48 protein-coding genes and 1 tRNA gene (1 of these 49 running past the window's edge) are annotated in these 57,671 nt (G+C 67.4%); 33 read left to right on the top strand and 16 right to left on the bottom strand.

The genetic code is table 11. The features are described from left to right. The 10 genes from GSE44_RS17095 to GSE44_RS17050 all read left to right on the top strand — a co-directional run. On the top strand, window positions 1-754 hold the 3' portion of the coding sequence (locus GSE44_RS17095) for an ABC transporter permease (protein WP_201306115.1). The gene continues 173 nt to the left of window position 1, outside the view; only the last 754 of its 927 coding nucleotides appear in the window; the start codon falls outside the window, past its left edge; it ends in the stop codon at window positions 752-754. Window positions 755-756: 2 nt separating this feature from the next. After that, window positions 757-1,755 (top strand): ABC transporter ATP-binding protein, encoded by a 999-nt coding sequence (locus GSE44_RS17090; protein ID WP_159350038.1) that lies wholly within the window; start codon window positions 757-759, stop codon window positions 1,753-1,755. After that, window positions 1,752-2,789 carry an ABC transporter ATP-binding protein gene (locus GSE44_RS17085; protein ID WP_159350037.1) on the top strand — a complete coding sequence of 346 codons (1,038 nt, stop codon included), beginning with the start codon at window positions 1,752-1,754 and terminating at the stop codon, window positions 2,787-2,789. The genes GSE44_RS17090 and GSE44_RS17085 overlap by 4 nt, the downstream gene beginning before the upstream one ends. Window positions 2,790-2,873: 84 nt before the next feature. Further along, window positions 2,874-3,377 carry a (2Fe-2S)-binding protein gene (locus GSE44_RS17080; RefSeq protein ID WP_159350036.1) on the top strand — a complete coding sequence of 168 codons (504 nt, stop codon included), beginning with the start codon at window positions 2,874-2,876 and terminating at the stop codon, window positions 3,375-3,377. Between the two features lie 6 nt (window positions 3,378-3,383). Beyond that, window positions 3,384-4,175 (top strand): FAD binding domain-containing protein, encoded by a 792-nt coding sequence (locus tag GSE44_RS17075; RefSeq protein ID WP_159350035.1) that lies wholly within the window; start codon window positions 3,384-3,386, stop codon window positions 4,173-4,175. Continuing rightward, entirely contained in the window at window positions 4,165-5,457 is a 1,293-nt protein-coding gene (locus GSE44_RS17070) for an NAD(P)/FAD-dependent oxidoreductase (RefSeq protein WP_159350034.1), read from the top strand. Before GSE44_RS17075 ends, GSE44_RS17070 begins: the two co-directional genes overlap by 11 nt. Before the next feature lie 82 nt (window positions 5,458-5,539). After that, window positions 5,540-6,334: a cold-shock protein gene (locus GSE44_RS17065; protein ID WP_235924904.1), complete on the top strand. Its 795-nt coding sequence runs from the start codon at window positions 5,540-5,542 to the stop codon at window positions 6,332-6,334. Window positions 6,335-6,525: 191 nt separating this feature from the next. Continuing rightward, window positions 6,526-7,362, top strand: a complete 837-nt coding sequence (locus GSE44_RS17060; protein ID WP_159350033.1) for a flagellin — start codon at window positions 6,526-6,528, stop codon at window positions 7,360-7,362. Between the two features lie 76 nt (window positions 7,363-7,438). After that, window positions 7,439-8,626 carry an acetyl-CoA acetyltransferase gene (locus GSE44_RS17055; RefSeq protein WP_159350032.1) on the top strand — a complete coding sequence of 396 codons (1,188 nt, stop codon included), beginning with the start codon at window positions 7,439-7,441 and terminating at the stop codon, window positions 8,624-8,626. Then, window positions 8,623-9,765 carry an acetoin utilization protein AcuC gene (locus GSE44_RS17050; protein ID WP_159350074.1) on the top strand — a complete coding sequence of 381 codons (1,143 nt, stop codon included), beginning with the start codon at window positions 8,623-8,625 and terminating at the stop codon, window positions 9,763-9,765. Before GSE44_RS17055 ends, GSE44_RS17050 begins: the two co-directional genes overlap by 4 nt. Here GSE44_RS17050 and ispD read toward each other — a convergent pair. Beyond that, window positions 9,743-10,888, bottom strand: coding sequence for a 2-C-methyl-D-erythritol 4-phosphate cytidylyltransferase (ispD, locus tag GSE44_RS17045; protein WP_159350031.1), 1,146 nt, complete (start codon window positions 10,886-10,888; stop codon window positions 9,743-9,745). The two genes, GSE44_RS17050 and ispD, sit on opposite strands and share 23 nt — an antisense overlap. Before the next feature lie 125 nt (window positions 10,889-11,013). On the opposite strand from ispD, the gene dusB reads away from it, so the two are divergent. The 10 genes from dusB (at window position 11,014) to GSE44_RS16995 (ending at window position 22,633) form a co-directional block, all read left to right on the top strand. Then, window positions 11,014-12,135, top strand: a complete 1,122-nt coding sequence (gene dusB, locus GSE44_RS17040) for a tRNA dihydrouridine synthase DusB (RefSeq protein ID WP_159350073.1) — start codon at window positions 11,014-11,016, stop codon at window positions 12,133-12,135. Window positions 12,136-12,143: 8 nt separating this feature from the next. After that, on the top strand, window positions 12,144-13,283 hold the full coding sequence (locus GSE44_RS17035) for a two-component system sensor histidine kinase NtrB (RefSeq protein WP_159350030.1): 1,140 nt from the start codon (window positions 12,144-12,146) through the stop codon (window positions 13,281-13,283). A gap of 56 nt (window positions 13,284-13,339) precedes the next feature. Beyond that, complete coding sequence (ntrC, locus tag GSE44_RS17030; RefSeq protein ID WP_159350029.1) at window positions 13,340-14,785, top strand: nitrogen regulation protein NR(I); 1,446 nt, start codon at window positions 13,340-13,342, stop codon at window positions 14,783-14,785. A gap of 64 nt (window positions 14,786-14,849) precedes the next feature. Next, window positions 14,850-17,060 carry a sensor histidine kinase NtrY-like gene (locus tag GSE44_RS17025; protein WP_201306117.1) on the top strand — a complete coding sequence of 737 codons (2,211 nt, stop codon included), beginning with the start codon at window positions 14,850-14,852 and terminating at the stop codon, window positions 17,058-17,060. Next, window positions 17,050-18,447: a nitrogen assimilation response regulator NtrX gene (ntrX, locus tag GSE44_RS17020; protein WP_159350028.1), complete on the top strand. Its 1,398-nt coding sequence runs from the start codon at window positions 17,050-17,052 to the stop codon at window positions 18,445-18,447. Before GSE44_RS17025 ends, ntrX begins: the two co-directional genes overlap by 11 nt. After that, on the top strand, window positions 18,447-19,319 hold the full coding sequence (locus tag GSE44_RS17015) for a D-amino-acid transaminase (RefSeq protein WP_159350027.1): 873 nt from the start codon (window positions 18,447-18,449) through the stop codon (window positions 19,317-19,319). Before ntrX ends, GSE44_RS17015 begins: the two co-directional genes overlap by 1 nt. Continuing rightward, complete coding sequence (locus GSE44_RS17010) at window positions 19,319-19,981, top strand: HAD family hydrolase (RefSeq protein WP_159350026.1); 663 nt, start codon at window positions 19,319-19,321, stop codon at window positions 19,979-19,981. The genes GSE44_RS17015 and GSE44_RS17010 overlap by 1 nt, the downstream gene beginning before the upstream one ends. Window positions 19,982-20,113: 132 nt before the next feature. Then, window positions 20,114-20,449: an RNA chaperone Hfq gene (gene hfq, locus GSE44_RS17005; RefSeq protein WP_159350025.1), complete on the top strand. Its 336-nt coding sequence runs from the start codon at window positions 20,114-20,116 to the stop codon at window positions 20,447-20,449. Continuing rightward, the gene (hflX, locus tag GSE44_RS17000) at window positions 20,430-21,743 is read left to right on the top strand and encodes a GTPase HflX (RefSeq protein WP_159350071.1); all 1,314 of its coding nucleotides are present in this window, start codon (window positions 20,430-20,432) and stop codon (window positions 21,741-21,743) included. The genes hfq and hflX overlap by 20 nt, the downstream gene beginning before the upstream one ends. Further along, the gene (locus tag GSE44_RS16995; protein WP_268893662.1) at window positions 21,740-22,633 is read left to right on the top strand and encodes an inositol monophosphatase family protein; all 894 of its coding nucleotides are present in this window, start codon (window positions 21,740-21,742) and stop codon (window positions 22,631-22,633) included. The genes hflX and GSE44_RS16995 overlap by 4 nt, the downstream gene beginning before the upstream one ends. Here the strand turns inward: GSE44_RS16995 and mazG are convergent. The 9 genes from mazG to GSE44_RS16950 are packed head-to-tail and all read right to left on the bottom strand — an operon-like array spanning window position 22,630 to window position 31,435. Next, entirely contained in the window at window positions 22,630-23,427 is a 798-nt protein-coding gene (gene mazG, locus GSE44_RS16990; protein ID WP_159350024.1) for a nucleoside triphosphate pyrophosphohydrolase, read from the bottom strand. The genes GSE44_RS16995 and mazG overlap by 4 nt on opposite strands. 54 nt (window positions 23,428-23,481) lie before the next feature. Then, the gene (locus GSE44_RS16985; protein WP_159350023.1) at window positions 23,482-24,267 is read right to left on the bottom strand and encodes an MBL fold metallo-hydrolase; all 786 of its coding nucleotides are present in this window, start codon (window positions 24,265-24,267) and stop codon (window positions 23,482-23,484) included. 13 nt (window positions 24,268-24,280) lie between these two features. After that, complete coding sequence (locus tag GSE44_RS16980; protein WP_159350022.1) at window positions 24,281-25,054, bottom strand: TatD family hydrolase; 774 nt, start codon at window positions 25,052-25,054, stop codon at window positions 24,281-24,283. Next, window positions 25,054-26,610: a methionine--tRNA ligase gene (gene metG / locus GSE44_RS16975; RefSeq protein WP_159350021.1), complete on the bottom strand. Its 1,557-nt coding sequence runs from the start codon at window positions 26,608-26,610 to the stop codon at window positions 25,054-25,056. Before metG ends, GSE44_RS16980 begins: the two co-directional genes overlap by 1 nt. Window positions 26,611-26,655: 45 nt before the next feature. Beyond that, the gene (locus tag GSE44_RS16970) at window positions 26,656-27,672 is read right to left on the bottom strand and encodes a DNA polymerase III subunit delta' (protein ID WP_159350020.1); all 1,017 of its coding nucleotides are present in this window, start codon (window positions 27,670-27,672) and stop codon (window positions 26,656-26,658) included. Then, on the bottom strand, window positions 27,669-28,307 hold the full coding sequence (tmk, locus tag GSE44_RS16965) for a dTMP kinase (RefSeq protein WP_159350019.1): 639 nt from the start codon (window positions 28,305-28,307) through the stop codon (window positions 27,669-27,671). Before tmk ends, GSE44_RS16970 begins: the two co-directional genes overlap by 4 nt. Next, window positions 28,297-29,520 (bottom strand): D-alanyl-D-alanine carboxypeptidase family protein, encoded by a 1,224-nt coding sequence (locus GSE44_RS16960; RefSeq protein ID WP_235924903.1) that lies wholly within the window; start codon window positions 29,518-29,520, stop codon window positions 28,297-28,299. The genes tmk and GSE44_RS16960 overlap by 11 nt, the downstream gene beginning before the upstream one ends. Before the next feature lie 50 nt (window positions 29,521-29,570). Further along, the gene (locus GSE44_RS16955; protein ID WP_159350018.1) at window positions 29,571-30,464 is read right to left on the bottom strand and encodes a septal ring lytic transglycosylase RlpA family protein; all 894 of its coding nucleotides are present in this window, start codon (window positions 30,462-30,464) and stop codon (window positions 29,571-29,573) included. Next, window positions 30,461-31,435, bottom strand: coding sequence for a lytic murein transglycosylase (locus GSE44_RS16950; protein ID WP_159350017.1), 975 nt, complete (start codon window positions 31,433-31,435; stop codon window positions 30,461-30,463). Before GSE44_RS16950 ends, GSE44_RS16955 begins: the two co-directional genes overlap by 4 nt. A gap of 266 nt (window positions 31,436-31,701) precedes the next feature. Here GSE44_RS16950 and GSE44_RS16945 point away from each other — a divergent pair. Beyond that, a tRNA-Ser gene (locus GSE44_RS16945) sits at window positions 31,702-31,791 on the top strand. Window positions 31,792-32,245: 454 nt separating this feature from the next. On the opposite strand, the gene GSE44_RS16940 is transcribed toward GSE44_RS16945, so the two are convergent. Further along, window positions 32,246-32,992, bottom strand: a complete 747-nt coding sequence (locus GSE44_RS16940) for a hypothetical protein (RefSeq protein ID WP_159350016.1) — start codon at window positions 32,990-32,992, stop codon at window positions 32,246-32,248. Between the two features lie 380 nt (window positions 32,993-33,372). Here GSE44_RS16940 and GSE44_RS16935 point away from each other — a divergent pair, with 380 nt between their 5' ends. From GSE44_RS16935 to GSE44_RS16910, 6 genes are all read left to right on the top strand, one after another. Then, entirely contained in the window at window positions 33,373-34,521 is a 1,149-nt protein-coding gene (locus GSE44_RS16935) for a hypothetical protein (protein WP_159350015.1), read from the top strand. Between the two features lie 31 nt (window positions 34,522-34,552). Further along, the gene (locus GSE44_RS16930) at window positions 34,553-35,047 is read left to right on the top strand and encodes a hypothetical protein (protein ID WP_159350014.1); all 495 of its coding nucleotides are present in this window, start codon (window positions 34,553-34,555) and stop codon (window positions 35,045-35,047) included. Beyond that, window positions 35,044-36,564 carry an FtsZ/tubulin family protein gene (locus GSE44_RS16925; protein WP_159350013.1) on the top strand — a complete coding sequence of 507 codons (1,521 nt, stop codon included), beginning with the start codon at window positions 35,044-35,046 and terminating at the stop codon, window positions 36,562-36,564. Before GSE44_RS16930 ends, GSE44_RS16925 begins: the two co-directional genes overlap by 4 nt. A gap of 2 nt (window positions 36,565-36,566) precedes the next feature. Beyond that, complete coding sequence (locus GSE44_RS16920; protein ID WP_159350012.1) at window positions 36,567-39,884, top strand: acetate and sugar kinases/Hsc70/actin family protein; 3,318 nt, start codon at window positions 36,567-36,569, stop codon at window positions 39,882-39,884. A gap of 729 nt (window positions 39,885-40,613) precedes the next feature. After that, a complete protein-coding gene (locus GSE44_RS16915) occupies window positions 40,614-43,019 on the top strand; it encodes a hypothetical protein (RefSeq protein WP_159350011.1) in 2,406 nt (801 codons plus the stop codon). 3 nt (window positions 43,020-43,022) lie between these two features. Beyond that, on the top strand, window positions 43,023-44,012 hold the full coding sequence (locus GSE44_RS16910) for an OmpA/MotB family protein (RefSeq protein ID WP_159350010.1): 990 nt from the start codon (window positions 43,023-43,025) through the stop codon (window positions 44,010-44,012). A gap of 105 nt (window positions 44,013-44,117) precedes the next feature. Here the strand turns inward: GSE44_RS16910 and GSE44_RS16905 are convergent, their stop codons facing one another. Beyond that, window positions 44,118-44,573: a thermonuclease family protein gene (locus tag GSE44_RS16905; protein WP_235924901.1), complete on the bottom strand. Its 456-nt coding sequence runs from the start codon at window positions 44,571-44,573 to the stop codon at window positions 44,118-44,120. Between the two features lie 629 nt (window positions 44,574-45,202). Here GSE44_RS16905 and GSE44_RS16900 point away from each other — a divergent pair. Together GSE44_RS16900 and GSE44_RS16895 are read left to right on the top strand one after the other, a co-directional pair. Continuing rightward, complete coding sequence (locus tag GSE44_RS16900) at window positions 45,203-47,311, top strand: NACHT domain-containing protein (RefSeq protein ID WP_159350008.1); 2,109 nt, start codon at window positions 45,203-45,205, stop codon at window positions 47,309-47,311. Window positions 47,312-47,344: 33 nt separating this feature from the next. Beyond that, window positions 47,345-49,681: a hypothetical protein gene (locus GSE44_RS16895; RefSeq protein WP_159350007.1), complete on the top strand. Its 2,337-nt coding sequence runs from the start codon at window positions 47,345-47,347 to the stop codon at window positions 49,679-49,681. Window positions 49,682-50,427: 746 nt separating this feature from the next. Here GSE44_RS16895 and GSE44_RS16890 read toward each other — a convergent pair. The 4 genes from GSE44_RS16890 to GSE44_RS16875 form a co-directional block, all read right to left on the bottom strand. Further along, window positions 50,428-51,570, bottom strand: a complete 1,143-nt coding sequence (locus GSE44_RS16890) for an AAA family ATPase (protein ID WP_159350006.1) — start codon at window positions 51,568-51,570, stop codon at window positions 50,428-50,430. Then, window positions 51,567-52,553 (bottom strand): DUF7146 domain-containing protein, encoded by a 987-nt coding sequence (locus GSE44_RS16885; protein ID WP_159350005.1) that lies wholly within the window; start codon window positions 52,551-52,553, stop codon window positions 51,567-51,569. Before GSE44_RS16885 ends, GSE44_RS16890 begins: the two co-directional genes overlap by 4 nt. Before the next feature lie 269 nt (window positions 52,554-52,822). Continuing rightward, on the bottom strand, window positions 52,823-53,047 hold the full coding sequence (locus tag GSE44_RS16880; RefSeq protein WP_201306114.1) for a helix-turn-helix transcriptional regulator: 225 nt from the start codon (window positions 53,045-53,047) through the stop codon (window positions 52,823-52,825). A 194-nt stretch (window positions 53,048-53,241) separates the two neighbouring features. Then, window positions 53,242-54,486 (bottom strand): tyrosine-type recombinase/integrase, encoded by a 1,245-nt coding sequence (locus GSE44_RS16875; RefSeq protein ID WP_159350004.1) that lies wholly within the window; start codon window positions 54,484-54,486, stop codon window positions 53,242-53,244. 660 nt (window positions 54,487-55,146) lie between these two features. Between GSE44_RS16875 and GSE44_RS16870 the strand changes: the two genes are divergently transcribed. The 4 genes from GSE44_RS16870 to GSE44_RS16855 are packed head-to-tail and all read left to right on the top strand — an operon-like array spanning window position 55,147 to window position 57,508. After that, window positions 55,147-56,055, top strand: coding sequence for a hypothetical protein (locus GSE44_RS16870; protein ID WP_159350003.1), 909 nt, complete (start codon window positions 55,147-55,149; stop codon window positions 56,053-56,055). 59 nt (window positions 56,056-56,114) lie between these two features. Next, complete coding sequence (gene tnpA, locus GSE44_RS16865; RefSeq protein WP_159350002.1) at window positions 56,115-56,561, top strand: IS66-like element accessory protein TnpA; 447 nt, start codon at window positions 56,115-56,117, stop codon at window positions 56,559-56,561. Further along, window positions 56,558-56,914: an IS66 family insertion sequence element accessory protein TnpB gene (tnpB, locus tag GSE44_RS16860; protein WP_159350001.1), complete on the top strand. Its 357-nt coding sequence runs from the start codon at window positions 56,558-56,560 to the stop codon at window positions 56,912-56,914. The genes tnpA and tnpB overlap by 4 nt, the downstream gene beginning before the upstream one ends. A gap of 18 nt (window positions 56,915-56,932) precedes the next feature. Next, entirely contained in the window at window positions 56,933-57,508 is a 576-nt protein-coding gene (locus tag GSE44_RS16855; protein WP_235924900.1) for an IS66 family transposase, read from the top strand. Window positions 57,509-57,671 lie beyond the last annotated feature (163 nt).

The following is a 57,671-nucleotide window of genomic DNA, read 5'->3' as shown; positions in this document are numbered from 1 at the left end:
GGCGATCTTCGCGCCCTATCTGTGGACGGTGGACCCGACGGCACTCGCCCCGGCCCGCCGCACCCGCGAGCCTTCGGCTATGTACTGGTTTGGTACCGACATGCTGGGTCGGGACGTCTATTCGCGCGTGCTCTACGGCGCGCGGGTCTCGTTGATCGTCGGCTTCTCCGTCGCCTTCTTCTCCTCCGTGATTGGCCTGACCATCGGGCTCATCTCCGGCTTCGTGCGCTGGGCCGATGCCATCATCATGCGGATCATGGACGGACTGATGTCCATCCCGTCCATCCTGCTGGCCATTGCGCTGATGGCGCTGACGCGGGGCAGCGTGGGGAACGTGATTCTGGCCATCACCATCGCCGAGGTCCCCCGCGTCTCGCGTCTCGTCCGCGGCGTGGTGCTGTCCCTGCGTGAGCAGCCCTATGTCGATGCGGCCGTGGCCTCCGGTACCTCCGCGCCCCGCATCATCTTCCGGCACATCCTGCCGAACACCCTGGCGCCGCTGACGGTGCAGGCCACCTATATCTGCGCCAGTGCGATGATCGCGGAGAGCATCCTCTCCTTCATCGGCGCCGGCACCCCGCCGATCATCCCCTCCTGGGGGAACATCATGGCGGAGGGCCGGGCGCTCTGGCAGGTGAAGCCCTACATCGTCTTCTTCCCGGCGATCTTCCTGTCCCTCACCGTGCTGGCGGTGAATCTGCTGGGCGATGGCCTGCGGGATTCGCTGGACCCCCGCATGGCGAAGAAGGTTTGAGCATGGCTGAAACGCCTCTTCTCGACGTCCGGAACCTCCAGACGCATTTTCGCACCCCCGACGGCGTGAACCGCGCCGTCGACGGGCTTTCCTTCCACGTGAATGCCGGCGAAACGATCGCGATCGTGGGGGAGAGCGGCTGCGGCAAGTCCGTCACCTCCATGTCCATCCTGCGGCTGATCCCAGAGCCGCCCGGGAAGATCGCCGGCGAGGTCATCTTCCAGGGCAAGGACCTGCTGAAGCTGTCGGACCGCGAGATGCGCGCCATCCGCGGCAACGATGTCAGCATGATCTTCCAGGAGCCGATGACCTCGCTGAACCCGGTGCTGACCGTAGGGCGGCAGATCGGCGAGACGCTGCGGCTGCACCAGGGACTGAGCAAGCAGCAGGCCGAGCAGCGCTCGATCGAAATGTTGAAGCTCGTCGGCATCCCGGCGCCGGAGCGGCGGGTACGCGAGTATCCGCACCAGCTCTCGGGCGGCATGCGCCAGCGCGTGATGATCGCCATGGCGCTGGCATGCAATCCGAAGCTGCTGATCGCGGACGAGCCGACCACCGCGCTCGACGTGACCATCCAGGCCCAGATCCTCGACCTGATGCGGGACCTGAAGCATCGCGTCGGCGCCGCCATCGTCCTCATCACCCATGACCTAGGCGTCGTGGCCGAAGTCGCGGAGCGGGTGATCGTCATGTATGCCGGCCGCAAGGTGGAGGAGGCGGGGGTGGTCGACCTCTTCGCCGATCCGAAGCACCCTTATACCCAGGGGCTGCTCGGTGCCGTGCCGAAGCTCGGCTCCTCCCTTACGGGCGAGGAGACCCGCCTGGCGGAAATTCCCGGCCTGGTGCCCAGCCTCAAGACCAAGATCGAGGGCTGCGTTTTCGCCAGCCGCTGCCCCAAGGCGACTGACCTTTGCCGCGCCGTTCCCCCGGCGCTCGAGGCGAAGGCGCCCAACCACGTCGCTGCCTGCCACTATGCCGAGAAGGAGCGCCTCGCGGCATGAGCGCCACACTTTCGACCACCGCGCCGCTGCTGCGCGTCGACGACCTCAAGAAGCACTTCCCGTTACGCGGGGGCCTGCTCGGCGGTGTCACCGGCCATGTCTATGCGGTCGACGGCATCTCCTTCGACATCGCCAAGGGCGAAACCCTTTCGCTCGTCGGCGAGTCGGGCTGCGGCAAGTCCACCGTCGGCAAGGCGGTGCTGCGCCTCTTCGACATCACTTCCGGCCAGGTCGTGCTCGACGGACAGCGGATCGACACCATGACCGCCTCCGCGCTGCGGCCGCTCCGCCGGCGGGTGCAGGTGGTCTTCCAGGACCCGTTCAGCAGCCTCAATCCGCGCATGCGCGTGAAGGACATCCTGGCCGAGCCGATCCGCAACTTCGGCATGGCCAAGAACAACGCCGATCTCGACCGGCGACTCGCGGAGCTGATGGACACCGTGCGCCTGCCGCGGGACGCCATCACCCGCTGGCCCCATGAGTTCTCGGGCGGGCAGCGCCAGCGCATCGGCATTGCGCGCGCGCTGGCGGCGGAGCCCGATCTGATCATCTGCGACGAGGCGGTCTCGGCCCTTGACGTCTCGGTGAAGGCGCAGATCGTCAACCTGTTGCAGGACCTGCAGGCCAAGCTTGGCCTCGCCATGCTCTTCATCAGCCACGACCTGGCGATCGTCGAGCACATGACCCATCGCGTGGCGGTGATGTATCTTGGCAAAATCGTCGAGGTGGCACCCCGCCGGAGCCTCTTCGCGGCGCCGAAGCACCCCTATACCGAGGCGCTCCTCTCGGCCGTGCCGATTCCGAAGCCGGGTTCGGCGCGGCAGCGGATCATCCTACGGGGCGACGTGCCCAGCCCGATCAACCCGCCCAGCGGCTGCCGCTTCCACACGCGCTGTCCCTATGTGTTCGATCGTTGCCGCGTCGATGAGCCGCTGCTCAAGCCGACGAGCCTGGGCCATACCGCCGCCTGCCACCTGCACGACCTGCCGGCGGACCAGAATCCGCTGTCCCGGAACGTGTCGCCGATCCACTGAGAAGCCGAGCCCGGGGGTGGGTCGCTTGACGCCTCCGAGGCGCCGCGCGACGTTCCGCCCAGCGGACGTCGCGGGGAGCCGAACATGCCAAGCGTGAATCTGACTGTGAACGGCCAGCGCCATAGCGTTGAGGTGGAGGGCCGGACCCTTCTGGTGGAGCTGCTGCGCGAGAAGCTGCGCCTGACGGGAACCCATGTCGGCTGTGACACCAGCCAGTGTGGGGCCTGCGTGGTGCATGTGGATGGCGAGAGCGTGAAGTCATGCACCATGCTGGCGGTGCAGGCCGAGGGCAGCTCCGTCACCACCATCGAGGGACTCGCCGCGGCCGACGGCACCCTGCATCCGATGCAGGAGGCCTTCCGCGAGTATCACGCGCTGCAGTGCGGCTTCTGCACGCCGGGGATGGTTATGTCGGCCATCGACTTGGTGAAGAAGCATCCCGAGGGGATGGACGAGCACGAGATCCGGGAGGGGCTGGAGGGTAATCTCTGCCGCTGCACCGGCTACCACAACATCGTAAAGGCCATTGCCGCGGCGCAGGAGGTCATGCATGGCCGCCGCGCCGCGCTGGCCCCGGCGGAGGCTTGAATCGCGATGTATGACTTCGCCTTCCACAAGCCCTCCACGATCGCCGAGGCGGTGGGGCTGCTCGCCGATCCCGATGCCCGCCCGATCTCTGGTGGCCAGACCATCCTGCCGGCGCTGAAGCACCGTCTCGACCGCCCTTCCGCCCTGGTGGACCTTTCCGGCATCGCGGAGCTTCGCGGCATCCGGCGGGACGGGGAGAAGCTGATGATCGGCGCCATGTCCCGCCATGCTGAGATTAGCCGGGACCCGGCGGTGAAGGAGGCCATCCCAGCCCTGGCGCACATGGCCGGTAACCTCGGCGACACCCAGGTCCGCAACCGCGGCACCATGGGCGGTTCGCTCGCGAACAATGATCCGGCCGCGGACTACCCGGCAGCAGCCCTGGGGCTCGGCGTCACCTTCGTCACCAACCGCCGCCGGATCGAGGCGGACGAGTACTTCCAAGGTATGTTCACCACGGCGCTCGAACCCGGCGAGCTGCTGACCGCGATCGAGTTCCCGATCCCGGAGAAGGCCGGTTATGCCAAGATGCGGAATCCGGCCTCCCGCTACGTGATGACGGGCGTCTTCGTTGCGAAGGGGCCGAAGGGCGTGCGGGTTGCCGTAAACGGGGCCGGGCCGGGCGTGTTCCGTCAAGCGGAGATGGAGGCGGCACTTGCCGCTAACTGGTCGCCCGATGCCGTGGCCGGCATCCGCCAGTCGCCGGACGGGCTGAATGGCGACATCCATGGCAGCGCCGAATACCGCGCCCATCTGGTCGGCGTGATGGCGAAGCGCGCCATCCTCGATGCGGGCTGAAGTCCCGCAAGAGGATAGCCAGGGGACGCATCTCGTCGTCATCGGCGCCGGCATCGTCGGCGCCTGCACGGCGCTGGCGGCCATCGACCGGGGGCTGCGGGTCACGATCCTCGATCCGGCTCCGCCGGGCGGAGAGCAGGCAGCCTCCTACGGCAATGGCTGCTGGCTCTCCTATATGTCGGTGCTGCCGCCGGCCATGCCTGGGCTGTGGAAGCAGGTGCCTGGCTTCCTGCGGGACCCGTTGGGCCCGCTGGCAATCCGCTGGTCCTATTTGCCCCGCGTCCTGCCCTGGCTCTGGGCCTATCTGCGGTCCGGCTGGACCGAGGGTCGGGTGCTGAAGACCGCCCAGGCGCTGCGTAGCCTGCTCGCCGACGGTCCTGACCTTCACAAGGTGCTCGCTGAGCGGGCAGGGGTGCCTGAGCTGATCCGGCGCGAGGGGCTGATGTATGTCTACCCCTCCCGCCAGGATTACGAGAAGGAGGCGATCGGCTGGCGGATCCGCAAGGCCGTCGGTCTCTCCTGGAAGGAGATCGGGCCGGAGGAGATGCGGCAACTCCAGCCGGAGCTCGACCGCCGCTACGGCTTCGGCGCGCTCTTCGAGGAGGCCGGCCACTGCACCGATCCCGGCGCCTATGTCTCCGCCCTGGTAGAGCAAGCCGTCGCCGAGGGCGCGGCGCTGCGCCGGGCTGCCGCCACTGGCTTCCGCATCGAGGGCGGCCGGCTGAAGGCCGTGCTGACAGGGGAAGGGGAGATCACGGCCGACCGCGCGGTGATCGCCGCCGGCGCCCGATCCAAGGCCTTGGCCGCGACCGCGGGCACCCGCGTGCCGCTGGAGACGGAGCGGGGCTATCACGCCGTGCTGCTGGGAGCGGAAGCGGGACCGCGAATCCCGATCATGCCCTCGGATGGCAAGATGGCCATCACGCCGACCCGGGCGGGGCTGCGTGTCTCCGGTCAGGTCGAGATTGCCGGGCTGGAGGCGGCGCCGAACTGGAAGCGCTCGGAAATCCTCCGGGACCACCTCCTCCGCTCCTTCCCCGGCCTGCCGAGGGATCTGCCGGCGGAGAAGGTAAAGTTCTGGATGGGCCATCGCCCTTCCATGCCGGACGGACTACCCTGCATCGGGCCGTCGGCCGCCACACCGGATGTGATCCTGGCTTTCGGCCACGGGCATGTGGGGCTGGTCGGCGGGCCGCGGAGTGGGCAGGCGGCGGCGGCCCTGGCGGCTGGGACCTCGCCGGGGATTGATCTGGGGCCGTATGATCCGCGTCGATTCACCTAGCATTCCTTGCGGCACCGTGCCAGCATGAGGATACCGGTCCTGCATCCCGTCGGGCCGACATGTTTGCGGAAATTAAGATACAGTGTTTCCCGAGAATGAATCGCAGGGCGGCACCGGGCCCGTCGAGGCCGAGGTGAAGTGGTACAACGGCCGTAAGGGTTTCGGCTTCGTGCTCGGGCCCGACGGACAGGATGTGTTTTTCCACGCATCTGCCATGGCCGAGGCTGGCATCCAGTCGGCCGATACGGGTGATAAGCTCGTCTGCGAGATCGGCACCGACCGCCAGGGTCGCCGGCTCGTCACGCGCATCGTTGAGCTGAAGCCCGGCCCGGGCGGCGGCGCCGGTGGTGGTGGCGGTGGCTTTGGTGATCGTCCGCCGCGCCGTGATTTCGGCGGCGGTGGTGGTGGTTTCGGGGATCGTCCGCCGCGCCGTGACTTCGGTGGTGGTGGTGGTGGTTTCGGGGATCGTCCGCCGCGCCGTGACTTCGGTGGTGGTGGCGGTGGCTTTGGTGATCGTCCGCCGCGCCGCGACTTCGGTGGCCCCCCGGGTGGTGGCTTTGGTGGCCCGCCGGGCGGTGGCTTCGGCGCGCCGCGCCGTGACTTCGGCGGCGGCGGTGGTGGCGATCGTCCGCCGCGCCGCGATTTTGGTCGCGACGAGGGTGGCCCGACCTATGCCGTCAATGGGACGGTGAAGTGGTTCGACCAGGTGCGTGGCTTCGGCTTCGTGACCCCGGATGACGGTGGCCAGGACGTGTTCCTGCACTCCTCCGTTCTGCAGCGCGCCGGCGTGACCGATGTGCAGCAGGGCCAGAAGGTGAATCTGGACGTGCGCGACGGCCAGCGCGGCCGCCAGGCCGTGCAGTACAAGGGCGGCTGATCGCCGCATCTTGCCGGATGATGGAAGGCCCTGGCCCCGTGCCGGGGCCTTCTGATTCCAGCGCCCGCATAATTTTTCGTCCTTGATTCCAGGATCGTCACGGAACGCGCTGGCGTTAGCCGTTTCTTCACGCTCCGCGTGCAGTGTCTTCCCCAGGGCGGGTGACCCGCCGACGCGAAGGGAAGACCCCGATGGCGACCAACTCCGTCAATACGAACATCGGCGCGCAAGTCGCGCTGCAATCGCTCAACCGTACGAACGAAGCCTTGGCGGTGACGCAGAAGCGCGTCTCCACCGGCTACCGGGTAGCGGATGCGAAGGATGACGGTGCGGCCTTCGCCGTGGCCCAGTCCGTGCGGGCGGATATCGCCGGCCTCACCTCTGCCAATGAGCAGATGGGCAGCGTCCAAGGCATTCTGGATACGACACTCGCCGGCCTGAACAAGGTCTCCGACACCATGACGGAGATCCGCGGCGTGCTCGTGAAGCTCGCCGATGGCACGCTCTCCGGTTCGCAGCGCACGCAATACCAGTCGCAATACGACTCCCTGCGCACCCAGGTGCAGAACTTCATCACCGACGCGACCTATAACGGCCGCACGCTGCTCACGACCTCCGCAGGTGCCGGCGGCGGCGACATCGCCACCACCCGCAACGAGCAGGCGACGGTGTACAATCTTGTGGCGGTCGAGGGTGCGACGTCGCTGCTGGTGGCCGCGGCCCCGACCGATGCGGCCGCCGCTGCCTCGGCGCTCGCGTCCAGCGGCGACTTCGCGACGAAGATGACCGCGGTGAACACCGCGCTCAACACCTTCGGCTCGAACTCGACCTATCTCGACGCCCAGATGAGTTACAACAAGGAGAAGCTCGACGCGCTCGAGACCGGCCTCGGTTCGCTGATCGACGCCGACCTTGCCAAGGAGAGCGCCAAGCTCCAGGCGCTGCAGATCCGGCAGCAGCTCGGTACCCAGGCGCTGGGTATCGCGAACCAGTCGCCCCAGAGCCTGCTCAGCCTCTTCCGCGGCTGAGGCGGGAGGAGGCCACCCGGCCATTTCAGGACCCTGAGCGCCACCCTATGTTCAGGGAAAGGTGGAGGATGGTCAGATGGTCGGGAACGGGACCGGCGGGGCCTGCATCGTTGGCTGGGCGCACACGCCCTTCGGCAAGCTGGAGGACGCCCCAGACGCGGAAGGCCTGATCGGCCGCGTCGCGCGGGGTGCCATTGAAGATGCCGGGATCGATCCGGCCGATGTCGATGCGATCTATGTCGGTCATTTCAACGGCGGGTTCCAGAAGCAGGACTTTCCGTCCTCCCTCGTCATGCAGTCCCTGCCGGAGCTGCGCTTCAAGCCAGCGACGCGGTTGGAGAATGCCTGCGCCACCGGTTCCGCCGCGATCCACGGGGCGATGGATTTCCTCGCCGCTGGCCGCGGCCGCTTCACCCTGGTGGTGGGCGTCGAGAAGATGACGGCAATTCCCGGCTCACAAGTGGGCGACGTGCTGCTCGGCTGCGCCTACCGGCGGGAGGAAGGTGATATCCCGGCTGGCTTCGCTGGTGTGTTTGCACGGATCGCGGAATCCTATTTCCAGCGTCACGGGGACCAGTCGGACGCCTTGGCTGCGATCGCCGCCAAGAACCACCGCAACGGGGTGGACAATCCTTATGCCCAGATGCGGAAGGATCTCGGCTATGAGTTCTGCCGCACAGAGAGCGAGCGGAATCCCATCGTGGCGGGCCCGCTGAAGCGCACCGATTGCAGCCTTGTCTCAGATGGTGCCGCGGCCTTGGTGCTGACGGATGCCGAGACTGCCGCGACTCTGGGCAAGGCTATCCGCTTCCGCGCCGCCGTCCAGGTGAACGACCTGATGCCCATTTCTGCGCGGGACATCACCCGCTTCGAGGGCGCGCGCGTGGCTTGGCGCCGTGCCTATGACATGGCGGGCGTGGGCGTTGCGGACCTGTCCTTCACCGAGGTGCATGATTGCTTCACCATCGCGGAGCTGATCGACTACGAGGCGATGGGCTTGGCACCGGAAGGGCAGGGCGCCCGTGCGGTGCTGGACGGCCTGGTTGCAAAAGGGGGGCGCCTGCCGGTGAACCCCTCGGGCGGGCTCAAATCCAAGGGCCACCCAATCGGTGCGACCGGCGTCTCCATGCATGTGCTCTCCGCAATGCAGCTCGCGGGCGAGGCCGGTGGCATGCAGGTGCCGGGGGCCACGCTCGGCGGCGTCTTCAACATGGGCGGGGCTGCCGTGGCGAATTATGTCTCCATCCTGGAGCGGCTGCGCTGACAGCAGGCCGCCCCCTTCTCATCGGCTCTGAGATCTACCGGGGCTCTAGCTATGGGCCGAAGCACCCGCTTGCGATCCCGCGCGTGCCAGCAACGCTGGACCTGATCCGCGCCCTCGGCTGGCTGGACCCCGCCCGTTACCTCGACAGCCCCCGCGCCACCCCGGCCCAGCTCGCCCGCTACCATACGCCCGAATACGTTGCCGCCCTGCAGCGGGCCGAGGCGGAGCAGGCGGCTTCGGCCGAGATCCGCGAGCGCCATCACATCGGCGCCCATGACAATCCGATCTACGGGGAGGTGTACCGCCGCCCCGCCACTAGCGCCGGAGGGGCCATCCTGGCGGCACGGCTGACGCGGGGCGGCGGGATCGTTCATGTCCCCGGCGCGGGCACGCACCACGCCATGCCGGACCGGGCCAGCGGCTTCTGCTACATCAACGATCCGGTGTTGGGCCTGCTGGAATGGCTCGACCTCGGCCTGACGAACATCCTCTACGTCGATATCGACGCGCATCATGGAGACGGCGTGGAATATGCCTTCCGCGACGATCCGCGCGTCTTCACCCTCTCCGTCCATGAAGCGGGGCGCTGGCCCTTCACCGGCCGCATCGAGGATCGCGCTGGTGGGCGTGCCCGCAACATCCCGGTGCCCCAGGGCTTCAACGACACCGAGATGGAGCATGTGCTCCAGACGGCCATCCTGCCCATCCTGCGGCATCTCCGGCCCCAGGCCGTCATGCTCCAATGCGGCGCCGACGCACTGGAGGAGGATCCGCTCGCTCGGCTCTCCCTTTCCAACGATGCTCATCGGGCCGTGGTCCGCGCGCTCCTGGCGGAGTCGCCGCGCCTGATCGTCACCGGCGGCGGGGGCTACAATCCCTGGACTGTCGCCCGCTGCTGGGCGCTGGTCTGGGGCGTGCTGGACGGCCGGCAAGTGCCGGAGCGTCTGCCGCCAGCGGCCGAGGCCGTACTGCGGGCGTTGGAATGGCAGCGCGCCGCCGGCCGCAACCCGCCGGAGCACTGGTTCACCACGCTGCTCGACACACCACGCCCCGGCCCGCTGCGGGCCGAGGTGGTCGCGGCCTGCGACGCAACGCTGGAGGGGCTGCCGGAGCCCGCTATGCCGGTACCAGCAGACTGACAGCGGCCTGAGCCGCGATTCCTTCACCGCGGCCCGGGAAGCCCAGCCGCTCCGTGGTGGTCGCCTTCACCGAAACCCGGTCTTCCGGCACGGCCAGCAGCGAGGCGACGCGCGCGATCATCGCCGGGGCATGCGGGGTGATCTTCGGCTGCTCACAGATCAGCGTCACGTCGGCATTCGCCAGCACCCCACCCCGGGCCGCGATGCGGCCGGCGGCGTGGCTCAGAAAGGCGGCGCTGTCGGCGTCCTTCCACTGCATCTGGCTGGGTGGAAAGTGGCGGCCGATGTCGCCTTCGGCCAAGGCGCCATAGATGGCGTCACAGAGGGCATGCAGCCCCACATCAGCGTCCGAATGCCCGTCGAGGCCGAGGGAATGCGGCACCTGCACCCCGCAGAGGATAAGCGGCCGCCCCTCCACCAGGCGGTGCACGTCGAAGCCGGTGCCGACGCGCGGCAGCAGGCGCGGCAGCATGGCCGCCTCCACCCGTTCTAGGTCGCCGGGGTAAGTGATCTTCACATTCTCCTCCGATCCGGGAACCAGCCGTACGGCATGGCCTCCGGCTTCCAGCAGCGCGGCATCATCCGTGGCGCCATCCGGCGCCATCCTGTGCAGGGACAGCAGCAGGGGAAAATGGAAGCCCTGTGGGGTCTGGGCGCGGTGCAGGCCAGCGCGCGGGACCGTGCGGAGGATCGTCGCTCCCTCGGCCGCCTTCAACGTATCCGCCACAGGCTGGGCCGGGATCGCACCCCTGGCTGTCTCCAGCGCCGCAAGCACCGCGGCCACCGTGCCGGCGGGCACCACCGGCCGGGCGGCGTCATGCACCAGCACGACGGTGGGAGACTGCTTCTCAAGAGCCTCCAGCCCGGCCCGCACGCTTGCCTGGCGCGTGGCGCCGCCGGCGACCGCGGGCAGCGCCGGCAGGCCCGCCAGGACGGTGTCCACCCGCTCCCGCTCGCCCTCGGCGCAGACCGGCTGGATGGCCTCCACCAGCCCATCGCGCAGCAGGGCCTCGGCGGCATGGCGCAGCACCGGGCGGCCCAGCAAGGGCAGGAACTGCTTCGGCTCGCTGCCGCCCAGCCGCTCCCCGCGCCCCGCCGCCATCAGCAACGCCACAACCTGCATCAGGACCCCCATATCGCCACGGTGCGGAACCTAGCCGCGCTGGGGCCGCCCGCCCAGAGCGCTCCCCAGCCCTGGTCTGCGATCCCGCTTGACCATGCACCTGCCCGCTTGATAGGCACATGCCTATGCCGACAAGCTCACGCATTGGAGAGGCTGCCCATCCGGAGGGCAGTCCGCATCTGCGCCCCATCATGGTTGGAAACGTCCGGATCGAACGGCCCGTGATCCTGGCCCCGATGTCGGGCGTGACCGATCTGCCGTTCCGCCGCCTCGCGCGCGGTCGCGGCACCCCCATGGTGGTCAGCGAGATGATCGCGAGCCAGGCGATGGTCCGCGAGAACCGGCAGACGCTGAAGATGGCGGAAGTGGACGGCTTCGGCGGCCCCGCCAGTGTGCAGCTGGCCGGCTGCGATCCCGAGGTGATGGCCGAGGCCGCGAAGCTCGCGGTCGATCGCGGCGCAGCCCTGGTGGACATCAACTTCGGCTGTCCGGTGAAGAAGGTTGCCGTTGGCCAGCAAGCCGGCAGCGCCCTTATGCGCGACGAAATCAAGGCCGCCCGCATCCTTGAGGCCACGGTGAAGGCCGTGAGCGTGCCCGTCACGCTGAAGATGCGGATGGGCTGGGACCATTCCAGCCTTAACGCGCCGAACCTGGGCCGCATCGCCGAGGCCTGCGGGATCCGCCTGGTGACGGTGCACGGGCGCACCCGGCAGATGCTCTACACCGGTACGGCTGACTGGGACTTCGTGGCGAAGGTGAAGGCGGCGGTCGGCATCCCCGTCATCGTGAATGGCGACATCCTGGGTCCTGAAGATGCGGCCGAGGCGATGCGCCGCTCGGGTGCCGATGGCGTGATGATCGGCCGCGGCGCCTATGGCCGGCCCTGGCTGCCGGGGCTGGTCGCCGAATACCTCGCCACTGGCCGGATGCCTGCTCTGCCCTCGCTCGAGGAGCAGCACGCTATGTTGCTTGAGCACTATGCGGACATGCTGTCGCACCACGGCAGCAATCCGGGCCTCCGCCTCGCCCGCAAGCATGTCGCCTGGTACTCGCGCGGGCTTCCGGGCAGCGCCGAGTTCCGCGTCCGCATCAATGGCGCGGATACGGTGGAGGAGGCGCTTGCCGCCATCGAGTCCTTCTACCGTCCGCTGCTTGATGCCGGCATCGAGGGCGTGCGCGACATGTTCCGTGACGCGGGCCGCGACGGCGCGCCGCAAGACGACGCCGACACGCCCCTGGCCGCCTGAGAGGTATCATGCCCAGCAGAATCGGCCCCGTCGCGAGGACGGATCTTCCGGACGGCACCCAGCTTCTCTCAGCGCTTCCGGTGCCGGTGGTTCTGTTGGACTCCGAGGGCCGCTTCCGCTTCGCCAACCCGGCAGCCGAACTGTTCCTCGGCATCTCCTCAGCCAGCCTGTCGCAGTTGCGCTTGACGGACCTTCTGCCCGAGGATTCGCGGCTTGCCGCCCTCGTCCGCCATGTCCGGGCAGCCGATGCCCCGATCTCCGACCATGACCTGACGCTTCACTCTCCCCGACTGCATCGCGATGGCGTGGCCGCCCATGGCGCCCCCATGCCGGAGATGCCGGGCGCGGTGATCCTCACGCTGCAGGACGGTTCCACAGCCCAGAAGCTGGATCGTCAGCTGAATTTCCGCGGTGCGGCTCGGGGAGCCAGCGCCATGGCAGCCATGTTGGCGCATGAAGTGAAGAACCCGCTCTCCGGCATCCGCGGCGCGGCGCAGCTCCTTGAGCAGGCGGCCTCGGAGGGAGATCGCGAGCTTTGCACGCTGATCCAGGACGAGGTGGATCGCATCCGCGACCTGGTCGAGCGGATGGACATGTTCTCCGAGCGGCCGCTGGAGCGGGAAGCGGTGAACATCCACGAGGTGCTGGACCACGTCCTCCGCATCGCCGGCACCGGCTTCGCAGCCCATCTGCGGATCATGCGAGAATACGATCCTTCACTCCCGCCGGTCTGGGGCAACCGCGACCAGCTTGTGCAGATCCTGCTGAACCTCGTGAAGAATGCGGCCGAAGCCGTGGAACCGCGGGAGGGCGAGATCGTCCTGACCACGGCCTATCGCCACGGCGTGCGGCTCGCGATCCCGGGTTCGCGGGAAAGGGTGCACCTGCCGCTGGAGGTCACGGTCCGCGATAACGGTCGCGGCATTCACGAGGAGGTGCGCGCCAGCCTGTTCGAGCCCTTCATCACCACGAAGCGGGGCGGGCAGGGGCTCGGCCTCGCGCTCGTGGCAAAGCTGGTCGCCGATCATGGCGCCCTCATCGAATGCGACAGCCGTCCCGGCCGTACCGTCTTCCGCCTCTCCCTGCCCAAGCCACCCGCCGGCGTGGCGCAGCCCCTGCCGCGTGCGCGGATGCGGCAGACGGCCTGATGGCCGGATCCGTCGCGCAATCCGCCGCCCGACCGCCTCTCTTCACCAGAAAAAGAATGACCGAACGCACCATCCTCATCGCGGATGACGACCGCGCCATCCGCACCGTTCTCGCCCAGGCGCTCGGCCGGGTGGGCTATAACGTGCGCGCCACCTCCTCCGCGGCCACGCTCTGGCGCTGGGTGGAGGATGGGGAGGGCGATCTGGTGATCACGGACGTGATCATGCCGGACGAGAACGGGCTGGACCTCGTTCCCCGCATCCGACGGGTGCGCCCGGAGCTGCGTGTGGTGGTGATGAGCGCACAGTCGACCTTCGCGACGGCGCTCAAGGCAGCGCAACGCGGCGCCTTCGATTACCTTCCGAAGCCCTTCGATTTGAAGGATCTTCTCTCCCTGGTCCAGCGCGCGCTGGCGGCGCCGGCCGTGGCGCCGGAGCCGAATGCGGAGGAGCCGGAGGAGGAGCGCCTGCCCCTGGTCGGCCGCTCCGCCGCCATGCAGGAGATCTACCGCACCGTCGCCCGGCTTACGACGACCGACCTGACCGTGATGATCACGGGCGAGAGCGGCACGGGCAAGGAGTTGGTCGCCCGCGCCCTGCACGACTATTCCCGCCGGCGCACCGGCAATTTCGTGGCCGTCAACATGGCGGCCATCCCGCGCGACCTAATCGAGGCGGAGTTGTTCGGCCATGAGCGGGGCGCCTTCACCGGCGCAATGGCGCGTGGCGTCGGCCGTTTCGAGCAGGCGGCCGGCGGCACGCTCTTCCTCGACGAGATCGGCGACATGCCGCCCGAGGCCCAGACCCGCCTGCTGCGCGTGTTGCAGGAGGGCGAGTTCACCACCGTCGGCGGCCGCACGCCCATCAAGGCGAATGTCCGCATCGTTGCCGCCACCCACCGGGACCTGCGCCAGGCCATTCGCCAGGGCCTGTTCCGCGAGGACTTGTTCTACCGCCTGAACGTCGTCCCGATTCGCCTCCCGCCGCTGCGCGAGCGGGCGGAGGACATCCCGTTGCTTGCCCGTCACTTCCTCGATCGTGCGAAGGCTTCCGGCTTGCCTGCGAAGTCGCTGGACAACGAGGCGGTGGAGCGCCTGAAGTCGCATCCCTGGCCGGGCAATGCCCGCGAGCTGGAGAACCTGATGCGCCGACTTGCCGCCCTCTATCCCCAGGAGGTGATCGGCGAGGATGCGGTGGCGGCGGAGCTGGCGGAGGCTGAGCCTTCCCCCGGCCCCCTTTCCGTCCCCTCGGTGCCGGAGACGTTGGAGCAGGCGGTGGAACGTCACCTCGCCACCTTCATGAGCGCGCAGCGGGACGGCCTTCCGGTCCGCGACCTGTATGAGCGCGTGCTGGCGGAGGTGGAGCGGCCGCTGCTGCGGCTCGCTTTGGCGAATACCAGGGGCAACCAGATCAAGGCTGCCGCCATGCTCGGCCTGAACCGCAACACCCTGCGGAAGAAGATCCGGGAGCTGGAGCTGCCGGTGGTCCGCGGGTTGTCGTGACGGCGCCGGCGTGAGGCGCGATCCCCAGGCCCCTCCGCGGAGCCTCACCCGCCGTGCGGCGGACATGCTGCTCGGGCGGGTGATGACCCTTGCCATGGCCCTCGGCGCGCTGCTGGTGGGCATCGCCTCCTTCGCCGTGCTCTCCGGCAGCAGCCCCTTCGGGCCGACAAGCCCGGCCCAGACCGCGGCTCTGGTCCTGGTGAATGCCGCCTTTGTCCTCCTGCTCATGGCCAGCCTGGCCGGGCGGCTGGTGCGCGTCTGGGCAGAGCGGCGTAGGGGCAGCGCGGGATCACGGCTGCATGTGCGGCTGGTGTTGCTGCTCGGCGGGGTGGCGGTGGTGCCCGCCCTGCTAGTAGCGGTGTTTGCCGCCGTCTTCTTCCAACTCGGCATCCAGGCTTGGTTCAGCGACAAGGTGCGCAGCACGCTGGAGGCCAGCCTCGTCGCCTCCCGTGCCTATTTGGACGAGAATCGCAACGCCATCCGCGCCGATGCTCTGGCCATGGCCGCGGACCTGAACCGTGCCGGAACGCTCCTACCGGACAACACGGTGGGCTTCAGCCAGGTGCTTACCACCTTCACCTCCCTGCGCGGGCTGACCGAGGCGACGGTCTTTGAGCCGGTGCTCGGCCGGGTGATCGCCAATGCTGGACTCGGCTCCGCCATCGTGGTGGACGCGCCTCCCGCCTGGGCGATGGAGACGGTGCGCCAAGGTGAGGTGGCCGTGCTCTCGGATGAGGGGGAGGAGGGCCGGGTCCGTGGCCTTGTGGCCCTGGATATCGAGCCCGGGCTGATGCTGATGATCGGCCGCCCGCTCGATCCCTCGATCATCGAGCACATGCAGCGCACCGAGCTGGCCTTTCAGGAATACGACCAGCTCGATCGCAACCGCTCCGGCTTGCAGATCACCTTCGTGATGATCTTCGCGATCGCGACTCTGCTGGTGTTGCTGGCAGCGGTGCTGATCGGGCTGGTGATGGCGAACCAGATCGCGCGCCCCATCTCGCGGCTGATCAATGCGGCGGAGCGGGTGAGGGGGGGCGACCTCTCCGTCCGGGTGGATGAAGGGCGGGCGGATGACGAGGTCGGCAGCCTGTCCCGCGCCTTCAACCGCATGACGAACCAGCTTGCCGCCCAGCGGAGCGAGCTGCTGGAGGCCTATCGGCAACTCGATGACCGGCGGCGCTTCACCGAGAGCGTGCTGGGGGGCGTTTCCGCCGGAGTGATCGGGCTGGATGCGGAGGGGCGGATCAACCTGCCCAACCGCCCGGCCAGTGAATTGCTGGGGCAGGACCTGGAAGCTGCCGTCGGCCGCCCTCTGGCTGAGGTGGTGCCCGAGTTCCGCGCCTTCCTCGCCGCCGCCGCCCTCACGCCCGAGAAGGCACGGACGGAGGAGATCCCGGTTCCTGGCCCCTCCGGGCGCCGCACTCTGCTGGCGCGGATCGGCGCCGAGTTCGATGCCGGCGGGCTCTCGGGCTATGTCCTGACCTTCGATGATATCACGGCCCTGCTGTCCGCCCAGCGGATGGCCGCCTGGGCCGATGTGGCGCGCCGCATCGCCCATGAGATTAAAAATCCGCTCACCCCGATCCAGCTTTCGGCCGAGCGGCTGAAGCGCCGCTACCTGAAGCAGATCACCGACGACCCTGACACATTTCGTGCCTGCACCGACACCATCGTCCGGCAGGTGGGTGACATCGGCCGCATGGTGGACGAATTCTCCGCCTTCGCGCGGATGCCTCAGCCGGTGATCCGGCCGGAGAATACGGTCCAGCTGGTGCGGGAGGCGCTGGTGCTGCAGCGGGACGCGCATCCGGCCATCACCTATGAGCTGCGCGTGCCGGAGGGTCCGCTCTCGATCCGCTGCGACCGCCGGCTGATCAACCAAGCGCTGACCAATCTGCTGCAGAACGCCGCCGATGCCATCGCCATGCGCCCGGACGGCGAGACTGGTGGGCGCGTCATCGTGGAGGTGGCCGCCGGTCCGGAGCGGGTTTCCATCAGCGTGGAGGACAACGGCATCGGCCTTCCGGGCGATGGGGAGCGCGACCGCCTCACGGAACCGTATGTGACCCACAAGGCGAAGGGGACAGGCCTCGGGCTTGCCATCGTGAAGAAGATCATGGAGGACCATGGCGGTGGGCTGACGCTCGCGGACGGGTCGGATGGCGGGGCACGGGCCACCCTCATCTTTCCCCCGGACGTGACGGGCCAGCCTGGCAAATCGGAGCAAGACGGGTTGCAGGAAAGAGGAGAGATGCTGCGCCATGGCGCATGACATCCTGATCGTCGATGACGAGCCGGACATCCGCGCCCTGCTCGACGGCATCCTGGCGGATGAGGGCTACGAGGTCCGGCAGGCGGGCAACAGCGACCAGGCCCTGGCCGCGTTCCGCCAGAAGCGCCCCAACCTCGTGATCCTGGATATCTGGCTGCAGAATTCCCGGCTGGACGGGCTGGGCATCCTGGAGGCCCTGCATCGCGAGGAGCCGCGGGTGCCGGTGGTGATGATCTCCGGCCACGGGACCATCGAGACGGCGGTGCAGGCGATCCAGCAGGGCGCCTATGACTTCATCGAGAAGCCCTTCAAGTCGGACCGGCTGCTGCTGATCGCAGCCCGTGCGCTGGAGGCTGCCCGCCTCAAGCGCGAGAACAGCGAGTTGCGCCTGCGCGGCAGCGCCGAGACCGAGCTGGTCGGCACCTCCTCCCTCATCGCGGGCATCCGCAGTGCGATCGAGAAGGTGGCGCCCACCGGCTCGCGGGTCCTGCTCACCGGCCCGGCCGGCTCGGGCAAGGAGGTGGCGGCACGGATGATCCACGCCCGTTCTCGCCGCGCCGACGAGCCCTTCGTGGCGCTGAACTGCGCCACCCTGAATCCCGCGCGCTTCGAGGAGGAGCTGTTCGGGGTGGAGGGCGGTCCCGACCCCGTGACCCATCCGCGCCGTCAGGGCGTGCTGGAGCGCGCCCATGGCGGCACGCTGCTGCTGGACGAGGTGGCGGACATGCCGCTGGAGACCCAGGGCAAGATCGTCCGCGCACTGCAGGAGCAGGGCTTCGAGCGTATCGGCGGCGCGACCCGCGTGAAGGTGGATGTACGGGTCACCGCCACCACCAACCGTGATCTTGCCGCCGAGATCGCCGCGGGGCGCTTCCGGGAGGACCTGTTCTACCGCCTCGCCGTGGTGCCCATCCGCATGCCGTCGCTCCGCGAGCGGCGGGAGGACGTGCCGGCCCTCGCCCGCCACTTCATGGCCAAGTCGGCCGAGAACTCGGGCGTTCCGCCTCGGGAGATCAGCGAGGACGCGATGGCGGCGATGCAGGCCTATGACTGGCCGGGCAATGTGCGCCAGCTGCGGAACCTGGTGGACTGGCTGCTGATCATGGCCCCCGGCGGCCCTGCCGATCCGATCCGGCCGGAGATGCTGCCCCCCGAGGTTGGCTCCGCCGCCCCGGCCATGTTGAAGCTGGACCGCTCCAGTGAGATCATGACCCTGCCGCTGCGGGATGCGCGCGAGCTGTTCGAGCGGCAGTATCTGGAGGCGCAGCTGCTGCGTTTCGGCGGAAATATCAGCCGCACAGCCAATTTCGTCGGCATGGAACGCTCCGCCCTGCACCGGAAGCTGAAGTTCCTGGGCGTGCAGGCCGAGGATCGCGCGAGCGTCTGATGTCCAGAATCGCCTATGTGAACGGGCGCTACGTCGCGCAACGCGACGCCTGCGTGAACATCGAGGACCGCGGCTACCAGTTCGGCGACGGCATCTATGAGGTGGTCCACCTCTATGAAGGCCGCTTCGTGGATGCGGATTTCCATCTCGCCCGGCTGGAACGCTCGGTGAAGGAGATCCGGCTGGGCATGCCCATGCCCCTGGCCTCGCTGAAGCTGGTGCTGGCCGAGGTCGCGCGTCGGAACCGGGTGACCGAAGGCCTGCTCTACATGCAGGTGGGCCGCGGCGTCGCCCGGCGCGACCACGCCTTTCCGAGAACGCCGGTGCCGGTGAGCCTCGTCGTCACGGTGCGGCGGATCCCGCCCTACCCCAGCAGCCTCGACGGCTGGAGCATGGCGGCGATCACCCAGCCCGACCTCCGCTGGGCCCGGCGCGACATCAAGAGCGTGAACCTGCTGCCGAACGTGCTCGCCCGCCAGGCGGCGCGGGAAGCGGGGGCAGGGGAGGCCATCCTCTTTGACCCGGCCACCCGCATGGTGACCGAGGGGGCTGCGACCAGCTTCTGGATCGTGGACGCGGAGGGTGCGATTCGCATTCCGCCCCTGGGCCCGACGATCCTGCCCGGCTGCACCCGCGCCGCCCTGCTGGCGGAGATGGCGGAGCACGGGCTGCGCGCGGAGGAGCGCGCCTTTTCCCTCGACGAACTGGCACAGGCGCGGGAGGCCTTCATCACCTCCGCCACCTCCTTCGTGAAGCCGGTGCTCGCCGTGGACGGCAAGCCGGTGGGGGATGGCAAGCCGGGCCCCGTGGCACGCCATCTCTTTGATATCTTCGCCCGCCATGTGAAGGGCGCCCCGCGCAACGCCGCCTGATGCAGCGGCCCCTCGCCATCGTCTGGGACTGGGACAACACGCTGGTGGATGGCTGGCCCGCCATCCGAGCCGGGCTGAACGCGGCCTTCCGTGATGCGGGCCTGCCGGAGTGGAGCCTGGAGGAGGTGCGCGAACGCGTCCGCCACTCGCTGCGCGATAGCTTCCCCCAGCTTTTCGGCTCCCGCTGGGAGCATGCGCGCGACATCTTCTACGCCGCCGTCCGTGCCACCCACCTGGCCGTGCTGCAGCCGATGCCGGAGGTGGCGGCGCTGATCCGCCAGGCAGCCGCCCTGGCGCCCCTGGCGGTGTTGTCCAACAAGGCCGGACCCTTGCTGAGGGCGGAGGCAGCCCATCTGGGCTGGCAGACGCATTTTCGAGCTCTGGTGGGGGCCGGCGACTGCGCGGCCGACAAGCCGGACCCACGCCCGATGCGCGTGGCCTGCGCCGCCTGCGGCGTGACGGCTGGTGGTGCCGTCTGGTATGTCGGCGACAACGCCCTGGACATGGATGCTGCCCGCCGCGCCGGCTGCGTGCCTGTTCTGCTGGGCGATGCGGCCCATGACGGCGGGCCGGAGCGGGCCAATGCAGCCCTTCACTTTCCCACGTCTGCGCAAATGACAGCTGCGTTATCAGCGCTTGCCAAGGTGCCCCTCCCGGGGTGATTTTGGTGCCCCCGCGGGCGAGGGTGCGCGCTCCGGGAACGCGGTGCGTCGCAAGGGCGGGCCACGAAGAACAACCGCCCTTGTTCCGCCGCGGCAAAGCCGGGCGGAGAGTAAGAAGAAGGACATCAGCCAATGGCTGCCGACAAGTCCCAGAACGTGCAGGACGTGTTCCTGAATCATGTTCGCAAAAGCAAAACTCCCGTCACCGTCTTTTTGGTGAACGGTGTCAAGCTCCAGGGCATCATAACCTGGTTCGACAACTTCTCGGTGCTTCTGCGCCGTGACGGACACACCCAGCTCGTTTACAAGCATGCGATCAGCACCGTGATGCCGGGCGCTCCGATCATGCTGTTCGATGCCGCTTCCGCCGGCGCCCAGGCCCAGCCGTCCCAGGCAGGCGCCCCCATCCGCGAGACCACGATGACACTCACGCCGCGAGAGCCGAGCCCTGTCGGAAGCGAAGGCTGATCCGGGGGCCGGGGGCCCCACCCCCGCCGCCGTGATCCTGCCGTGGGAACGACCCCACGGCATCCCGGACGGACGAGGCGCCGCCCGCGCCGCCGAGGCCAGGTTGGCCGAGGCGGTCGGGCTGACGGCCTCCATTGGCGTGGCCATCGTCCACACCGGTATCCATCCCCTCCGAGCCCGCCGACCCAGCACCCTGCTGGGCGAGGGGCAGGTGGAGGCAGCACGTGCCGCCATGGCGGAGCAGGGGGTGCAGGTGGCCGTGGTCGATGCCGCGCTCAGCCCTGTCCAGCAGCGCAATCTCGAGCGTGCCTGGGGCTGCAAGGTCATCGACCGCACCGGGTTGATCCTGGAGATCTTCGGCGAGCGCGCCCGAACGCGGGAGGGCTCGCTTCAGGTCGAACTGGCGCATCTCGAATACCAGCGCACCCGCCTCGTCCGGTCCTGGACCCATCTTGAGCGGCAGCGAGGCGGCTTTGGCTTCCTCGGTGGCCCCGGTGAGTCGCAGATCGAGATCGACCGTCGCCTGATCGGCGAGCGAATCGTGAAGTTGAAGAAGGAGCTGGAGCAGGTGCGCCGCACGCGGGGGCTGCACCGCACGGCGCGCACGAAAGTGCCTTTCCCGGTGGTCGCGCTGGTCGGCTACACCAATGCGGGCAAATCCACCCTGTTCAACGCGCTGACCGGCGCCGGGGTCTATGCCCAGGACCAGCTCTTCGCGACGCTGGACCCGACCATGCGCGCCATCCGCCTGCCCTCGGGCCGCACGGTCATCCTTTCCGACACGGTCGGCTTCATCTCCGAACTGCCGACCCAGTTGGTGGAAGCGTTCCGCGCCACGCTGGAGGAGGTGGCGGCCGCCGATATCATCCTCCATGTGCGCGACGTCGCTCATCCGGACAGCACCGCGCAGCGTGCCGATGTGCTGGGCGTGTTGACCGGCCTTGCCGAAGGCCCTGACGCGGCGCTGGACGAGGCCTGGGAGTCGCGGCTCATCGAGGTGCTGAACAAGACCGACCTTCTGCAGGAGCCGCCGGCCGTTACGGCCGCCGCCATCCCCGTCTCCGCTCTCACGGGGGACGGTCTGGATGCGCTGCGCAACACGCTGGACGAGCGCCTGGCGGCCGGTCTCGTCACCGAGAGCTTCACCCTCAACCCCGATGACGGCGCCGGAATCGCCTGGCTCTACGAGCATGGCGAGGTGCTGGAGCGCCGGGATGTGGACGACGCCATTCACCTATCGGTGCGGCTCGCCCCGGCCGATCTGGCCCGCTTTGCCCAGCGCGGCACGGCGTGAGCCGCTTCGACGCCGCCACGCTGCGGGAGGTGGACGGCATCCTCCGCGCCGCGGCGCGGGCCGAGATCATGCCCCGTTTCCGCCGGCTCGGCACCGCCGACATCCGAACCAAGTCCGGTCCGCTGGACATGGTGACGGATGCCGATGAAGGCGCCGAGCGTGTGATTGCCGCGGCGCTGACGGAGATGTTCCCCGGCTGTGTCGTGGTGGGAGAGGAAGGCTGCTCCGCCGATCCCGGGCTGGCCGACCGGCTGGCAACGGCGGATCTCGCTTTCGTGGTGGACCCTGTGGACGGGACCGCCAATTTTGCTGCCGGCATGCCGCTCTTCGGCTGTATGGCCGCGGCCTTCGAGAAGGGCGAGGTCGTGGCCGCCTGGATCCACGATCCGCTGGGCGATGACACGCTGACCGCCGCGCGCGGGGAGGGCGCCTGGCTGGCGGCCGCCGACGGCACGCGCGGCCCGCTTCTCCGGGTGGCGGATCCGGCGCCCATGGGCGCCATGGTTGGCTGTATTTCCTACGGCTATCTCACCGAGCCACTGAAGAGCCGCGTGGCAGCCCGCCTGCCGCGCTTGGCAAAGACCTGGCAGCTCGGTTGCGCAGCCCATGAATACCGGCTGCTCGCCGTGGGGCACACGCATCTTTCCCTCTACAACCGCCTGATGCCCTGGGACCATGCGCCGGGTTCGCTGATCCATGCCGAAGCCGGCGGCTACGCGGCGCATTTCGACGGGAGCGCCTATCACCCTGCGACGGCGCGCGCCGGTGGATTGATCTGCGCTCCCGATGAGGCAAGCTGGGAGGTCGCGCGCTCCGCGTTGCTTGAGGACGAGGGCCTGACTGCCGAAGCCGGGCGGAGCCAGCCCGCTGCACGGGTGGGAGCGGCTTAGCGCCGCTCGGCAACCTTCGCGGCTTGCCAGAGCGCCTCCATCTGCTCGAGCGAGGCTTCCGCCGGCGCCCGGCCTTCCGTGGCCAAGCCGGTCTCGATTGCCCTGAAGCGGCGTTCGAACTTTGCGTTGGCGCCGCGCAAGCAGGACTCCGGGTCCAGGTCCAGCTTTCGGGCCAGATTGGCGAGCACAAAGAGCAGGTCGCCCACCTCGTCGGCCAAGCGCGCGGGATCCGCCTTGGGAAGCTCTGCACGAAGCTCGGCGGCTTCCTCCTCGAGCTTGTCCAGAACTTGGCTGGCGTCCGGCCAGTCAAAGCCGACGCGGGCGGCCCGCCGTGTCAGCTTGGCGGCGCGGGTGAGGGCAGGGAGGTTGGACGCGACGCCTGCCAGCGTGCCCGTCTCTGCGCGCTCGGCCCGTTCCATGGATTTCTGTGCCTCCCAGGCCTCTGTCTGGGCGAAGGCATCGCGCGCTGCATCTTCACCAAAGACATGAGGATGGCGGCGGATCATCTTGTCGTTGATGGATTTTGCTACGTCGGCGAAGGCGAAACACCCGGCTTCTTCCGCCATCCGCGCGTGGTAGACGACCTGCAGCAGCAGATCCCCTAACTCGTCCTGCAGCCCGGACCAATCCTGCCGCTCGATCGCATCCGCAACCTCATGGCCTTCTTCAACTGTATAGGGCGCGATAGAGGCGAAGTCCTGGACGCGGTCCCAAGGGCACCCATCGGGCGCCCGCAGGCGCGCCATGATGGTCAGTAGCCGCGAGAGCTCGGAGGAGGCGCGAGCGGCGCTCATTCCGGTAGCCCTTCAAGTCGCGTAATGTAGATTATGTAAAAATAAGACGGCATGTCAGGGCACCTCCACTATCATCCCGTCGAAGCTCGGCTCGATCCCGGCCGGCAGCGCCGATTGCATCCAGCCCCAATCGAGATCGGGCCCCATATGGGTCAGCACCGTCTGCGCGGCACCGATGCGCTGCGCCCAATCGATCACCTTGGCCACATGGGCATGGACCGGATGCGGCTTGCGCTGGAAGCAGCCGACCACCCAGCCATGCACGCCCTCAAGCGCCGCGAAGGCCTCTTCCGGCAGCTCCACCACATCGGTCGAATAGCCGAAGCCGCCGATGCGCAGCCCCAGCGTCTCCATCACCTTGTGGTCCTGGGCGAAGAGCCGGACATCGAAGCCGGCCATCGGCACCACTTGGCCCGGCTCCACGACCTGAGGCTCCAGGGCTGGCCGGAAGAAGCCTGGCGTGACCGGCCTGAAGGCGTAGTCGAAGCGCCGCGTCACCTCGGCCAGCGTTGCCGCCGTGGCGTAGAGCGGCAGCGCACGGCCCATGAGCCGGTTGATCATCCGCAGCTCGTCCAGACCGACCACATGATCCGCATGGGAATGCGTCAGTACCACCGCATCCACGCGGCTGATCCCGCTGGCCAGGAGTTGTGCCCGCAGATCCGGCCCTGCATCGACGAGAAGTGTTGTACCATCAGGAGCCTGGATGGCGATGCTCGAGCGACTTCGCCGGTTCCGCGGCTCTGCCGGATCGCAGGCACCCCAATTGCCGTGGCCATCCGGCCCGCCTAACAGCGGCACGCCGCTCGATCCGCCGCAGCCAAGAACAGTAACTTTCAACAAAAACCGTGGCCTAGACGCACTGGCTGAAAAGCCGATGGAAGTTTTGGGTGGTCACTTCGCCTACCTTGGCGGTGTCCCATCCTCTCACCCGCGCCAGCACTGCAGCCGTATGGGCTACAAGCGCAGGTTCGTTGCGTTTCCCGCGCAGTGGGGCGGGGGCGAGGTAGGGACTGTCGGTCTCCACCAGCAGCCGGTCCTCCGGCAGGTCTGCCGCGATGGCCCGCAACTCCTCGCTCTTCGGAAAGGTCAGGATGCCAGAGAGCGAGACATAGCCACCCTCCGCCACCACCGCCTCCGCCAGGGCGCGGGTCGAAGAGAAGCAATGCAGCAGCGCCGGGAAGGGCCCGCCTGCCGCACGCTCCTCGGCCAGGATGGCGGCGATGTCGTCATCCGCGTCCCGGGCGTGGATCACCAGAGGCAGGCCGGTGCGCTGGCTGGCCCGGATGTGCCGGCGGAAGCTCTCCTGCTGCACCTCACGCGGTGCCTTATCGTAAAAGTAGTCAAGGCCCGACTCACCAATCCCGATCACCCGCGGATGCTCGGTCAGCGCCACCAGCGCCTCCACGGTCGGGATCGGCGCCTCGCCCACATTCTGCGGGTGCACGCCTACCGTGCCCCAAACCTGCGGGAAGCGATCGGCCAAGGCTTTCACCTGGGCCGCCTGTTCGACCCGCACGCCGATCGTCACCATCCGCTCGACCCCGGCTTCCAGAGCGCGGCCGATCACGGCCTCAATCTCCTCCTCGGTGTAGTAGTCGAGGTGGCAATGGCTATCGACGAGCATCAGGCCGCCTCGTCGATCTTGCGGAAAAGCGGTGAAGGCGGTGGCAGCGCCGTGCCGTCCGGAAGCGGCGTGGCGAGGTCCGAAAGGGCGCGACTCCCCTCCCCGACCCCGAGCTGGTCCAGCATCGACGCCATCGTGCCGGGCATGAAGGGCTGCAGCACCGTCGCGAGTGTCCGCATGGCGGTGTGAAGGTTACGCAGCACCGCTTCCATCCGCACCGGATCGGTCTTCTTCAGGGACCAGGGCTTCTGGGAGTCGATCCAGGAATTCCCGAGCCGCACGACCGTCCAAATCCGCTCCAGCGCCTCGCCGAAGGCTTGGCGCGAGATGGCGTCGTCCACGGCGGCGGGGAGTGCCTCCACCGGGCCGAGAAGCTCGCGGTCAGCATCCGTCGGAGGCACCAGAGCAGGCAGCCGGCCTTCGCAGTTCCGCTGGATCAGCGACAGGGTGCGCTGCGCCAGGTTGCCCAGGTCATTCGCCAGTTCGCTGTTGAGGCGGCCGATTACCGCACGGCGGGAGAAGTCGCCGTCATTGCCGAAGGGCACCTCGCGCAGCAGGTAGTAGCGCAGCGGGTCCAGCCCGAATTCCTCGGCCAGCAGCAGCGGGTCCAGCCCGTTGCCGAGGGACTTCGACATCTTCTGCCCCTCAATGGTCAGCCAGCCATTGGCATAGACGCGCTTCGGAGGCTCCAGCCCCGCAGCCATCAGGAAGGCGGGCCAGTAGACGCAGTGGAAGCGCGTGATCTCCTTGCCGACCATATGCAAATCGGCTGGCCAGAAGCCCCAGCGCTCCGACCCGGGGTCCGGATAGCCAAGGGCGGTGATGTAGTTCGTCAGCGCATCCAGCCAGACATACATCACATGCGCCTCGTCCCCCGGCACCGGCACGCCCCATTTGAAGGAGGTGCGGGAGATCGACAGGTCCTGGAGCCCGGCCTTCACGAAGGCGGTCACCTCCCGCTTCGTGCTCGCCGGGGCCATGAATTCTGGATGGGCCTCGTAGAATTCCAGCAACTTCCCGGTCCAGTCCGAGAGGCGGAAGAAGTAAGAGGGCTCGCGCGTCCACTCCACCGGGGCGCCGGAGGCGATGGCCACCTTCACCCCGTTGCGATCCTCGATCTCGTCCGGCCCATAGAAGGCCTCGTCCCGCACCGCGTACCAGCCCTCGTAATGGCCGAGATAGATGTGGCCACCCGCCGCCAGCTTCTCCCAGAGCGCCTGGCAGGAACGCTTGTGGCGCTCCTCGGTCGTACGGATGAAGTCGTCGAAGGAAATGCCAATCTTCTCGGCCATGCCCCGGAAGTCGGCGGCAAGCTGGTCCGTGAAGTCCTGCGGCGACAGGCCGGCATCGAGCGCGGCACGCTCGACCTTCTGCCCATGCTCATCCGTGCCGGTGAGGAAGAACACCTCGTTCCCCGCCAGCCGCTTCCACCGCGCCAGCACATCGGCGGCGATGGAAGTATAGGCATGGCCGATATGTGGCTGGCCGTTCAGGTAATAGATCGGCGTCGTCAGGAAGAAGCGCTTCCCACCCTGCACCGCCTTGGCCTCGCTCATCGTCTGATCCCGCGCCATGTCCCGCCGGCGCGACAGGAGCTCCCGTCAGTTCGAGAGCCGCGAGAGACCGGTCAGCACCGCCTGCTTGCGGTCCAGGTTGAGCGTTTCGGTCTCGTCGGCCAGCCGGCCGAGCATGTCCCACAGCCCCGCCCACTCGGCAAGGCCGCGCCCTTCCAGCCACGGGGCCGCCCCCTCCCCGCGCCCCGCCCGGCGCAGCGCCGTGGCCAGCGCGTCCCGCAGCAGGTCGATGAAGGTAACGAAGGCGCTGCCGTCCCGCTTGGAAGCCAGGCGATCGGCCAGGGCGTGCATCTCCCGTGGGTCAGGGCGCGGTAGACGGGCGAGGAAACCCTCCACCTCCCGCGCCATGACAAGCCCCTCCCCCTCGGCCAAGGCCAGCGCCCGCCCGGGGCTGCCAGCCGCGAGCCGTGCAAGGGCGCCGCGGTCCTCCGCTTCCATCCCCGGAATCCAGCGCGCCAGGACCGGGTCCAGCGCCGCGGGCTCCAGCGGAAACAGGTCAAGCCGTCGCACCCGGCTGCGGATGGTGGGCAGCAGCCGGTCGGGCGCCGAGGCGGTCAGCACCAGGACGGCCCGCGCCGGCGGCTCCTCCAGCGTCTTGAGCAGGGCGTTCTGTGCCTGCTCGTTCATCGCCTCCAGCTCCTCGATCACCACGACGCGCCAGCCACCTTCGGCCGGGGTCATGGCGAGGAAGCGCGTCAGCTCCCGCACCTCCTCCACGCGGATGATGACCTTCTTGCCCTTCTCGCCCGCATTGGGAGCCAGGGCGCGCAGATCGGCATGGGCTCCCGCCGCGATCCGGGCGAAGAGCGGATCGCCCGGCGGCACGAAGAGCGGTGCCTCCCCAGCGGGCGTGGTCCCCGGCATGCCCGCCAGCATCCAGCGGGCATAGCGCCAGGCCAGTGTCGCCTTTCCCACGCCGCGCGGGCCGGTCAGCATCCAGCCGTGATGCATCCGCCCCGAAAGCGCGGAATCCCGCAGGGCGGCAGCGGCGTGGTCATGCCCAAACAGGGATGGGTTGGCGCGCGGTTCCGGCGGCAGGCTCACGCGGCCACTCCCAGCCGGTTCCGGATCGCGGCGAGGGAGAGGTCGAGCACCTCGCCAGGGCTGCGGGAGGCGTCCAGCACCACGCAGCGTTCGGGCTCCTGCGCCGCGATGGCGAGGAATCCGTCGCGCACTCGAGCATGGAAGGCATCACTCTGCCGCTCGTAGCGGTTAGCGTCGCCCCGAGAGAGCGCGCGCCCCATGCCACGCTCCGGCGGCAGGTCCAGCAACAGGGTCAAATCGGGCCGCAGCGCTCCGAGTGTCAGCCCGCAGAGGCACTCCCACACGTCGCGGGACAGCCCCTGCCCCGCTCCCTGATAAGCCAGGGTACTATCGGCGAAACGGTCGCAGACCACCCAGATGCCGGCATCAAGCGCAGGCCCGATGGTCCGCGCGACATGTTCCCGCCTCGCGGCAAAATGCAGCATCGCCTCGGCCACTGGATCCCAGGACCCGCCGCCAAGGATCAGGGCCCGCACAGCCTCCGCCCCGGGCGCCCCGCCCGGCTCGCGGGTCCGCAGCACCGGTAACCCGCTGGCAGCCAGGGCGCCAGCCAGGGCCCGTGACAGGGTGGTCTTTCCTGCCCCTTCCCCGCCCTCGAGCGTGATGAACCGGCCGCGGCCCGGCTCAGGCCCCACTGACCATGCGCCCGATCACCGCCGGAATGCGCGGGATCAGCCCCAGCCGTCCTACATCCGCCCCGGCGAGGAGCGGCACGGTCATCGGCGGCACGCCGGCACCGGACACTTCCAGCCGCCCCAGCTCCTGGCCCTTGGCCACCGGCGCCGGGATGGGACTGTCATAGCGGAGCTTCACCTGCAGGTTGCGGCGCCACTGGCGCGGCAGGGTAAGCACCACGTCGCGCCCGCCCACCAGCGGCACCTTCAGCTGCTCGCCAAGATAGACCGGCGCCTCCTCGATCGTGTCGGAGGCGCGGAAAAGGGCGACGTTCTCGAATTCCCGGAAGCCCCACTCCATGAGGCGCTCGGTCTCCTCGCGGCGGGCGGCCATGCTGGGCAGGCCGTTCACCACCAGGATCAGCCGGCGGTCGCCCCGCTTCGCGCTGCCGGTGAGGCCATAGCCCGCCTCCTCGGTGTGGCCAGTCTTGAGCCCGTCGGCCCCGGCCACGCGACCGAGGAGCGGGTTGCGGTTCTCCTGGTTGATGTCGTTCCAGCGGAAGCTGCGCTCGGCATAGATCCGGTAGTGCTCCGGATGGTCGTTGATGATGTGCCGCGCGAGCAGCGCGAGGTCGCGGCAAGTCATCCGGTGCTCGGGGTCGGGCCAGCCGGTCGCGTTGCGGAAGGTGCTGTCCGTCAGACCCAGGCGCCGCCCATAGTCGTTCATCAGCTCGGCGAACTGCGTCTCGCTGCCAGAGATGCCCTCGGCCAGCACAATGCAGGCATCGTTGCCCGATTGGACGATGACTCCGCGGATCAGGTCCTCGACCTTCACCGAATTGCCGATGCCAACGAACATTTTGCTGCCGCCCATGCGCCAGGCGCGCTCACTGACGGGCAGCTCCTGATCCATCCGCAGCCGGCCCTGCTTCAGCAGGTCAAAGACGACATACATCGTCATCAGCTTCGACATGGAGGAAGGCGGCATCCGCTCGTCGGCGCTCTTCTCGAGCAGCACCGCGCCGGTATCGGCGTCGACGATCAGTGCCTGGCGCGCGATGGTGTCCACCGGCCCCAGCGGCGTGCTGGCGGGCGTGCCCGGTGGTGCGGCGGGCGCGCGTGGGGCCCGCTGCGCGTTGCGCGCCTGCGCCCGTGCCTCGCCGCTCAGCAACCCACCCGAAATCCCGATCGCGGCCACGGCCCCGATCATGTTCCGACGCTTCGGCATCCCCATGCCCCCCAATTTCCAGTCGCGCAGGCCCATCCAGGCACAAAGGCGCGACGCTAGTCCACGATGATCCGTGCTTCCGATACGCCCGCTCGCAGGGCGCCGTCGAGCGCCCTATCCGCCTCGGCGGGCAGGCGGAACGGCCCCAGCCTCACCCGGTACTCCGGAAGGCGTGCCGGGCCGAAGGATTCGACCCGGGCGCCGCCCAGCCGCCTGGCCTGGCGTTCCGCCGCGGCCCGGCTGGTGAAGCTGCTGCCCTGCACATACAGCATTCCCGGCATGGCCGGCCCTTGTGTCACCCGCTCCGGCAGCACCAGCGGGGGCGCCGTCCGGCCCGGCCCGGCCGCGGCGGCCTGCACGACGGGGCCCCGCCCCTCGCGGACGCGCTCCGCCTGGCGTGTACCCGCGATCGGGGCGAGCGTCTCCCGCTCCACCGCCACCGTCGGCGCCGCCTCGATGGCCGGGCGGCTTCCCTCCGGCACAGGGAGGGTGGAGGCGAGGCTGCGGGACAGGTTCCCCTCCACCGCCACCCGCACTTGCGTCGGCCGGTTTGCCGCAATGCCGAGCAAATCCGCCGCCCGACGGGACAGTTCGATCACCCGCCCCGGATCGGCCGGCCCGCGGTCATTCACCCGCACCGCCAGGGAGCGCCCGTTCTCGAGATTGGTCACCGTCACCACGGAAGGCAGCTGAAGGGTGCGATGGGCCGCCATCAGGGCGGCGGGATCGTGGATCTCGCCATTTGGCGTCCGGCGGCCGGCATGCGCACCGGCCGCGACCCCGGCCAGCCCCGTCTCAATGAGGGAGAAGTCCTCGCGCGGATAGAACCAGAGATTCCCCAAGCGGTAGGGCTCGCCCACCCTATAGCGTGCCTCGACGGCAGGGGGCGGCTCCGGCTTCCAGCACCCAGCGAGCAGGAGCAGCGCCAGGAGGGCAGCGGGACGGATCACGCCACCCGGTCGGACAGCAGCCCAACCGCCAGCGCGTAGAAGTTCGACGGGTTGTAGCGCCGGATCACGTTGAAGTTCGAATAGACGAGGAAGGCCTGGGTGCTGCCCGAGGACGCCCCGGGCACCAGAACCGCGCCCGTCATGTCGAGAGACGGCACCGCCGTCCCGTCGGCAAAAGTGATCCCCAGCCGGGCCCATTCGCGGAGCGGGCGGACATTGTCGCGCGTGGCCTGGGACGGATCGAAGCCGGACGGGAGGTAAACCTCCCTTCCCCAGCGCTCATCTTCGCGCCAGCCGGAACGGGCAAGGTAATTGGCAATGGAGCCGAGCGCGTCGGCCTTGTCGTCCCAGATGTCCTTGCGCCCGTCGCCATCGGCATCCACCGCCAGGCGCTCAAAGCTGGACGGCATGAACTGCGGATGCCCCATGGCCCCGGCCCAGGAGCCGCGCATCCGTTCGGGCGACACATGGCCGGCATCCAGGATGCGCAGCGCCGCCATCAGCTCGTTGCGGAAGAAGCTTGCGCGCCGACCCTCCCAGGCCAGGGTCGCGAGCGCCTCGATCACGCCGAATCCGCCGGTGTTGGTGCCGTAATTCGTTTCCATCCCCCAAATGGCCACCATGAAGCGGCCAGGCACGCGGAAGCGGCCCTCCAGGGATTGCAGCAGGGCGCGGTTGTCGGCGTAGGCGCGGCGCCCGTTGTCGATGCGGGCCTGGCTGACGATACGGTCTCGGTACTGGTCCCAGGTCAGGGTGGTCTCGGCCTGGCGGCGGTCCAGCTCGATCACCCGGTCGACCGGCCGGACGCCGGCGAAGGCCCGCTGCAGCGTGGCATTGGACACGCCGGCCCGGCGGGCATCGGCCCGCACGCCGTCGATGAATGCATCGAAGCTTCCCTGCTGCGCCAGGCTCGGGCGAGCCAGCAGAAGGGCGGGGATGGAGAGGGCGGACCGTCGGCCGAGGCGGATCATGGGCCGACAGGTGCCACTTCCTGCGCGCGGGGGCAACGGAGCCTTTTCGCGTGTCTCATCGGCAGCTGGCGATATGCTCGACGCCGGGCCGCGTGAGGGCCCGCAGACGGCCATTTGGTCGAGGACAATGTCGCGCCACGGACCGCCCTGACGCCGCGAAGACCGCCCGGCCAAGGTCCTGGCGCGGCTGGAAGTGTACCGGTGCGGCGGACCAGACTGTGACTTGCCAGCTAAAATGTTGATCCTTAGAGGATAACACAGCCACGGGATGGGTGGCCGAGTGGTCTATGGCAGCGGTCTTGAAAACCGCCGTGGGGGTGACCTCACCGTGGGTTCGAATCCCACCCCATCCGCCACTCCTGCCATTTGTCCCAAGTTTTTCAAGAGCTGCAGCTGAGATTCGTAGCGAGTCCACAAATAGGTCCACAAACTCCGAGAAACCAGGGACTTGGAGGAGCGTACCGGTCGACGCGATCGGCGAAGCTGTGCAGCAGGCGACCGGCGAAGCACTGCAGTACCGGTTCCCGCGGCCTCCCCCGCCTTCCGGGCGCGCACAGCTTGATCTCCTCCCTGGAGAATCACCGTTGCATCGCGGGCTAATGCTGTGCTCGCGTGCTGTGCTCGCGCGGTTCTTCAAAGGGAAGATTGAGGCCGAACGACTGTTCGGAGGCGTGGCGAGCTAACTTCCCTTAGCGCCCCCTCTGAACCAAGGACGATGCTGGCGCTGTGCTGCCCAGCGGCGAGCGCGGAATTCTGCAGAAACTTCACGCCCGGGCTACTGCGGCCTCCTATGTGCTTCTCCGCTGACCGTCACGCGCGCCCATTCGCGCTCTTTCGCCAGCCAAGGGCGAGCCCCGCAGCAGCGATCATCGCGAAGAAGAAGCCTCCTGCGCCGCCGGCGAGCGCGAGCAGGCAGACGAAGGTTGCCGTTGCCGCCCAGACAGGAGCGGCACTGGAAGTGGGGTGCTCCCGCCGCAGACGGTGTCCCCCAGCCCTGGCTGCGATGCCGACGGCAACCAGCGAGATTAAACCATTGACCACTGCGTTCAGCGACGAGCTGCCAAGTCCATAGGCGAGCAACCCGGCCAGCAACGCCGCGCCCTGCCATGCAAGCGCCACAAGGAATGCCTTTCTGGAGGAGTGAAGCATACGAGAAGGGGCCCGCAGCTTGGCTGGCGGTGCCTGCACGGGTAGGCGCCAGCGCGAAGTTGCGTCGGGTTCGCGGGCAAGCTGACGCGCTGTCCAAGCAGGGTCGACCTCGGCGGCCAGCGGTGAGGCCACGGGTTGCGGCGTGAGTTCGGGACTCGGCGCTTTGCTGGCAACGCGGCGAGTTCTCTCTTCCGCGGGATGGTTTGCTGACGACGCCCGTAGCGGAACGCCTGTTTCCGCTGCGATGCGGCCGACCAGTGGGTGCGCGGCGGCGGGTAAAAAGGTCGTCTCGCCACTACCGCGGAAGGGTGTGTCGCTCCGGATTGCGGCATCCGCGATAAGACGTTCGAGCGTCCGGAGGCTCCTAACCGTCACCAGCTCGCCGTCTAAATTTTTGAACTCGTACATGCGCCTAAATCCACACTACCTCCCAAATCATGTAACACGTGACGAAATATGAAAACTCCGTCTTGGAGGTGTACCGATTGACAGCTACCGTTATGGTTGTGTCACTCGCTAAACAAGATCCTCCCGCGTGCCCCGGGCGTCGGGCAATAACCCTTGCGGCATCTGGCGCACTGCTGTTGCCGTTCATGCAGCGGCCAGCCGCCGCGTGCCTGCCACTGGGCATTACCATCCCGGCAAGGCAGCCGCGCACCACTGCAGGCCTAGGCACGCGCCCTCGAGCCGCTACCGTCCTGATCGACGCCTCGGCCAGTATGGCGGGTTACGTCGCGACACCCAGGTCGGCGGTTCCTGCGGGCGCGCGCGCCCGCCGGGCGGCTGAGGTGCCCGAGCCTCGCACTTTCCGCGACCTCGTCCTGAGCCTCCCGCAGATCGTGTCGCACGTCGCTGATAGTGTCACGACGTTCGCCTTCGGCCGGACAATCAGGCCTGTGCCGCTCGCTGAGTTGCCGCGCGCGAGCCGGCCCGACTTCTTTCGGGATGCAGAAAGCCGCATTGGCGACGCCCTCAATCGCATGGAGACGATGCCTGCCGACGAGCTCGGCCTGCTCGTCACAGACCTTTTCCTCACCGGTGACGAGATATTCGGTGGGGCATCCGCGATCCGTGCGCCGCTTGGACGGATCCTCAGCGACGGCCGCAGCGTCGGTCTTATGGGCATTCGATCAGGCTTCTCAGGGACAATATTCGACATCCCTGGCGTCCGAACGTATGACGGCGCATCCGAGCGCCCGTTCTACGTCGTAGCGACGGGCTCGCTTCCTGCGGTTACAAGGTTGCTGCACCGCATAGAGGTGGAAATCCTTGCCTCGCTTCCCCCTACGCCGGACGGGGCGCCCCGCTCGCAAGTAACTATCTTCTCGCGCAGGCCGCTAGAGGAAGCCCCCATCGCGGTTGACCTGACTCCGGTGGCGCCCGCCTTGACGGCCTCGTCGCTGGCGCCCGCACTTGGGCCCGATGTACGCCAGATCGCATTCCCGAACGCCGGCGGTCTAGCCTCGGCCCGGATACCGCTCCAGGAACGCGCGGCAGCTCCCATCCTCCTCCCCGACATCTTCCAGGTCGAGGAGGCGGTTTGGGCAGAGTCGGCACCGCGCGCGGCTTGTGCGGACCGATGGCTGAGGATCCGGAGCCTTCCTGGGCCGCTCGCGTCCGTTTCGTTGCGGGACGGTGCACCGGTGCTGACGGTCGGCGGTTCTGCGCTGTCGCGCGTGCCGCCAGGCGTGCCGTTCCTGGTCCAAGCGAGGGTGACCGCCAGCGGCCTGTCCGAGGCGCCCGCCGCAACTGCGTGGACTCGAGCTTGGAACCTCGAAGCCCGCGACGCAGAGGCTTTCACGGCGACTCGGCCGAGCTTGTTCCGCACCCTGCATTTGCGGGAGGTGGCAACCATGCTGGAGACGCTCGTGCGTGAAGAACTCCAACCCCAACCGATCGCGGAGGCGCTCCTGGCCTTCCAGATCCCAAGACGCTGAGGTGCGCATGCGTCACTGGCTCAGACCTTTCATGCTCGGGACGATCGTGGGCCTCGCTCTCATCGCCATGGCTTGGTTTCTTCCTGCTTTCCTGCCTTCCTCCATCGCAGAGGGAATGCTTCAGCCTGCCTACAGGATGGAGGAACTAGTCGCGCGCTTCGTGCCGGAGGTGACCGCCGGAATGCAGCGCGCTTTCTCCCTTGCCGCTGCGGCCGTCTTTTTCGCCTTCGTCGTTCTCTCGCTCATGAACCTCGTCGCACGTCCGATCGGGCCGGGGCTGGCTGGCAGCGGCTGGCGGCGTGGCGTTTGGGTTCTGCTGCTGCTGGTCGTCGTTATCGGCGCGCTAGGGGCGACCTACTTGTTCCTCAGCTTCTGGCTTACGACCGTTGACGAGGCAGCTGCGACCCAGTGCGCCCTCTATGTCTGCCTTGCTGCCGCGCTCGCGTACTGGCTTCTTTCCTTCGTCGGAACGGAGCGGATGATGCGCCCGGCCGTGCCCTTCGCAAGCCGTCTGAACTCCCTATGAGCGCGAACTTCCTCCTTGGCATCGGAGGCACCGGCGCAAAATGCGTCGAAGCATTCGTCCGCCTTGCTTTCTGCGGCCTTGGGCCCGACTCCACCTGGATCGGCTTGCTCGACCAGGATCGCTCCAACGGCAATGCTGCACGCGCGATACGCGTCCTCGCGGAGGCGAGCAATCTCCGCACCGCCTTTCGCGCAGCGGGCGCGAATGACCTTGGGCCGTGTCCGCTCCTGCGCACTGCCATCGAAAGGCCCAAGGCTGGCTGGGCCTGGGCGCCAGACGAGAGGTCGTCCGTGAGCCTTGCAACCTCCATCGGGTTCGGCGGTCTGCCGGCTAGCGAGGCGGCGCTTGCCGAAATCCTATTCTCAAGCGATGAGCGGCGGCTGCAACTTGACGAAGGCTTCCGGCAGCGGCCCGCCCTCGGGGCTGCGTTGACACTCCAGGGCGTTACACCAAGCTCCGACGTTTGGCATGACCTCTTAGGCGCGCTGCAAGCCGCTGGACAGGGCGAGGAGGTACGCATCCTCCTCGTGGCCTCTGTATTCGGTGGTACCGGGGCCGCAGGCTTTCCAACCGTCGCTCGCCTTCTCCGGAAGGCAATCGAGGAGCGTGGGCTAGGCGAGCGCGTGAAGCTCGGCGGCGTGCTCATGCTCCCGTATTTCGCCTTCCCAGCGCCACCGCCCGGGTCAGGTCCAGCGATCCGCCCAGACTCCTCAGCATTCCTCATGCAAGCCCGCGGGGCCCTCGAGCACTATGCAGGCCTGTTCCGAGAGGAGACAGTGTTTGACAATCTATACCTACTCGGCAGCGACCCCCTCGTCCCGCTAGGAACCTATTCAGACGGCGGTTCGCTGCAGGCGAACCCCCCTCTCCTGCCCGAACTCGTTGCTGCCCTCGCCGCTCTAGATTTTCTAGCGGCTCGCAGCGATCCAGCGAGGGGAGTGCTTGCCACCCGCACAGGCGGAGGTGACGTAGTCGGCTGGGATGACCTGCCCGACGTCGGTACGCGGGGCAAGGTGCGCGAGTACGTCGCGGCGGCGGTCCGGACCGCAGTAGCTTGGCGAGAGCAGTACGTCCCGGCGCTGACCGGTGACGCCTGGAGGCGGCACGACCGCGAGGCGTGGTTCCAGGCTCACCTCGCGCCCGCAGTCGGCAACTCGGTGGCCGCTGAAGCATCTCAGCGGGCGATATCGAAGCTCACCGAAGCATCCGACGACTTTTTGCGGTGGTTCGTCGCTCTAAACCGCGGAAGCGCTGGGGCGGGCCAGCGCCTCGCACTCGTTGCCGACGACCTCCTCGCCCGCGCCTGGGACTCCGCCGACGTCGCGCGGATGCAGCTCTCTGCGGCTGTGGGAGAAGCCGGGTTCCGGCACCTCGTCCCGCCCGTCGCGGGGCCGGGCCTTTCTGACGTCTTCTCTGCCTTGACGTACGACGCCCCTATCGCCGGTGCCGCCGGGCCAGCCCGCCTCGTCGCGGCGCTGCATGCGGCGTGCCTCGGCCACCAGCGCGAAGGAGCCTGAACGTGACGGTGAAGTCTCCCTTGCTGCCTCCTCTACGCGCCGACCACCGCGTGCCCCCGATCCCGGCGGCGGGAGTGTGGCACTCCCTCGGCTCCGCCGACCAGCTGACTGCGATTGCGCGCGGCCTTAAAACGACGGAGAGCCTAGCGGCGGGGAATGAGATCGTCTCCGTTCCGGACGTCTGGGCGGCGGTTACGGTGTTCCACGACGCGTTAACTGGTGAGCAGCACCCATTTCACTCGCGAGCCGTAGAAGAATGGCGCGGGCTTCTTGCGACTTTCGCGCTCGCCTCAGCCTATGTGCCCGGCCTCACCTCCACGGAGATGAGGCTGTCGGACCTTGCGGTTGGCCCCTGGGCGGACATCGTGCGGCGCCTTCCGCCACGAGCTGCATTGCTGCAAGGGGGAACGATCGACGAGGTAGCGATTGTACGGGTCGACGGCCGCGTAATCGCCCTCGCCCAGCCGCTGACCCTACTTTCTCCAAGTCGCTCGCTCGGGGACCCCGGAGAACGGCCGCCGGTTCCCTGGGTAGTTGATGGGCGTTTCCGCGACCCGCTCAAGATCGCCTCCCTTGGGACTAGCGACCGGTGGGTTCTGGCGCGCTTCCTGTCCAGGGTTGACGAGGCAATGAGGCCCCTAGCGACCTCGCCAGATGTCGCCGCTCTCCTCGGACTCATCCGAGCATATATGGCGGACGCGAAACCTAGCGGAACGGAACCCGCGTTTGAGGAAGAGCCCGCCGTCACGCGCCTCCCGTCCCTGCCCGTGTTCCGCGCAATGAACAGACGAGAGCACGTCGCGCTGACCGGAAAGGCCGCGTCCGACTGCCTCCTCCGGCTGCGCGAGGGTCTCGGGTCGCACCTCAACGGGGTCGTCCTAGTGGACGACGAGATGGACCGGCTTCTCGGCGTATCGGCTGGGAACTTGCGCGTCTGGGGCACGGTCTCCCTCGCGATGTTGAGGGCAAATCCTGCGCTCCTAGACGGCATCAGGTCGGACGCGCAGTCCAAAGGATACCTGATCGTCAGCACAGGCGAGCTATTCCTGCCGCGGCTCCACCGCGTGGACGGCATCGGTGGAGAGCGCGGATTTGACCAGCACCCAGCAGGAGCCCGGGAGCACCTCCTCCCGCTTTCCCCGTTCCTGCTTGCGCTTTTGGACGGTCCGGCTCTAGGGCGTGCATGTCGCCTTATCGCCGGCGGCGAGGGAACGACGCTGCATCTTGCCCTGACGCTCGAGTCCGGCGGAACGGTGACACTCTCGCGCCTCTACCCGGACGAGGAGTCTTTGGAACCCCCGCTTGTGCTTTCGGTGTGGCCGAACTTCCGCGCTTCCTGGTGGCGTCTCCACCTCGGCTTCACGAGCGCTTCAGTGTCTATTCAGTTCACGCCGACGGGCCTTCTGTCGAAGGATGGGATTCGCCGGCGCTTTGAGGCGAACGATGGCTTCAGCGCAGTGGCGGCTGCGCGCGCGCTGCTCGCCGGCGACGTTACAGCGGCGGGCGAGACCACTTGGCTTCGCGACGATCGCTCGGAGGCGCAGGGCATCCACCAGCTGCCGGGTCCCGCGGAAGCCGCGGTCCTGGAATACCGCCGATCCGACGAGCGCCAAGTGGCGGGTCTCCTCCTGCTGCCCTTGCCAGAGCCTGCTCCGTCCGCAGCGAGCGGCCGCGCGACGGTCGGCATCGATTTCGGCACGACAAACACCTCGGTTTACCTGCAGCTTCCTGGGGGTGAGACTGCACCGCTCCGCATTGCGGCGAGGCACGTCGCAGCCTACAGCGATGCAGACCAGGGGCGCGATCTGCTTGACCGTGAGTTCCTGCCGGCGACCGACGTTGGCATTCCGTTCCAGACGATCCTCCGCGTGAGGCGCGGCTTGGGCAGAGTCGACGGGGAGCGGATCTTCCGAGACGCGCTTATCTACTTCGCACAGCGCCGCCAGTCGGCCATCGCGCACTTCGGCGGTACCGCCGAAGGGCTCGACTTCAACCTCAAGTGGTCGAGGGAAGTCGATGCGCCGAAGCGCATTGAGCTATTTCTCACGGAGGTAGCGCTGCTCGCTCTTGCCGAGGCTGGCGCGCGCGGTGTGCAGCCGGGCGCAGTCGCCTTTCGATTCTCATTCCCCGAGGCGTTCCGCCCGTGGCAACTCACCGGCTTCCAGCAGGCGGCCCGGAACGCCGTCCGCCTCGCGGTGGAAACAGTCACGGGTGAGCGCACCAGAACGGACCCGCCCGTCGAGTTCCGGACCGAGTCGGTGAGCACCGCCTTGTACTTTATCCATCGTCGGAACGTGCCTCCGCCGGAGGGCTTGGTCAGCTTCGATATCGGAGGTGGGACGACCGACGTTGCCGTTGTCCAGCAGCGCACGTTGGGTGCTGAGCCGCTTGCGTGGCGGGGCTCCTTCGAACTCGCGGGACGCGCGTTGCTTATCGATCACCTGCGCAAGCATCCCGCCATCCTTCGGAAGCTTGCGGGCTATCAACCCGAGCTTAAGGCACTCGTCGACACGCTTGGAGAGAAGCTCACGCTCGACGATATGAAGGGCATTCTCGCCACCGAGCTCGTCGTGAATAGCGAGCCCTTCGCCACAGCGCTGGATCGGTACCTCCCCGTTCTCGCTGGGTCACCGGAAGCAGAGCGTCTGAAGGCCGTCGCGCTAACAGGGCTCGCGGGACTCCTCGATTACACTGGACGGGTGGTACGTTCACTTGTCGAGGCGGGCCGTATTGAGGCGCGCAGAGGCACGAACGTCTCCCTTTGCCTGGGCGGCCGCGCCTCCCTTCTATTCCGCGCGCTGCTTCGGTCACCCGAGGAGACAGATAGGGTCCTTCGCTTTTTCACCGACGCGACAGGGGAGGCTATGCCACGGGCCAACCTCGTCTTCTCGACTGAGCCTAAGGAAGAGGTTGCATATGGCCTAGTACGCGACGACGCGTCTCTCCTCGGCCGTGTGGCAGCCGACCCGCTCCTCGGGGAGGCCGTGGTATCGGGGGCAAACCCGATTAGGCCCTCGGCGAGAGTCGCGGATCTTGCGGTTAGCGAGCCCTGCCGGATCGAGGATGCGCCTGAATTCCGCAGGTTCCTGAACAAACTCCCCTCCCTGGGAATTCGGGCTCTCACGCCAGAGCCCGTCATCGGTAACCTCATCGGCGAAGCTAACGCCGAGATCCAACGCGCCCAGACAGCGGCGCTTGCCGATGTGACAGCCGAAGGGCCTGTCGAAGACACGTCCCCTATCGAACCACCCTTTGTCGTGCTGCTTCGCCGCTTCGTGCGGAGGCTTGCGGTGGACGAAATGCCTCTGAGGCTACCGTGAACTGGATACAGATTGCGGTCCTCGGGGCCAGCCTTGTCGCCGCAACAACGCTGGCAGTAGCTATATGGGTTGTCGCTCGGGCGTCGGTAAGACGGAACGACCAGCTCGTACGTCAGACGGCTACCGAACTACAGCGCGTCGAGCGACGGCTAAAGGCGCTTGAGGCGGCGGCCTTCAACTCAGCGACAACCCCGAAAGCCTCCGATTTGGAGGCTTGTCAGCGTTCCGCGACTGCGCGCCCCGACAGACCTGTTGCTCAAAAATCGGCGTGTCTCCCCGAACGCGAAATGCTCCAACAGTCGGCAGCACCCTTGCCTGCGCGGCCTACCTGGGAGAGCTTCTGCGACGATGCTGGCCGCGCGCTTGAGTCGGCATCAGCCTTCGTGTCATTCGCGGAGCGGTACCGCATTGGGCGCGGTTACGCCCTAGATGCTGGTGGCACGGCTCCCACACCGGTAAGCGGTTCGGCTGACCGAGCTGACATCTATGTCCTCGTAGTCGGCGACGCGCGGGCGGTGTTCCCGGCCTTCAACCTCCGCCGAGGACAAGGCCTTCTGACGAGCGACGCCGGGCGGGCAGCCGAGGCTCGCCTAGGATGGCTGTTTGACATCGTGCCAGGACCGGACCTGCGGGCGATCCAGCCTGCTATTATCGAGCAGGAAGGCTGGGCCGTTCGGCGCAAGGGCCGCCTGAGCCTCCCGCTGTGACAAGCGGCCCGGAACGCAACCCATGACTGACATAAATCTCACCTCCGGCGGCATCTGGTTAGCTGCAAACGATCTCTACTCGTCCCCTTTCACCGTTGGCGTCGTTTTCCTCGTCCTCGCCGCATGGACATTCAGGGCCGCGCGCCCGGTCGCCGTGGCCGGGCGCACCGTACGCAAGGCACTTGATGGAATGCGCGAGGCACTTGTTCGGGCTGGGGAGGCTGAAGAGGTTGCCGATGACTATCCTACCCTCAACGAACGCTTCCGCACCGCCTCAGCAGTCGGTGACGCATGGGCCGCAATGGACCGCAGCCTACTTCGTCCTGGGCTGTCCGGTGGCGCCTACCGCCAGACAATTCCGGCGACAGAGTTCTTCGGGCTTCAACTGCTCGGCGCCGCAGGCGCCGACCTGCGCGCCGCGCGGGCGCATTCGAATACCCTCGTCGGGGTAGGTCTGCTCCTTACGTTTTTCGGCCTCGTCCTCGCTCTAAAGGCCGTTGGTGGAACACTCGGCGCCTCGGATCTCGGCCAAGTACAAGACGGCCTTGGCAGACTGCTCGGCACAGCGGCCACAAAGTTTGCTTTCTCGGTGGCAGCCCTGTTTCTCTCCCTTACGTTTGCGAGTTGGCTCCGGCGTGAGACCCTTAGGGCGGAGCGGGCCATCGCAGCGTTTCTTGCCGTGCTCGACCGACGGCTGCCGCCCCTTACACCTCAGGAGGTCGCTTCCGAGACACAGGCGCTGCTCCGCGGCGATTCCGGCACGCGTCGTCATGAGACGGACCACCTGGCGGCTGCGGTCGCTGCAAAGTTCGACGAGGCTCTGTCGCGGCGGCTGAGCGACGCAGTACAGCCGCTTACCGTTGCAATCACACGCATGACTGGTTCGGTCTCGGAGGGCAATCGCCGTGCCCTGGAACAGATGGCGGATCGCTTCCACGAGCGACTGGAGTCCGCGGCGGGCACGCAGATTCGGGAGGCGACCATCGCGATGGAGCGGGTTGGCGGCCACGTGCGCGCCCTTGCCGAGACGCTCGCCACGGTGCGCGAGGGGCTCGCTGGAGCGGGCGCAGACGCCGCACGTGATTTGGCGCAAGCGGCGTCGGACGCAGCCCGGCAAATTGCTGACGCGGCGGAGGTCGCGCGCACGGCGCTCACCGCAGCCGGACCCGAGTGGGAGCGGTCCTCCGCCCGGGCCGGGACGCTCTTCCGTGATGGGCTGCTGGAAAGCACGAGTGCCCTGCGGGCCAATCTTGAACTGGGTGGGGAGCGCCTGAGTGAGGTGATCCAACGCGCCGGCCTGCGCTTCGAAGAGGGGGCCCGGAAGGCCGAGGTACAGCTCGTACGCGCTGCCACGGATGCCGGGCACGAGATCCGTGAAGCGGGCGTCGCCGCCGGCGTGGCGGGGACGACCCTCCGCGACGGACTGCTGGAAGGCACGAGTGCTCTGCGGTCGAGCGTCGAACTCGGCGCGGAGGGTTTCAGCAAGGTGCTCGAACGCGCTAGCGGGCGCCTTGAAGAGGGGGGCCGGAAGGTCGAGGAGCAGCTCGTACGCGCTGCCACGGATGCCGGGCGCGAGATCCGTGAAGCGGGCGTCGCCGCCGGCGTGGCGGGGACGACCCTCCGCGACGGACTGCTGGAAGGCACGAGTGCTCTGCGGTCGAGCGTCGAACTCGGCGCGGAGGGTTTCAGCAAGGTGCTCGAACGCGCTAGCGGGCGCCTTGAAGAGGGGGGCCGGAAGGTCGAGGAGCAGCTCGTACGCGCTGCCACGGATGCCGGGCGCGAGATCCGTGAAGCGGGCATCGCCGCCGGCGTGGCGGGGACGACCCTCCGCGACGGACTGCTGGAAGGCACGAGTGCTCTGCGGTCAAGCGTCGAACTCGGCGCGGAGGGTTTCAGCAAGGTGCTCGAACGCGCTAGCGGGCGCCTTGAAGAGGGGGGCCGGAAGGTCGAGGAGCAGCTCGTACGCGCTGCCACGGATGCCGGGCGCGAGATCCGTGAAGCGGGCGTCGCCGTCGGAACGGCCGGAACGGCTGCCGGATCGGCGCTGACGACCTCGGGCGCAGCGTCTTCACGACTGCTCGTCGAGGCGGCCGGAGCAGTTTCGGGGGCGGCGGATCTCCTTAAGGCATCGGTGGTTGCCGCTGAGGGGGCGGCCGGTACTCTCGCCGTGTCGCTTCACGACTGGCGCATTGCCACCGGCGACGCGGCGTCCCTCGTCGGGCGCGCGGCCTCCGTTCTAGATGCGGCAGCTGGGAGGATGGCTGACGCGCCCGCCACCTTGGATGTTGTCGAAGAGCTCCGGTCTGTCTCCGAGCGTCTCTCGGCGCTCCGCACGGGAATGGCGGATGATGTGCGGTCCGATGCGATGGGCGCTGCAGTGGGGGGCGATGCGCTGTCGGGCACAAAGCTCCTCGCAGCTGGGGGCTGACGAATGCGGGGTAAGGCTAACATTGAGGAGGAGCCGGAGGGATACCTCGTCTCCGTTTCGGACCTCATGGCTGGATTGCTGTTTGTCTTCATCGTCGCGTTGTTTGCATTTGCCCTGCATCTTGCGACGGCTACGGGCGAGGCGGAGCGCCAGCGGGCCGAGGCGGAAGAGCACCGCGTCGCGCGGGAGGCAGAGCTGGATATGGTGCGGCGTACGGCCGAGGCGCTAGAGGCGCGGCGGGTGCAGGTCGAGGCGGAGCTTGAGGCGATGAGGCGCGCCGCCCAAGTGGAGGTAGCAGCGTTGCGCGCCGAGGTGAGCGAGGGCTTGGGAGTAGAGGTCCGTCGTCTGGATGAGGCACTCGGCAGGGCGCGAGCTCTCCGGACGGCCCTCCTATCCTCCCTGCAGGACGCGCTGGAGCGTCGAGGCGTCCCTGTAACCCTCGACGCCCGCACGGGCGTCCTCCGCCTCTCAGACCGCATCCTGTACGCGTCGGGACGCTCCGATCTCCCAGCCGGCGGTCCGGCGCGCGAGGCGGTCCGTGCGCTTGCCGACGCCCTAGCAACCATCCTCCCGTGCTTCGCAGCCAGCGCCGAGGCGCGTGCGGATTGCGTCGGCGTCGGTGCCCCGGTGATCGACGCAGTCTTCATCGAGGGGCACACTGACCGACGGCGGCTTGGCACGGGGGAGCGCGACGGGAACTACGAGTTGTCAGCTAACCGTGCGCTCAACACCTACGCCGCGCTCCAGGCGGTGCGACCGGAACTCTGGGAACTCAGGAACGCAGCGGGCGTGCCGCTGATGGGTGTCTCGGGTTATGGGCCCGACAGACCGGTACCGGGACGAGTCAGTGACCGGGAGGAGGACCTCGCTGCTAATCGGCGTATCGAAGTGCGCTTCCTCCTCGCGGCACCCGGTGCCCCGGACCTTGACGTCCTCCGCGAGAGGGTAAGGCAGTTCTCCAACGGTTCCTCTGAGGCCGGAGGCGCGCGCTAGACCTCAGCGGGGCCGCACGCCGGTGGCGGCGTGGCAAAATCCACAAATACTCGATTGGCCCACAGGGCACCCGAAACATAAGAGGGAGGCGCCAGCGCTTCTGGACTACCGTCGCTCCCGCCGCCACTCCCAAGGTGGCGTACGCTCGCTTTCCGACAGAGCCCAGACGCCGCGCCGTGCCTGTCGGGCCTCTTCCTCTAGCGCCAGCAGCGACGGGTCTCGGCTGTAACGCCGATAGACCCACGCTGCACCACGGCGGACCATTTCGGCATTCACATCCACCCGGTCCGCGTAAATGCGTCCCACCCTCCGCCCGTAGCGGTCGGTATCAATAATATTGATAAGCACGTCGCGTTGGAAGGCGAGGTCGGACAGCGCCTGCCGGGCACGTGTGCCGTAAGGCTGGCGGCTCTCGGGCGTGTCGATCTCGGCCAGGCGGATCTTGACCTCTTGCCGCTCAGGCGTGAGCAACGTCAGCGTATCGCCATCTGTGATGCCCACGACCCGGCCGCGCAGCTCCTCCGCGAGGGCTGAAGACGTGAGAGCGAAGACGAGCAGCAAGGTACGGAGGAGCATTCAGCAGGTGTAGCGCGCCTGGATGCAGAAAGCGCCGTTGCTGTTCACTATTTGCCGCCTCGTGGCGGTACGCGTGATCTTGACCGAGCCAACGAGGCGATCAGATCATTGCGAAATTCCACGACGTCCACGCCTCGCACCTGCGCCAGCCGCCCGTCGGCATCCGCGCCGCGGAGGCTTCGCTCGCTGAGAGCTCGATCACCCGCGACGGTATACGTTGCGTCATTGCCGTTACCCTCGACAGCATCCATTGCCTCCTCGCGGTAGCCCTCGCGAACAACAACTCCAGCAACGTCGGGCTTCCCTTCCCGGATGCGGATACTTATTGAAGTCACGAGCTACGTAGCCCTGAGTGATCCGGTGATCCGGTGATCCGGTGATCCCGTGCTCTGGCAACGGCACGACGTGAAGCCGATGTGGTCAGGCCAAGGAGGCCGGTCCCGGGATGAGAGGGGCGTCTCGACGTTTGAACGTGCCTCGGGCGGCTCGCACTTGGGCGTACCCAAGTGAATCGTCCTCGGAAGGCGAGCGTCGCTGATGGCCGGCATTAACTGCTGAAAACTCGCCCACATGGGGGGGATCGCCGCTTCGCTTTCGAGGAGCTCTGCTGCCAGTTGGCTGCCTTGGAGAAGAGCCCGGATGGCTCGCGGTTCTTCCGCAAGGGGCCGGGCGGGGATGCTGGGGTGGAGTGCTACCGGGCCGAGCCCGACGGCACGGAGGTAGGCTGGCAGGCCAAGTTCTTCGACGAGTTCAGTACGTCGCAGATCCAGCAGCTGGACAAGTCAATCACTAACGCCTTGGAGCGCCACCAGCGCCTAAAGAGGTACGTCGTCTGCCTTCCGGTCGACCTGAGCGATAGCCGCGTCGGCAAGTCCCAGACGCAGCTTAAACGCTGGCAGGAGTGGGTGCAGAAGTGGTCGACCGCCCGAGGTGGTGGAAAGAAGCCGCTCCTGATCGAGCTCTGGGGAGCGTCCCAGCTGACCGACCGCCTAACACGCGACGATCCACACCACGCCGGACGCCGGCTCTACTGGTTCGACGAGACTGTCCTCTCCCCGGATTGGTTCGGACGGCAATTCGCCCGCGCGGCGGCCGACCTGGGAGCGCGATACTCCCCGGAAACGGACGTCAACCTTCCCATCCGCAGCAAACTCCTCGCCTTCGCCCGCGACCCGCTGGTCGCCCGCGAAGCCGCGGCGCTCGCTGACCGCCTGGACGAGAAGGGGCAGGCAGCAGCCAATGCGATGACCCGCCTCGGGTGTGTGACAGAATCGGCCGTCCCCGTCGATATCCTCGCGCTCGCTCGGCCGATCCTCGCCGACCTGGAGCGGATCGTCGGTGCCCGCCCAGCCGACCCTTTGCCGTGGCAGGATGTCTCCAGGGGTGCAGCCGCCATGGCCGCGGCGATCCGAACTCTCCACGACTGGATCAGTAGGGTCGCTCCTGGCGTGAAGAAGGGTTCGATATCGGACCCGGCGAGTTCGGCTCGCTCCGAGCTCTTCCGGATCTCGGATGCCGTCGACGATTTGAAAGAGGTCGCGGATGGTCCTCTTATGCGGCTGACCAACACGGCCTCGGTCGTTCTCTGCGGCGAAGCAGGTGCAGGGAAGTCCCATCTCCTGGCCGACATGGTCGCGGATCAACTCCGCTCCGGGAGCCCTGCCCTCCTCCTCCTAGGGAACCGCTTTTCAGGAGACGAGCCCTGGACGTGGCTCCAACAGCGACTTGGCCTTGGCCACCTCGCCCGCGATACGGTTCTCGGCGCCTTGGACGCGGCGGCCGAGGCCACGGGGCGTCGCGCACTCATCCTCGTGGACGGTATCAACGAGCGCCCGGGCCTGACGCACTGGCGCGATACGGTCGCCGGCTTTCTCCAGACGGCTCGCTCCTACCAGCACATCGGGATCGTCCTATCATGCCGGACGACCTACCTGCCGTACTTCGAGGAGTCCCTTCCCGAGGACAGAATACCCCGGGTGGAGCATGTCGGGTTCGCGGGGACCGATGGACAGGCAGCGGCCGCATACCTCGCAGGACGTGGGATCGTTAGGCCAGGCGCCCCCTACTTTTCCCCCGAGTTCAACAATCCCCTCTTCCTGAAGTCCTGTTGTGACCTGCTCGACCGGGAGGGCAGCAAGGTGATGCCACGTGGCCTGCGCGGTATCACCCAGGTGCTCGATTTCTACCTCAGGGCCGTGACTGCCTCGATCGAACGCCGGCTGGACCTTTCACCGAGGCTGAAGCTGCCCCGGAAGGCGCTTGAGGCCCTGACGCTAGAGGTCGTCGCGCGCGGCAATAACTCTGTCCCATTTGTGGACGCGCACGCGATCACAGAAGGAGTAAGATCGTCGAACGGAAGGGCCGACGAGGATCTCCTGACGCTGTTCGAGAACGAGGGCTTGATTACCGTTGAGCCATCCGGCCCCGATGAGGACGCATCCGACCACGTCCGATTCACCTTCGAGCGTTTGACCGACCACCTAGGCGCTAGGCGGCTCCTTGACGAACACCTTACCGAGGATCCTGCTGCGAGCTTCGCTCCGAATACGCCGCTCGGTTCGATCATCCGCGGAGACGATGCCTTTGCCCTGAGCGGCCTCATCGAGGCTTTGGCTGTCCAGGTTCCCGAGCAGGCCGGTCGCGAGTTACCCGACCTCGTCGAAGGCCTCCCTCTCGGTCACCCTTGCTGGCGCGGCTTCAGGCGCAGCCTGCTCTGGCGATGACAGGAATCCTTCAGCGCGAGGACGCTCGAGCTCGTGCGGCAGGCGTCGCGAACAGACGATGGCGACTTCTACCTCCAGACGCGCCTCCTAATTGCCTCGGAGCCGGAGAACCGCTTCAACGCAATGCACCTCGACGGTTGGCTTCGCGGTCTCACGATGCCGGATCGTGACGCCGTCTGGTCCGTGGGCCTCTCACGACGTTTCGAGTGGGGAGGCCCCGACGATCCGCTCCACGTTCTCCTCGAATGGGCGACCGACGCGGCGGGCGAGGAGATCGAAGCCGATCGCGCCCGCCTCACTGCGATCGCCCTCGCCTGGACGTTTAGTACCTCGCATCGGCAACTCCGAGACCGGGCGACGAAGGCGCTTTCCGCCTTCCTCGCACCCCGGCTCTCCCTCGCGGCTGAGCTCGTGGAACACTTCCGCGAACTGGGCGACCCTTACGTCGTCGAACGCGTACTCTGTGCCGCTTATGGAGCGGGCATGCTCGCACCACGATCCGACGGCTTGGAGCGGCTTGCCGGAACGGCTCTGAACCTCCTCAAGCCTCCGTCGTGCCCGACCCACCTCCTGTCGCGGGATTACGCCCGAGGCATCGTCGCGCTCGCGGCTTACCGGGGTGCGCTGCCTTTCGGGGTGCACGCCGACGATGCTGCCCCCCCATACGGCAGCCGCTGGCCGCTAGAGCGGCATTCGAAGGAGGTGATCGAGGGATACGTTGAGGAGGGAAAGACCGGAGTCTATCGGGACAGCATCGTCCAATCGACGGGTGAGTTCGGTGACTTCGGTCGGTACATCGTCAGCTACCGTGTCGGGAGCTTCGGGGTCGCGCCCGCACGCGCCGACGGCCATGCGCCGACGCATCCCGAGCTCTTTCACGAATGGCTTGAGGAGTTTGCAACGCGAGCGACAGGCGAGCAGATGAAGGCGTTGGGTGAATACCTCCACATTCTAATTGTCGCCATGGATCAGGGCGGACCTATGAAGGAAGAGCTCAAAGGGAAGGCTGCCGCCCTTCATGAGACGTTGAAGGCTGAGGATCGCGACACCTTTCGGGAGCATGGCGGCCCCACGGCGATGGAGTGCGGAGTTCCAGGTAGACCCCGCTCGACCGCTGCGACCTTCGACCTCACATGGGCATCACGCTGGATCTGCTGGCGCGCGCATGAACTTGGCTGGACGCCGGAACGCTTCTCGGCATTTGAGCAACACTTCGCTCCCCACCAGGGCCGCATGGACCATCGCATCGAGCGCCTAGGTAAGAAATACCAGTGGATCGCGCTTCACGAACTGCTCGCTCGCCTTTCGGACAACGTCGCGTTCATCGATGACGCATGGGCAGACAAGGGAAGCCGCTACGTCGGCCCCTGGCAAGTCGGAGCAAGGGATATCGACCCCTCGCTTGTCCTGAGGGCTACCCATGCAATGCACACGAACCCGAAGTGCTGGTGGGCGGCGCCCCGCCCGCCGCTCCCGTACCTGTCGCCTACGGAGCGCATGGCGTGGATTGAGCACGACGGCGGCCTGCTGAACGACCCCTCCCTGATTGAGGTCGCGGACCCATCTGGCCGCCGCTGGCTCGTGCTCGACACCTTTACGGAGTACCGGCGTGCGCCGAGAGTCGGGGGTCGACGTCACACCCAGCAGGAGACGTGGTACCGGGTGAGGTGCATCGTCTGCAGGAAGTCGGACACCGCCCGCCTTGCTCGAGCCTTAGGCGGCCACTCCCTGACCGACCCGCATTCCCTCCCAGGACACGACAGTGCTTACGGACAATTCCTGGGCGAGCATCCCTGGCACCCCGCTTGGTCCCACATCGAAGACTGGATGGATCTACCGCGTAAGTTCGATCCGAAGTCCATACGGATTCGGCGCCCCTCGATCGAGTACGTCGCCGAGCGCGGGGGCTACGATTACTCGTTTGATGACACTATGCGTTTCAGACTTCCGAACGCGTGGCTCCTGCAGGCTCTCGATGCTCGCCTCGCGAACGGGAGTCGGCCGACGTATCTCGGCCCCGACGGCCGGATCGTTTTCCTCGATCCCTCGATCGCTGAGGAGGGGCCCTCGGCCGCCCTCGTTGATCGCGAGGCCTTCCTGAGGATGCTCGAACGTGACGGGCTGGCTGCTGTCTGGATCGTTGCGGGCGAGAAGAACGCCTACGGCCGCAGCGGGTGCAGCGTGGGCGATTTCAATTTCGGCGGCAGCCGCCTGCACACCGGGGTCTACCGTCACGAACGAGGGAGGCTTCAGGGCACCCTGCATTCCGAGAAACTGATGCCGTCCGAGGGCCAGAGGGTGGCCTTCCTCGGAGAGAAATCGGACGCGGCTGAGAGAGAGCCCTGGAACCCTGCCGCCGGGAACACGTGATCGGCCACTACCCCTTCAAGGACCCACGCGCCCCAAGGAACATCGCGTCTCAGCAACCGAAGACGAGTTCGTGAGGGACACCGGTGCCTATTGTTCAGCATGAGGTCCAGCGGGCGCAGTATGGGCGGCGACGCTCGCCTGACCTGAGGCGGGTCGGGCACCTTTTTCGCTTCGGCTGAGGCATCCGATACCGCGGTGGTGGGCCGGCGAGCGGGGCCGCGCTTTGCCGCCGCCCTGAAGAATTGTGCGGGCCGCGTCACAATCATGCTCGGCGTAGCGGAGTCCCTCAACGCTTCCAAGCACGCGGCGCCTTCTGCCGGCGCCATCGCGGAAGACCCGAGAGCGGCGCGGCCTCTCCTGCCTATGTGCACGCCCTGAAGCGGACCGTCCGTACTCTACCAAGACTGCGCCTCCATTCGCCGACGGTGGCGGACGGAATCATCGGGGGGCCAGGGGTTGTCAAAGTACAACGTGCCGGGAACTCCGTACCGCACGGAGGTCTCACGGAGAGATTTCACAGTTCCGATCAGTGAAATAATTCATCCCCGAAGCTCAGAACCCGCTGTCGCAAAGTCCACTTCACGTGCCCGCTTCTTCCCGCGATGGGGATGTAGGGATCGCGGATCGCGGATCACCCCCAAGGGGGGGTGATCCGATCCGCATACGCCACTCGGATCATCTTCGACTGATCCGCTTTCGTCCGCCGCCATCCGCACCTCGACGCACCGATCGTCCGCGATGTCAGGTCAGTTCCAAGCGCGTACACCTTCAGCCTTAACCAGCCAGACCCAGCCGTCGCGAGTGGCGATTTCACCGGCATTGACGAGGGTGCTTACCGCGGCCCGGAATACGCGATCTCGGCTTTTCCGGTCACCCGCATGGGACAGGTCGCGGCTTTCGCACTCCAGCCGCCACCGCTCTTTTGAAACGCCCTTCAGGCCGGTCGGGAAGAGCACTCCCACTGGGAGTGGCGTGCTTTCCGTGTTGATGATGTCACACAGGAAAAGCAGCGCCTTCCGTGCATTCGGCGCAAGGGACGGCGGTGGGGGGCCAGTGTCCTCGGCCTCTTCTGCGATGCAGGTGTAGCGCGGCTCGCCATCCTCGTTAGACGCAAGCTCCACGGAACGGAGCCGGAACGGAAGAATCTCTCCATCCGCATCGTCCTTTGCAGCTTCCACCTTCGCGATACTTGGCTCTCCCTTGGTCACCTTCACGCTCAGGTCGGCCGCACCCAGTAGTGCGCTGGAGCCCCGCAGCGAGCCACCTTCCTTGGTTCCATGGTGGATGACGGCAACATGGGAACCGCTCTCGCTTCGCAACCGGTCTACGCTGGCGACGAAGCCACTCATGTCACGCGCTGCATTCTCGTCACCATCACCGAAGGTACGGGCCAGAGTATCAAGCACGATAAGGTCGGCCCGCATATCGCGGGCTGCCGAGATCACGTCCTCCAGATCGTCGGATGGCGGGCCGATCGTGGCGCGCTGCGCAATATAGCGGAATGCATCGCTTGCATCCCCAAGAAGATCCCGCAAGACCAATAGCCGCCCCGCGAAGCCACCTTCGCCTTCTGCTGCCACGTACAGAACTCGACATGGTCGGGCCTTCTTGCCCCAGACGGGCATCCCCAGCGCAAGCCGATAAGCAATAAGCAGGAGAAGGAACGACTTTCCGCACTTTGGCGCACCCCACCACAGGGATAGCTCGCCAGGCGCGATGAGGCCGCGAAGCAGATAGTTACGCGGCGGCGCGTGTGCTGCGTCATCAAGTCCGAGCAGGTACAGGCGACCATAGGGCTTTCCCCGCGCAGGCGTGGAAGGCGTGAACCGCTCCTCGCGGGCCCCGGCTTTGAGCAACGCAGCTTCGGGGTTGTATACGCCGCCCATCATGCGGCCTCCTTCTGCTCGGGCAGTGCATCGTCCCAATCACCAGCAGGGGGCGCGAGCAGGCGGGCCCTTCGACCTGCTGCGCTCCATCGGCGGCAGCATTCGCGCGCCGCTTTCATCCCGGCTTCGTCTGCGTCCGCAAAGACAGTCAGGGAGCCGATGCCCTGCAGAACCGGGAAGCTGCTGATCGCGCCAGCGCTGCTGGCAGCCCAGACCGGCGCCCATGCTGCCCGCTGCATCACGGCAAGCGCGGTCTCGATGCCCTCCGCCAAGCCTAACCCCCTGGCGATCCTACAGTCGGATACAAGGCGGATCACGCCGGCTGCACCCAGCATGACCTTGCTGCGCTCACCGTCCGCTTTGCCGCCTCCATCCGGCCGAAGGTAGGTAACATGCGCTCCACAGGGCTCGCCTGTGCCTGCATCGGTCATGAGGGCGATCTGCGCAGGTCCGTGCGGGCCGAAGGTGCTATTGCGCCATGCGCGTGGGTGAAATCGAACTGGTGCACCGGCGCGTAGCGACAGTCCGCGTGTAGCGAGATAGGCCTCCACGACGGTGCCGGCAGGGTCCACTGCCTCACGCCATAGCTCACGAGCCTTATCAACACTCCAGCTGTTGCAGGCAGCAGGGCCTTCACACGGGTTGTACAGCTCGCGCGTTGGCGCCGGTCGCCGCGTGATCGAAGAACTGGATCCAACACATTGCCGCTCGCCCAACCACTCCAGCGTCCACATGTAGGCGTCACGCATCGACACACGGTGGACGTGCGCGATCAAGCCTAGTGGGTCACCGCCACAACCTGCCTCATGGTCATGCCAGCTTCCGCGCTTCGCGCCTGAGACCACCACGCTCAGTGATCCCTTCCGGCGGAAGCGCAGTTCGCCGCGACTGCGGCTCGTGGATTCCCCCAGAAGCGTGCGAACCAAGTCGGCCATGCGCTCGCCGAGACGGGCATTCACGGCCTGGATGTCTGGGTGCGCCTTCATGCGCGGGGTCCCTCTGCAAAGAATTCCGCGATCGTACTTGCCTGCCGGCGCGAAATCCGCGCGTGCCCGATCGAGCAAGTTGCAATAGGGCCCACAAACATCCGCGCTTCCGCGCCATCAACGGTGATGGCGCGGTCATCATGCACTCGTAGCATCATGTCAGCCTTCTAGGCTGCGCAGCTCTAGAACCGCGGGCGGCGATGGCGTATGTGAGGTGCCGCACATCACTACGCCTTCCGCAGCCCCGCCGGTCCGCCGCGCGGGGTTGTCTATTGCTTGGCTTCGCCGCGTCCGGCGCCGATTACCGCTGTGGGCTGAGCGGCGAGGAAGGCACGCACGCTGGTGGCGTCCACAAGCGTGGTCCGACCCAACTTGATGAGGCGGATTTGGCCGGCAGCAGCAAGGCGGTAGACGGTGCTGCGCGAGATGCCGAAATGCTCGCGCATCCGCGGCAGCGGGACGGCCTCAGGGGCCGTCTTGTTGGTCGTATGCATCGGTGTCCTGTCTGTCACATCCCCAGAAGCCCCCGGGGACGCGTGGGCACTATACCCTGCGGGCAGTGGCGCTCTTCTGGTGCGCGCCTCACGGCACATGGTCTGTTCTTTACTAGGCGTATGTGGCGAGTCTGGCGCTGCCGATGCCGATGCCGAAGCGCTGCCTTCTGTAAGCTCTTCGTTGACGGGCAGACTCAGGCCCGGGCGATTACCTGTTCGATCGAGCAGTAGTTAGCCCATTCCTGCATGAGCACACGCCGTTTGGCGAACAGGTCGCCACGCCGATAGGCCGCTTCGACCTTGTCGTTGATGGTATGGGCCAGTGCCGCCTCCGACACCGCATGCGGCGTGCTGGTGGCCTCCTCGCACCAGTCGCGGAAGGTGGATCGGAAACCATGGGCCGTCAGGTCGCCCCGCTTCATCCGGCGTAAAAGCATCAAGATTGCCATGGAGGAGAGCGGCTTACCGCTGCGCTGGCCGGGGAACACGTAGCCCTCGCCCTTGGCCTGCCCCGGCAGGAGCATGGCCTCCAGAACGGCCAAGGCGGCCGAGGAAAGTGGCACTCGATGCTCGCGCCTCGCCTTCATTCGGCCGGCCGGCACGGTCCAGGTGGCGGCCTCCAGATCCACCTCGGACCATTGGGCCCCGAAGACCTCGCCCGAGCGAGCCGCGGTTAGGATGGCGAACTCCAGCGCTCGGGCCGCAGTCGCCCGAATGCTCCGTAGCTGCACCATGAAGGCCGCCATCTCCTGCCAGGGCAGGGCCGCGTGGTGCTGGACCATGGCGACCTTGCTGCGACGAGGCAGCAGGTTCGAGAGATGGCCACGCCACTGAGCAGGATTATCGCCCTGCCGCCAGCCGCGGGCCGCCGCATGGGAGAGGACCGCCTCGATCCGGCCCCGCACGCGGGAAGCGGTCTCGGGTTTCTCGGTCCAGATCGGCTGCAGTGCCCGCAGGACATCATCCGTCCTGATCTCGCCGACCGAGCGGTCCCCGAAGAACGGGTAGGCATAGGTTTCCAGGGTTGAGCGCCATTGGGCTCGGTGCTTGGCGTTCCGCCAGCCGGCCTCATGAGCGGACAGGTGATGCTCCGCCACTTGGCGGAAGGTGCGGGCCTCTGCCTCTGCTTCCGCCTTAGCCTGAGCCTCTGACCTGGAGAGCGCCTTGCGATGCTCCAGCGGGTCGAGGCCCTTACGCAGAAGAACTCGAGCAGCTTCTGCGGCGTCGCGGGCCTGGGCCAGCGTCAGTCCTGCCTTACCGTCGGCATGGAATGCACCGAGGCCCATCTCGCGCGCACGCCCAGACCGCATGAAGCGGAGCGTCCACTTGCCCGCACCCGGGCCAGCAATGCGCAGGTAGAGGTTGCCTCCGTCCGCATGAGCGCCCGGCTTCCCTTTGGCAACCAGAGCCTTGACCGCTGTCGCCGTGAGGTTGGCCATTCCCGTGCCTCGGTCCACAAGATCGTCCACAAGTGTCTTGTGGACTGGTCAGGAGCAGTATGGAGCGCGCAGGGACAGGCGGGAAGCTAAAATCCCTGGTTCACCACTGCTTCTAGTACCGAAGTGGCACTTCTAGGAACCGCCTGTGACAAGGGTTTGGCGGACACCCCATCCGCCACCCGCCAATGATGATCCCAGGAATCCTTGTATGATCCGCACAGAATTCGCGGGCGCGGGGCCAAGGCCGGCACGCTAGGCTCCGCCCTCGCTGGTAGATGACGATGGCTGGTTAGAGGGTCACGGAGCGAGGACTGCTGGTGCGGCTGACGGCGGGCGCCGTCCCATCGCCTCGGGGTACGAGCCATCCCTTCCCCCTCTCCAGTTCTTGTTAACGTTCCGCCCCTAGAGTGCTCCCCGCGACCCCAAAAAGGAGTCACGTCGTGGAAGGAACACCCTACCGGAGCCTCCCAGCTCTGGTTTCAGGCGGAGGCGAGCAGCTGGGCCGCCGCGCCAGCGCTCGCGGTCCGGGCCGCCCAGTCGCCCCTCGGCGTGCGCGCGTCGCAGTGGCTCTGCCAAAGGTTATGGTTGGGTCGCTGCTTCAGCGAATGACACGAAACGGGTGGTTCCGGGCCGCCGTGGCGTCCGCAAAGGCGATCATCCATGACGCCAAAGCCACGGAACGTGGTCGCCTTCGTTGGAAGCATCCTAAACGACATCCTGGCGGTTCAGAGCTTCCGCTTCATGGAGGTGCTGCGCCCGGTCGGATATGCGGGACACGTGCTCGACCTCCGGTCGCCGGACATCAGCCAGCAGCTTACAGAACTCCTGGTGGACGGCATTGCCTTCGCCTGGGGTTATGCCGGTGTTGGCGCCCGGATGGGAAGCGGTGATCAGAACCTCTGGACGTCCACCAAGGTCCCGTTCGTCTCGGTTCTGGCAGATCCTCCGTTCTGGCTGGCCCGCAATCACAACGTACCCTCGGAGTGGGTCGTGAATGGTTATGTCTATGGCGACTGGCTGAACTTCCAGAAAAGATACATTCAGGCGTCTCAGATCTCGAGCCTGCTTCCTATGGGCGTGCTGCCTAACCCCGACCGGCATTCGATTCCCTGGGAGCGTCGCCCCGTCGCGATGGCTTACGTCAAAACTGGGAGCGACCCGCGAAAGCGGTCTGCATCCTGGGAGCACCTACCGGCGCGTGTGAGCAGGGCTCTACGCGAGGCTGCAGCTATCCTGGTCGACCAGCCCACTGGCGACCTGGTCAACATCGCCGTCGCGACATTCCGCGCCTTCGGCCTCCACATTGAGGAGAGACGGCCAATGCTGTTCGGGATGCTCCACGAGCTCGACCTGTACATCCGTGCCGTCCGCGCGACGAGGATTGCCCAGGCTTTGCTTCCCCTGCCGGTCGAGATTCACGGTGGCGGTTGGGAACACCTGTCGCCCGAGGCGGAAGGAGCGCGCGCTGTCTTCCGGCCCGCTTTCAGGGCGTCCGAGCTGGATCCGTTCTTCGCCAACTGCCGCTGGTTAATCAACTCGACGCCGAACTTCTCCGTAAGCGCGGCGTAGTTGCCCTTCTTGCGCAGTGTCGTTGACCTCGCGAGGTAGGCCGTCGCGGAGGTGTTGCGATGGCGCGATGGGTGGCGAGTACGAGTGCCAGCACTGGTGCTAGCACTGGGGCGATGGAGCGGGTGGAGATCGTCACCCGCGGTGCGCGGCGGGATTACACGGCCGAGGAGAAGGCGGCCTTCCTGGCAGAGGCTTCCGAGCCGGGGGCACGGGTGCTTGAGGTGGCGCAGCGGCACGGCATTTCGCCGAGCCTGATCCACCGTTGGCGGCGCGAGGCCGAGGGCAGGCCGGTGAAGCGCAGGGCGGCCCCGCGCCCGCCGCGGCTGGTGCCGCTGGTGGTCGGGCCAGGTGTTCCGGCCGCGGTAGAGGAGGTCGTCGCGCCGCCTGTCCGGGAGACGGTCGGGGCGGCGATCGAGGTTGTGTTGCGGAACGGCCGCGTGCTGCGGGTTGGCGGCGAGGCGGAGGTGGCGGTGCTGGCCCGGCTGGCCGCGGCGCTGGAGGCGTGATCGCGCTCCCGGCGGGGGCGCGCATCCTCCTCGCCACGCAGCCCGTGGACTTCAGGAAGGGGGCGCATGGCCTGGCGGCGCTGGCGGCCGAGATGCTGGGCGAGGACCCGTTCTCGGGGGTGGTCCTGGTGTTCCGGTCGCGCCGTGCGGACCGGATCAAGATCCTGGTCTGGGATACGAGCGGCCTTGTGCTGGTCTGGAAGCAGCTCGAGGGCAACGTGTTCCGCTGGCCGCCGATCGTCGATGGCGTGATGCGGCTCAGCCCGGTCGAGTTCGCAGCGCTGTTCGACGGCTTTGATTGGTCGCGCATGCAGACGCCGAAACGGGTTCCCAGGCCGACTGCGGCTGCATAGACTCGGCGTGCAATGCGCGTGGCCGACACCGAGACGGCGGACCTCCCGGACGACCCCGCAGCCCTGCGGGCGCTGCTCTCTGCGGCGTTGTCCCGGTGCGATGCGCTGGAGGCGGAGCGGGACGGCATCGCGGCCGAGCGGGACGCGCTGGCGGAGCGGAACGAACGGCTGCGCCATCTGCTGGAGAAGCTCCGACGGATGCAGTTCGGCAGGCGGTCCGAGCGCCTGCCTGAGGATCAGCTCCAGCTCGCGTTCGAGGAGCTCGAGGCCTCCATCGCCGAGGCCGCGGCCGAGGCGGGCAAGACCTCTCCGGAGCAGCGGGAGGGGACAGTCCGGCGCCGCCGTGCCGGGCGCGGGCGGTTGCCCGCGCACCTGCCCCGCGTCGAGGTGGTGCTGGCGCCGGAGGCGACGACCTGCCCCTGCTGCGACGGCGCGCTGGTTGAGATCGGGATCGACACGTCTGAGCGGCTGGACGTGACCCCGGCGAGGTTCCGGGTTCTCGTCACGCGCCGCCCGAAGCTCGCCTGCCGAGCCTGCCCCGGCACCGTGCTGCAGGCGCCCGCGCCACCCCGCCTGGTCGAGGGCGGGGGATAGCGTCCGTCAACGTGGTGGAAATTGCATTTGGGTTTAAGGTGGCCACGGCTCAGGCGGCTCTGGGTGGAAGTTGCAGGGTTTCGTTGGTGGGTGCCGGGTTGAGCATCTCGCCCATGGCCTCGACGCCCATGTAGCGGTGCTGCAGCTGCCATTCGTCGTTGGC

Source organism: Muricoccus harenae (genome assembly GCF_009848505.1).
Taxonomy (GTDB): domain Bacteria; phylum Pseudomonadota; class Alphaproteobacteria; order Acetobacterales; family Acetobacteraceae; genus Roseomonas; species Roseomonas harenae.
The sequence above is the reverse complement of the archived record's forward strand: the minus strand, read 5'-3'. Positions and strand labels throughout refer to the sequence as shown.

What these genes read in the sequence shown, in the direction of transcription:
- GSE44_RS16915 (WP_159350011.1), top strand. Translation starts at nt 40,614, where the DNA reads ATGACTGACATAAATCTCACCTCCGGCGGCATCTGGTTAGCTGCAAAC.
- GSE44_RS17015 (WP_159350027.1), top strand. Translation starts at nt 18,447, where the DNA reads ATGTCCAGAATCGCCTATGTGAACGGGCGCTACGTCGCGCAACGCGAC.
- GSE44_RS17070 (WP_159350034.1), top strand. Translation starts at nt 4,165, where the DNA reads ATGCGGGCTGAAGTCCCGCAAGAGGATAGCCAGGGGACGCATCTCGTC.
- mazG (WP_159350024.1), bottom strand. Translation starts at nt 23,427, where the DNA reads ATGAGCGCCGCTCGCGCCTCCTCCGAGCTCTCGCGGCTACTGACCATC.
- ispD (WP_159350031.1), bottom strand. Translation starts at nt 10,888, where the DNA reads ATGCAGGTTGTGGCGTTGCTGATGGCGGCGGGGCGCGGGGAGCGGCTG.
- GSE44_RS17090 (WP_159350038.1), top strand. Translation starts at nt 757, where the DNA reads ATGGCTGAAACGCCTCTTCTCGACGTCCGGAACCTCCAGACGCATTTT.
- GSE44_RS16940 (WP_159350016.1), bottom strand. Translation starts at nt 32,992, where the DNA reads ATGTACGAGTTCAAAAATTTAGACGGCGAGCTGGTGACGGTTAGGAGC.
- hfq (WP_159350025.1), top strand. Translation starts at nt 20,114, where the DNA reads ATGGCTGCCGACAAGTCCCAGAACGTGCAGGACGTGTTCCTGAATCAT.
- dusB (WP_159350073.1), top strand. Translation starts at nt 11,014, where the DNA reads ATGCCGACAAGCTCACGCATTGGAGAGGCTGCCCATCCGGAGGGCAGT.
- GSE44_RS16950 (WP_159350017.1), bottom strand. Translation starts at nt 31,435, where the DNA reads ATGATCCGCCTCGGCCGACGGTCCGCCCTCTCCATCCCCGCCCTTCTG.
- GSE44_RS17010 (WP_159350026.1), top strand. Translation starts at nt 19,319, where the DNA reads ATGCAGCGGCCCCTCGCCATCGTCTGGGACTGGGACAACACGCTGGTG.
- GSE44_RS16910 (WP_159350010.1), top strand. Translation starts at nt 43,023, where the DNA reads ATGCGGGGTAAGGCTAACATTGAGGAGGAGCCGGAGGGATACCTCGTC.
- GSE44_RS17060 (WP_159350033.1), top strand. Translation starts at nt 6,526, where the DNA reads ATGGCGACCAACTCCGTCAATACGAACATCGGCGCGCAAGTCGCGCTG.
- ntrX (WP_159350028.1), top strand. Translation starts at nt 17,050, where the DNA reads ATGGCGCATGACATCCTGATCGTCGATGACGAGCCGGACATCCGCGCC.
- GSE44_RS16980 (WP_159350022.1), bottom strand. Translation starts at nt 25,054, where the DNA reads ATGCTCGTCGATAGCCATTGCCACCTCGACTACTACACCGAGGAGGAG.
- metG (WP_159350021.1), bottom strand. Translation starts at nt 26,610, where the DNA reads ATGAGCGAGGCCAAGGCGGTGCAGGGTGGGAAGCGCTTCTTCCTGACG.
- GSE44_RS16925 (WP_159350013.1), top strand. Translation starts at nt 35,044, where the DNA reads ATGAGCGCGAACTTCCTCCTTGGCATCGGAGGCACCGGCGCAAAATGC.
- GSE44_RS16930 (WP_159350014.1), top strand. Translation starts at nt 34,553, where the DNA reads ATGCTCGGGACGATCGTGGGCCTCGCTCTCATCGCCATGGCTTGGTTT.
- GSE44_RS17025 (WP_201306117.1), top strand. Translation starts at nt 14,850, where the DNA reads ATGCTGCTCGGGCGGGTGATGACCCTTGCCATGGCCCTCGGCGCGCTG.
- GSE44_RS16880 (WP_201306114.1), bottom strand. Translation starts at nt 53,047, where the DNA reads ATGCATACGACCAACAAGACGGCCCCTGAGGCCGTCCCGCTGCCGCGG.
- GSE44_RS17035 (WP_159350030.1), top strand. Translation starts at nt 12,144, where the DNA reads ATGCCCAGCAGAATCGGCCCCGTCGCGAGGACGGATCTTCCGGACGGC.
- GSE44_RS17055 (WP_159350032.1), top strand. Translation starts at nt 7,439, where the DNA reads ATGGTCGGGAACGGGACCGGCGGGGCCTGCATCGTTGGCTGGGCGCAC.
- ntrC (WP_159350029.1), top strand. Translation starts at nt 13,340, where the DNA reads ATGACCGAACGCACCATCCTCATCGCGGATGACGACCGCGCCATCCGC.
- GSE44_RS17085 (WP_159350037.1), top strand. Translation starts at nt 1,752, where the DNA reads ATGAGCGCCACACTTTCGACCACCGCGCCGCTGCTGCGCGTCGACGAC.
- GSE44_RS17075 (WP_159350035.1), top strand. Translation starts at nt 3,384, where the DNA reads ATGTATGACTTCGCCTTCCACAAGCCCTCCACGATCGCCGAGGCGGTG.
- GSE44_RS16875 (WP_159350004.1), bottom strand. Translation starts at nt 54,486, where the DNA reads ATGGCCAACCTCACGGCGACAGCGGTCAAGGCTCTGGTTGCCAAAGGG.
- GSE44_RS16960 (WP_235924903.1), bottom strand. Translation starts at nt 29,520, where the DNA reads ATGGGGATGCCGAAGCGTCGGAACATGATCGGGGCCGTGGCCGCGATC.
- GSE44_RS16890 (WP_159350006.1), bottom strand. Translation starts at nt 51,570, where the DNA reads ATGATGGGCGGCGTATACAACCCCGAAGCTGCGTTGCTCAAAGCCGGG.
- GSE44_RS16885 (WP_159350005.1), bottom strand. Translation starts at nt 52,553, where the DNA reads ATGAAGGCGCACCCAGACATCCAGGCCGTGAATGCCCGTCTCGGCGAG.
- tnpA (WP_159350002.1), top strand. Translation starts at nt 56,115, where the DNA reads ATGGCGCGATGGGTGGCGAGTACGAGTGCCAGCACTGGTGCTAGCACT.
- GSE44_RS16870 (WP_159350003.1), top strand. Translation starts at nt 55,147, where the DNA reads ATGACGCCAAAGCCACGGAACGTGGTCGCCTTCGTTGGAAGCATCCTA.
- GSE44_RS17080 (WP_159350036.1), top strand. Translation starts at nt 2,874, where the DNA reads ATGCCAAGCGTGAATCTGACTGTGAACGGCCAGCGCCATAGCGTTGAG.